This window comes from Bradyrhizobium sp. URHA0013 (assembly GCF_000518345.1).
Lineage (GTDB): Bacteria > Pseudomonadota > Alphaproteobacteria > Rhizobiales > Xanthobacteraceae > Bradyrhizobium.
On the sequence record NZ_JADK01000017.1, the window covers coordinates 1 to 52991 of the forward strand.

56 protein-coding genes and 1 pseudogene are annotated in these 52991 nt (G+C 62.3%); 35 read left to right on the forward strand and 22 right to left on the reverse strand.

Annotation, left to right across the window (positions count from 1 at the left end):
* The 4 genes from N551_RS0119815 to N551_RS0119830 all read left to right on the forward strand — a co-directional run.
* On the forward strand, nucleotides 1–304 hold a 304-nt coding region (locus N551_RS0119815), incomplete at its 5' end, for an ATP-binding protein (protein ID WP_027568379.1).
* 37 nt (nucleotides 305–341) lie between these two features.
* A complete protein-coding gene (locus tag N551_RS35965) occupies nucleotides 342–1334 on the forward strand; it encodes an ATP-binding domain-containing protein (protein ID WP_155809829.1) in 993 nt (330 codons plus the stop codon).
* A gap of 198 nt (nucleotides 1335–1532) precedes the next feature.
* The gene (locus N551_RS38210; protein ID WP_155809830.1) at nucleotides 1533–1931 is read left to right on the forward strand and encodes a hypothetical protein; all 399 of its coding nucleotides are present in this window, start codon (nucleotides 1533–1535) and stop codon (nucleotides 1929–1931) included.
* A gap of 499 nt (nucleotides 1932–2430) precedes the next feature.
* The gene (locus N551_RS0119830; protein WP_027568380.1) at nucleotides 2431–3861 is read left to right on the forward strand and encodes a MobA/MobL family protein; all 1431 of its coding nucleotides are present in this window, start codon (nucleotides 2431–2433) and stop codon (nucleotides 3859–3861) included.
* Nucleotides 3862–4069: 208 nt separating this feature from the next.
* Here the strand turns inward: N551_RS0119830 and N551_RS0119835 are convergent, their stop codons facing one another.
* A complete protein-coding gene (locus N551_RS0119835; RefSeq protein WP_027568381.1) occupies nucleotides 4070–4291 on the reverse strand; it encodes a hypothetical protein in 222 nt (73 codons plus the stop codon).
* A 294-nt stretch (nucleotides 4292–4585) separates the two neighbouring features.
* A complete protein-coding gene (locus tag N551_RS0119845) occupies nucleotides 4586–4876 on the reverse strand; it encodes a hypothetical protein (RefSeq protein WP_027568382.1) in 291 nt (96 codons plus the stop codon).
* A 577-nt stretch (nucleotides 4877–5453) separates the two neighbouring features.
* Between N551_RS0119845 and N551_RS0119850 the strand changes: the two genes are divergently transcribed.
* On the forward strand, nucleotides 5454–6146 hold the full coding sequence (locus N551_RS0119850) for a hypothetical protein (protein ID WP_245287823.1): 693 nt from the start codon (nucleotides 5454–5456) through the stop codon (nucleotides 6144–6146).
* A gap of 468 nt (nucleotides 6147–6614) precedes the next feature.
* On the opposite strand, the gene N551_RS35970 is transcribed toward N551_RS0119850, so the two are convergent.
* The 5 genes from N551_RS35970 to N551_RS36675 form a co-directional block, all read right to left on the reverse strand.
* Entirely contained in the window at nucleotides 6615–7646 is a 1032-nt protein-coding gene (locus tag N551_RS35970; protein ID WP_081747910.1) for a 3'-5' exonuclease, read from the reverse strand.
* Nucleotides 7646–9928 carry an AAA family ATPase gene (locus tag N551_RS0119865; RefSeq protein WP_027568384.1) on the reverse strand — a complete coding sequence of 761 codons (2283 nt, stop codon included), beginning with the start codon at nucleotides 9926–9928 and terminating at the stop codon, nucleotides 7646–7648. The genes N551_RS35970 and N551_RS0119865 overlap by 1 nt, the downstream gene beginning before the upstream one ends.
* A 96-nt stretch (nucleotides 9929–10024) precedes the next feature.
* The gene (locus N551_RS0119870) at nucleotides 10025–10522 is read right to left on the reverse strand and encodes a hypothetical protein (RefSeq protein WP_027568385.1); all 498 of its coding nucleotides are present in this window, start codon (nucleotides 10520–10522) and stop codon (nucleotides 10025–10027) included.
* A gap of 116 nt (nucleotides 10523–10638) precedes the next feature.
* A complete protein-coding gene (locus N551_RS0119880; protein ID WP_027568386.1) occupies nucleotides 10639–11220 on the reverse strand; it encodes a hypothetical protein in 582 nt (193 codons plus the stop codon).
* A 2-nt stretch (nucleotides 11221–11222) separates the two neighbouring features.
* A complete protein-coding gene (locus tag N551_RS36675) occupies nucleotides 11223–11675 on the reverse strand; it encodes a hypothetical protein (RefSeq protein ID WP_051462862.1) in 453 nt (150 codons plus the stop codon).
* Nucleotides 11676–11747: 72 nt separating this feature from the next.
* Between N551_RS36675 and N551_RS35980 the strand changes: the two genes are divergently transcribed.
* The 8 genes from N551_RS35980 (at nucleotide 11748) to N551_RS0119925 (ending at nucleotide 17108) form a co-directional block, all read left to right on the forward strand.
* Nucleotides 11748–12032: a helix-turn-helix transcriptional regulator gene (locus N551_RS35980; protein WP_081747911.1), complete on the forward strand. Its 285-nt coding sequence runs from the start codon at nucleotides 11748–11750 to the stop codon at nucleotides 12030–12032.
* Nucleotides 12033–12100: 68 nt separating this feature from the next.
* On the forward strand, nucleotides 12101–12466 hold the full coding sequence (locus tag N551_RS39725; RefSeq protein ID WP_371180075.1) for a tripartite tricarboxylate transporter substrate-binding protein: 366 nt from the start codon (nucleotides 12101–12103) through the stop codon (nucleotides 12464–12466).
* 379 nt (nucleotides 12467–12845) lie between these two features.
* A complete protein-coding gene (locus N551_RS35985) occupies nucleotides 12846–13034 on the forward strand; it encodes a hypothetical protein (protein WP_035961632.1) in 189 nt (62 codons plus the stop codon).
* A gap of 427 nt (nucleotides 13035–13461) precedes the next feature.
* Nucleotides 13462–13689, forward strand: a complete 228-nt coding sequence (locus N551_RS0119905; protein WP_027568388.1) for a hypothetical protein — start codon at nucleotides 13462–13464, stop codon at nucleotides 13687–13689.
* A gap of 163 nt (nucleotides 13690–13852) precedes the next feature.
* The gene (gene ligD / locus N551_RS0119910; RefSeq protein WP_027568389.1) at nucleotides 13853–14773 is read left to right on the forward strand and encodes a non-homologous end-joining DNA ligase; all 921 of its coding nucleotides are present in this window, start codon (nucleotides 13853–13855) and stop codon (nucleotides 14771–14773) included.
* Complete coding sequence (locus N551_RS35990) at nucleotides 14773–15093, forward strand: hypothetical protein (RefSeq protein WP_245287824.1); 321 nt, start codon at nucleotides 14773–14775, stop codon at nucleotides 15091–15093. Before ligD (N551_RS0119910) ends, N551_RS35990 begins: the two co-directional genes overlap by 1 nt.
* Nucleotides 15094–15449: 356 nt before the next feature.
* Nucleotides 15450–16613 (forward strand): XRE family transcriptional regulator, encoded by a 1164-nt coding sequence (locus tag N551_RS0119920; protein ID WP_027568390.1) that lies wholly within the window; start codon nucleotides 15450–15452, stop codon nucleotides 16611–16613.
* Between the two features lie 3 nt (nucleotides 16614–16616).
* A complete protein-coding gene (locus N551_RS0119925; protein WP_027568391.1) occupies nucleotides 16617–17108 on the forward strand; it encodes a DUF4411 family protein in 492 nt (163 codons plus the stop codon).
* 104 nt (nucleotides 17109–17212) lie between these two features.
* Here N551_RS0119925 and N551_RS0119935 read toward each other — a convergent pair whose 3' ends face one another.
* The 3 genes from N551_RS0119935 to N551_RS0119955 form a co-directional block, all read right to left on the reverse strand.
* A complete protein-coding gene (locus tag N551_RS0119935; RefSeq protein WP_027568392.1) occupies nucleotides 17213–17461 on the reverse strand; it encodes a hypothetical protein in 249 nt (82 codons plus the stop codon).
* 730 nt (nucleotides 17462–18191) lie between these two features.
* Nucleotides 18192–18563 (reverse strand): hypothetical protein, encoded by a 372-nt coding sequence (locus tag N551_RS0119950; RefSeq protein WP_027568394.1) that lies wholly within the window; start codon nucleotides 18561–18563, stop codon nucleotides 18192–18194.
* A 281-nt stretch (nucleotides 18564–18844) separates the two neighbouring features.
* Nucleotides 18845–19090, reverse strand: coding sequence for a hypothetical protein (locus tag N551_RS0119955; protein ID WP_027568395.1), 246 nt, complete (start codon nucleotides 19088–19090; stop codon nucleotides 18845–18847).
* A 232-nt stretch (nucleotides 19091–19322) separates the two neighbouring features.
* Between N551_RS0119955 and N551_RS38910 the strand changes: the two genes are divergently transcribed.
* The 7 genes from N551_RS38910 to N551_RS38215 all read left to right on the forward strand — a co-directional run bounded on the left by N551_RS38910 (nucleotide 19323) and on the right by N551_RS38215 (nucleotide 27915).
* Nucleotides 19323–19508 carry a hypothetical protein gene (locus N551_RS38910; RefSeq protein ID WP_081747913.1) on the forward strand — a complete coding sequence of 62 codons (186 nt, stop codon included), beginning with the start codon at nucleotides 19323–19325 and terminating at the stop codon, nucleotides 19506–19508.
* 71 nt (nucleotides 19509–19579) lie between these two features.
* Nucleotides 19580–20260: a response regulator transcription factor gene (locus tag N551_RS0119960; RefSeq protein WP_027568396.1), complete on the forward strand. Its 681-nt coding sequence runs from the start codon at nucleotides 19580–19582 to the stop codon at nucleotides 20258–20260.
* A 9-nt stretch (nucleotides 20261–20269) separates the two neighbouring features.
* Nucleotides 20270–21694 (forward strand): ATP-binding protein, encoded by a 1425-nt coding sequence (locus tag N551_RS0119965; RefSeq protein ID WP_027568397.1) that lies wholly within the window; start codon nucleotides 20270–20272, stop codon nucleotides 21692–21694.
* Nucleotides 21695–21754: 60 nt separating this feature from the next.
* Nucleotides 21755–22672: an RNA polymerase sigma factor RpoH gene (rpoH, locus tag N551_RS0119970; RefSeq protein ID WP_027568398.1), complete on the forward strand. Its 918-nt coding sequence runs from the start codon at nucleotides 21755–21757 to the stop codon at nucleotides 22670–22672.
* 79 nt (nucleotides 22673–22751) lie between these two features.
* On the forward strand, nucleotides 22752–25934 hold the full coding sequence (locus N551_RS0119975) for an efflux RND transporter permease subunit (RefSeq protein ID WP_027568399.1): 3183 nt from the start codon (nucleotides 22752–22754) through the stop codon (nucleotides 25932–25934).
* Entirely contained in the window at nucleotides 25931–27202 is a 1272-nt protein-coding gene (locus N551_RS0119980) for an efflux RND transporter periplasmic adaptor subunit (protein WP_027568400.1), read from the forward strand. Before N551_RS0119975 ends, N551_RS0119980 begins: the two co-directional genes overlap by 4 nt.
* Before the next feature lie 11 nt (nucleotides 27203–27213).
* Nucleotides 27214–27915 carry a hypothetical protein gene (locus N551_RS38215; protein ID WP_155809832.1) on the forward strand — a complete coding sequence of 234 codons (702 nt, stop codon included), beginning with the start codon at nucleotides 27214–27216 and terminating at the stop codon, nucleotides 27913–27915.
* Nucleotides 27916–27964: 49 nt separating this feature from the next.
* Here N551_RS38215 and N551_RS39390 read toward each other — a convergent pair whose 3' ends face one another.
* The 10 genes from N551_RS39390 to N551_RS36015 form a co-directional block, all read right to left on the reverse strand.
* On the reverse strand, nucleotides 27965–28282 hold the full coding sequence (locus N551_RS39390) for a hypothetical protein (protein ID WP_027568402.1): 318 nt from the start codon (nucleotides 28280–28282) through the stop codon (nucleotides 27965–27967).
* Nucleotides 28283–29154: 872 nt separating this feature from the next.
* Complete coding sequence (locus N551_RS0119995) at nucleotides 29155–29883, reverse strand: Crp/Fnr family transcriptional regulator (RefSeq protein WP_027568403.1); 729 nt, start codon at nucleotides 29881–29883, stop codon at nucleotides 29155–29157.
* Nucleotides 29884–30137: 254 nt separating this feature from the next.
* Nucleotides 30138–30350, reverse strand: coding sequence for a hypothetical protein (locus N551_RS39730; protein WP_027568404.1), 213 nt, complete (start codon nucleotides 30348–30350; stop codon nucleotides 30138–30140).
* A 195-nt stretch (nucleotides 30351–30545) separates the two neighbouring features.
* Complete coding sequence (locus tag N551_RS39735; protein WP_371180073.1) at nucleotides 30546–30794, reverse strand: hypothetical protein; 249 nt, start codon at nucleotides 30792–30794, stop codon at nucleotides 30546–30548.
* A 546-nt stretch (nucleotides 30795–31340) separates the two neighbouring features.
* Entirely contained in the window at nucleotides 31341–31748 is a 408-nt protein-coding gene (locus N551_RS0120015) for a type II toxin-antitoxin system VapC family toxin (RefSeq protein ID WP_027568407.1), read from the reverse strand.
* Between the two features lie 5 nt (nucleotides 31749–31753).
* Nucleotides 31754–32251 (reverse strand): hypothetical protein, encoded by a 498-nt coding sequence (locus N551_RS36000; RefSeq protein ID WP_035961634.1) that lies wholly within the window; start codon nucleotides 32249–32251, stop codon nucleotides 31754–31756.
* Between the two features lie 5 nt (nucleotides 32252–32256).
* Nucleotides 32257–34074: a DNA ligase D gene (gene ligD, locus N551_RS0120025; RefSeq protein ID WP_027568408.1), complete on the reverse strand. Its 1818-nt coding sequence runs from the start codon at nucleotides 34072–34074 to the stop codon at nucleotides 32257–32259.
* A 349-nt stretch (nucleotides 34075–34423) separates the two neighbouring features.
* Nucleotides 34424–34615, reverse strand: coding sequence for a hypothetical protein (locus N551_RS37260; protein WP_249808924.1), 192 nt, complete (start codon nucleotides 34613–34615; stop codon nucleotides 34424–34426).
* Between the two features lie 369 nt (nucleotides 34616–34984).
* The gene (locus tag N551_RS39740) at nucleotides 34985–35215 is read right to left on the reverse strand and encodes a hypothetical protein (protein ID WP_371180074.1); all 231 of its coding nucleotides are present in this window, start codon (nucleotides 35213–35215) and stop codon (nucleotides 34985–34987) included.
* Nucleotides 35216–35350: 135 nt separating this feature from the next.
* The gene (locus N551_RS36015) at nucleotides 35351–36706 is read right to left on the reverse strand and encodes a sensor histidine kinase (RefSeq protein ID WP_051462866.1); all 1356 of its coding nucleotides are present in this window, start codon (nucleotides 36704–36706) and stop codon (nucleotides 35351–35353) included.
* A 522-nt stretch (nucleotides 36707–37228) separates the two neighbouring features.
* Here N551_RS36015 and N551_RS0120045 point away from each other — a divergent pair.
* The 13 genes and pseudogenes from N551_RS0120045 (at nucleotide 37229) to N551_RS38915 (ending at nucleotide 49784) form a co-directional block, all read left to right on the forward strand.
* The gene (locus N551_RS0120045; protein ID WP_027568410.1) at nucleotides 37229–37450 is read left to right on the forward strand and encodes a hypothetical protein; all 222 of its coding nucleotides are present in this window, start codon (nucleotides 37229–37231) and stop codon (nucleotides 37448–37450) included.
* 715 nt (nucleotides 37451–38165) lie between these two features.
* Nucleotides 38166–39932: an N-acetylglutaminylglutamine amidotransferase gene (locus N551_RS0120050; RefSeq protein ID WP_027568411.1), complete on the forward strand. Its 1767-nt coding sequence runs from the start codon at nucleotides 38166–38168 to the stop codon at nucleotides 39930–39932.
* The gene (locus N551_RS0120055; RefSeq protein ID WP_027568412.1) at nucleotides 39922–41154 is read left to right on the forward strand and encodes a carboxylate-amine ligase; all 1233 of its coding nucleotides are present in this window, start codon (nucleotides 39922–39924) and stop codon (nucleotides 41152–41154) included. The genes N551_RS0120050 and N551_RS0120055 overlap by 11 nt, the downstream gene beginning before the upstream one ends.
* A gap of 44 nt (nucleotides 41155–41198) precedes the next feature.
* A complete protein-coding gene (locus tag N551_RS0120060) occupies nucleotides 41199–42092 on the forward strand; it encodes a phosphatidylserine decarboxylase (RefSeq protein ID WP_027568413.1) in 894 nt (297 codons plus the stop codon).
* Nucleotides 42089–42796 carry a DUF1028 domain-containing protein gene (locus N551_RS0120065; protein WP_027568414.1) on the forward strand — a complete coding sequence of 236 codons (708 nt, stop codon included), beginning with the start codon at nucleotides 42089–42091 and terminating at the stop codon, nucleotides 42794–42796. Before N551_RS0120060 ends, N551_RS0120065 begins: the two co-directional genes overlap by 4 nt.
* 313 nt (nucleotides 42797–43109) lie before the next feature.
* Nucleotides 43110–44354: an NAD(P)/FAD-dependent oxidoreductase gene (locus tag N551_RS0120070; RefSeq protein ID WP_027568415.1), complete on the forward strand. Its 1245-nt coding sequence runs from the start codon at nucleotides 43110–43112 to the stop codon at nucleotides 44352–44354.
* Nucleotides 44355–44903: 549 nt separating this feature from the next.
* Nucleotides 44904–45248 carry a hypothetical protein gene (locus N551_RS38220; RefSeq protein WP_155809833.1) on the forward strand — a complete coding sequence of 115 codons (345 nt, stop codon included), beginning with the start codon at nucleotides 44904–44906 and terminating at the stop codon, nucleotides 45246–45248.
* 11 nt (nucleotides 45249–45259) lie between these two features.
* The gene (locus N551_RS0120080; protein WP_027568416.1) at nucleotides 45260–45523 is read left to right on the forward strand and encodes a DUF2934 domain-containing protein; all 264 of its coding nucleotides are present in this window, start codon (nucleotides 45260–45262) and stop codon (nucleotides 45521–45523) included.
* 57 nt (nucleotides 45524–45580) lie between these two features.
* On the forward strand, nucleotides 45581–45934 hold the full coding sequence (locus tag N551_RS0120085) for a BA14K family protein (RefSeq protein ID WP_027568417.1): 354 nt from the start codon (nucleotides 45581–45583) through the stop codon (nucleotides 45932–45934).
* A 321-nt stretch (nucleotides 45935–46255) separates the two neighbouring features.
* Nucleotides 46256–46387, forward strand: a complete 132-nt coding sequence (locus N551_RS39565) for a hypothetical protein (protein ID WP_256379031.1) — start codon at nucleotides 46256–46258, stop codon at nucleotides 46385–46387.
* 373 nt (nucleotides 46388–46760) lie between these two features.
* On the forward strand, nucleotides 46761–47858 hold the full coding sequence (locus N551_RS36020) for a sodium:solute symporter family protein (protein ID WP_245287825.1): 1098 nt from the start codon (nucleotides 46761–46763) through the stop codon (nucleotides 47856–47858).
* 591 nt (nucleotides 47859–48449) lie between these two features.
* A pseudogene (locus N551_RS38225) lies at nucleotides 48450–49286 on the forward strand (efflux RND transporter periplasmic adaptor subunit); the annotation flags it as partial.
* Nucleotides 49287–49610: 324 nt separating this feature from the next.
* Nucleotides 49611–49784 (forward strand): hypothetical protein, encoded by a 174-nt coding sequence (locus N551_RS38915; RefSeq protein WP_197031172.1) that lies wholly within the window; start codon nucleotides 49611–49613, stop codon nucleotides 49782–49784.
* Nucleotides 49785–50549: 765 nt separating this feature from the next.
* Here N551_RS38915 and N551_RS0120115 read toward each other — a convergent pair.
* Together N551_RS0120115 and N551_RS0120120 are read right to left on the reverse strand one after the other, a co-directional pair.
* Entirely contained in the window at nucleotides 50550–50765 is a 216-nt protein-coding gene (locus N551_RS0120115; RefSeq protein ID WP_027568420.1) for a hypothetical protein, read from the reverse strand.
* Between the two features lie 193 nt (nucleotides 50766–50958).
* Nucleotides 50959–51438 (reverse strand): DUF4142 domain-containing protein, encoded by a 480-nt coding sequence (locus N551_RS0120120; RefSeq protein ID WP_081747917.1) that lies wholly within the window; start codon nucleotides 51436–51438, stop codon nucleotides 50959–50961.
* Between the two features lie 227 nt (nucleotides 51439–51665).
* On the opposite strand from N551_RS0120120, the gene N551_RS0120125 reads away from it, so the two are divergent.
* Both N551_RS0120125 and N551_RS0120130 read left to right on the forward strand, forming a co-directional pair.
* Entirely contained in the window at nucleotides 51666–52175 is a 510-nt protein-coding gene (locus tag N551_RS0120125; protein ID WP_027568422.1) for a DUF2243 domain-containing protein, read from the forward strand.
* A 175-nt stretch (nucleotides 52176–52350) separates the two neighbouring features.
* Nucleotides 52351–52991 (forward strand): succinate dehydrogenase iron-sulfur subunit (locus tag N551_RS0120130; RefSeq protein ID WP_027568423.1); only part of this gene is annotated, 641 nt, incomplete at its 3' end.

Here is a 52991-nt window from a genome sequence, read left to right on the forward strand (position 1 = left end):
GCTCTACGAGCGCACGTCCATCGTCGTCACCACCAATCTCGCGTTCGGTGAATGGCCCAGCGTGTTCGGCGACGCCAAAATGACCACCGCGCTTCTCGATCGCCTGACCCACCATTGCGACATCGTCGAGACCGGCAACGACAGCTGGCGCTTCAAAAGCCGCGACGACGATCACGCAACCCGCGCTCGCACCGTCTCCGCAACCCCGACCAGCTCCGACGGTGCGAGCGCTACCGCCAAAACCCGCCGCTCGAAGGGGTCAAAATTGGACGCCGATACAGGGTCAAATTTGAACGCCGATTGACAGCAACGGCTCGCGCGTGCGGGTCTTCGCTGATCCCATGCAAAAAATCTTTAAGGAAGCCAACCCTTACTCCTGGGATGACCTAGTTGGAGCCGCTGACCGCATTGAAGAACTTGATCATCCGCACCGCTGGACCGACGGCTGTCCAGAACTTGGAAAGTGGACGTTGGCAGCGAGAAACGCTCTGAAGGCAGGCGCTAAGGTTGACCTACGTACCGCGCCGCCCAGCGTGAAAATTGTAGATGCGATCAACATTGCCCAGAAAAATCTCGACTATCGTCTTGGTTCAAATGATCGCCGTGCTGTCGATGCTTTTGAGAAATGCCAATCTTCGCTGCTTGTTTTGACGCGCTATAACGAGACCGCACGTACGCTAAGGAGCTTCTTTGATCGGCGCATCTTGCTGTGGGAAGGCTACACGCGTTCGGCGTTGGAGGTCTTTGTTCAGCAACTAGAGAAAGTCACTGCGCCTGAAGAGGTAGCTGTAGCCATCATGAAATTCATGGAGGCGGTTGCCGTAGGCTTCAGCCTCTCAGAATTCGGAAAACGGCTTGAGGACGAAATAGCCTACCGCTGCTCAAAGAACACGCGAGGCAAGCCGGCGATGATCCAGGAGCTTGCGAGACTCGTGCTCGAATCCCCCGATCACAAGGGCGCCGCCAAAATGCTTACTCGCCTGCATGAATTCACGCAATCAGAGCCTCACTTCAAGAACGTCAAGTTGGATTGCCATCGCGAGTTCTGGGACGCCGTCCGCATAGGCCGGTTTGATAACCCAACTGATGGTTTGGCTGATCTGGCTCATCGGCGCGCTTACGCCCGCCCGCAGCCACCCGAACGGGCGATCAGCACCATTCACAAGGCGAAAGGTCTAGAATGCGAGAGCGTGATCGTAATGCCGTGCGACGCAAAGTCGTTTCCGGACACGGCAGAAGCGCGTTGCCTGCTGTATGTTGCACTCAGTCGCGCAAAGAGCGAACTCATGCTTGTCCTATCCCCTGTCAAACCCAGTCCGCTTTTCATTCGCTGAGGTGCAATTCGATGACAAAAGTGCCCACCCCAGATCGAGAAATGATGAATACGCCCGAGGCTGTCCTGGAGGCTCCTTCGACCTTCGCGGCATGCCTGAATGCACATGGGCTTTACAACACGCTACAATTTGTCCTTCGGCTAAGCCCCCGGATCCATCAAATACTCGATGCCATTCCCTCGGGAGTCTACACTACAGGTGAGCTGGATCGTGAGGCTATTCCGCAATCAGGTAGAGCGTCTCGATCATGCCTTGCGAAACAGCGGGCTCCTTATCAAGGGCGGTGGTGACGCGAGAGCGGATTGGAAGGCGTTGGCCGCCGAGCTGGGGGGAGGGTTCTTTGCCGAGGTTAACCAGACCGGCATTGCTGCCGAATTGATTGCACAACCTCCCCGCAGCGTAGAGCGCAGAAGATCTGCGCAGGCCGGACGGAGTCCGGTCGGGCCGCCAGATGGTCAACCCCAGAACACGCGCTTGAGCGGCGTGCTGGCACTGATGAAGAACCCTTGGAATTTTGCCGACAAGACGGGCCTCTCGGGATTTGGCTCGTGGCGGCAGTATCTGCCTGGTTTGCGAAGCAATCCACGCAAGTGCTGAGGTCCGGCAAATGTTTGCACTGCCAATTTGAAAGGCTTCGTCAAGGAATTTCGGGCGACCCTCAGGGTGGGCCTGAACCAAATGCTCGGATTTTAGGCCCGCTATAGGGTCAATTTCTAAATGGCGCCGGTCAATTTCTAAATGGCGCTCCATCCCGAAGAAATCTGTCCAGGGACAATTTGCTGACCCGGCCGGATGGGGCGGCCCATCGACGCTTCAGGTATTGGCCGACCTCAAGCGCGAAACGATGCCTTCTCGCGAGCCATCCGTGTTTGAGGAAGGTTGCCAGCCCGTTTTCGAGCGGTCGGGTGTAGGATGCGCTATAGTATCTAAATACCGCAAGCGCGCTCAATCGCGGCAAATCGCTGGATAGTCATGCAAAGCAGCTGGCGTCTTGCCGAGAGCCCGCGTTGAATCGTGACTGGAGAGGTCCCTTATATGTCGGGCGAGGAGGTCTGCATCTTTGAATAGTGGATCGTGTCATATTAGATTTGGGGTTGTGCAGAAGAGGAAAGGCTATACCGCCCTTGCGCGCTTCGCCTATCAAACAAACGGCTATGTCAATGACGGGGGTCGGCGCGCCGATTACGGGAAATATCGCGGCGATCACGACGGAGGATTGATACTTTTACCCCACGGCGCCTCCGAGGAATTCGCCGACTTGGGCAACTTCATCATGGCGGCGTCGGCGAGAGACGTTCGGTCCGACGCACAGTGCGGCAGGACGATAGATTTCGCGCTGCCCAGAGAATTACTCCGGGAGCTTTTGCGGCCCGTCGCAGCATTTGTTTTGGCCCAATTTGCGGTCGAGGGAATGGCCGCTCGATTGGACATCGAGTACCCGGTCGCCTCGGACGGGGACTACAATCCCCACTGCCACGCCTGGGTCTCCCAGCGAGGCCTCGAGGCCGATGGTTTCGGCAACAAGCGTCCGGAGTGGGACCGACAGTTCCTGCGGGATAAGTCGCGATATGCGCGGGCACTTATAGCAGGGCGCCTGACGCTGGCCTGCGCATTGCTCGGTGTCGCGGCGTACGTTGATCCTCGAAGAAACGAGGAGAGGGGGCGGCCTCAGCCTGAGGAGCGGGTTCCAACCCAATTTTGGCGCATGCGCGACCGCGGGGTCTATGTCCCGGGGCTCGAGAAATTGATCGATACCCGCCGGGAAAATAAGCCGGTTAAGGCCGGCCGGCGCTCGGAATTGGAGTTCAGCGACAAACTCCAATCGGTCACGGTCAGGAATGCCGTTAGCCAACGCCATCCGCCGAGCGATGAAGTGCGGCAGTCCCGAATTAATTTCGTCGTGCCGTTTGCGGTGGAGGAGGGAGCCGAAGTACGCGTGACCAAAGAGGACAAACCCGAGATCGTGCTGACGACACGCGACGGCTCAGTCGTTTTCGACGGCGCGATATTGAGCTTCGAGGGAGTAGCGGGGACGGCGCGAGCACGGCTGATTGTCAAACTGGCGCGAGCTTTGGATTGGCCAGCAGTCGTTGTGGAAGGGAACGCCCAATCCACCGACCAAATTATTACGGCGGGCGTGATTTTAGGCGTGACCGCTATCAATACCTGCGCGAGCGAAGATGCTTTGAAGCTAATCAACAATCAGTTTGGCCACTTGCTTGCTGACACAGTACGTCCGTTGGATCCGTTGGCGGTCGTCGACCAGCTCCTCGCGGCGTACGTTCCGCCTGCGAAAGTCGAGCCTGTGGACCCATCTTCGGTAGGGCCGCAGAGTTCCGAGCCGGCGTCCGACCCTGAAATGCGTGAAACACTTGAGCCTTCCTTCGACGAGGAGAGTAGGTGGCAGGACGACGTACCCTGGCAAGACGAACTTGATCATGCTGAGTTTGACGACGAGGCGGAGCCAGAGACTGATCCCAATTTCGACTATGACGAGGAGCCCGAGCCGGACCCCGGTGATGCCTAGAAAAGAAGAGCGGCTGCCGGGCTCGGTTCGGGGAAATTGGGCTGTGCAGCGGCCGCAATTTCGAATCTTGTCGGCAACCGCGACTAGGACCCCCTTTCACAAGCGTCCGCTTTAGGTTGCTACGCCGCCGACGGGGCGCGCGGGGCGCCGACCGGAGCTCGTGAACGGTAGACGGTTTTATGCGCCGCTACGCGGCGGCTCGGTGTGATTAGGATGGCGCCGGTTTGCGGCGGCTGAAAAGCTGGAAGAACAGATGCGCCGCAAAGTAGCGGCAGGTGGTCGAGCGCATCGACATCCGCAGCTTTGGCTTCTCTGCAAGCGCGAGCAGTTTCTCGTCCAGGCGCTGGGCGCCGTGCGCCTTCGCCAGCGCCGTCGCCATGGTGAACTGGACCGTATAACCGGCCACGATCGCCTCTCGGCTGAGAATCATCGATGCGTCTTAACCGACAACTGGCCCGCCATTGATCAAAACGACGGCGGTCCGCTTAAACGATGTGGACGCCCTCACTCGGCAAATCCAACGAAGACGCACTTCCGCGTGCTCAATGAGGAGATCGCGGCACTTCTGTTGGCGGCAGTTGCCACTTCGAAATTCTCCTTTATCCAAAACATGGCTAAAGGGCAGATGTCCGATATCGTGCAATAAGAGCCAAGCGACAGCGCGCCGGAGCGTCGTCATTCACAGCGGACCCGCCGTCCTCTTGGCTGCGCCCGACTGCAACCGTTACTGCGGGATGCGCTTCGGGCGTCCGACGCGGGGCTGCTGCTGCCTGGCCTGATCCCCCGCGGCATACAATCGATCAACGAAAGCGCGATCCTCGAACATAGTGGTGATAGTGCTGACCAGTGCGATGACGTCGTGCTCATCGCGCAAGACGGGAGTCCAGCCTGCGTTGCTAACGGCCTTGACAAAATCCCGCGCCAGCGCGCCGCGAGCCGCTTCGAGCTGCTGTTCGGCTTCCTGCAGCGATCGCTGATAGCTGTGAGACATCCTTACATTCCCCTCCATTTCCATTTGCGGGCCAATCCCGCAATCCAGATATTTTAAGTGGAGGAGCGGCTGTCAAGTCGCGCAATTGAGATTCCATCGGCATGTAGTTGGCGTTGCTTCAAGGACCGATATTCTCGCTATCCACTACGGGAAGGCAGCGCCTATATCTCTCAACCCGGTTTAGCGTCGCATTCCATTCGATACGTATCTCACTAGAAATTCTGAAACGAAGCTCGGAAGACCTTACTGCGTGGTTGGGCAAGAGGCAGCAGTTAACACGATTTAACGATGTTCTGTCGTAAGGCTTGTGTCTCGATGGGCACGGCTTACTCTTGACGTGTCCGCCGCTCCTGAGAGTGGTTGTGCAGCCCGTGGAGAGGCTGCCGGACCTCCGTACCCGAGGCCACTTTGTGGTGAAGGCGTGAAGGCTTCTCCATCGACGACTTAGCCTTCTCTCGGGATTGCCTCGCGCACGCCATGAAAATCCTCTGAAAACGACGCCTCTGAGGCGTCAATCGACGCGCAGCATTGTCCTTGCGCGATGCGATTGGCGTCGTGGTGGCCTAGCATAGGGAGACTAGTCTTCGGACTAGTCCTGCGAATGACCGTGCATGCCGACGCCGAGGAAGCATCTGGACCTGGTCCCGACACCTTTGACCAAGGGGCGGGATCTGACGCCTGTGACGAAACCCAATTTGACGAGAAAGTTGCCGAACTGGGCCTTGAACCGATAAAGGCCTACGTCCGCGTCGCTCGCGGGAAGAAGGAAATCTCCGAAGCGGCTGAGGCCAAACGAAAGTACCGCGCCCAGGGGTTCGAGCAATACGTTGTCGAGGTTCCTAAGGAGGCGAAGGACGCCGTCTACGAGGTTGCACAGGCATTCGTCGCCGACAAGACCAACAGCAAGAATGTCCGCTCTACCGTCCTGTCAGTCGCCTCAAGCGAGACTCTGCTCGAGCTGGTCCAATTCTTTATCGATTCGGGAGTCGACGCCTCGTCAATCATCGAGCTGATCAGGCGCGGGGATTTGGCCAAGACGGCCGCGATCCGTGCGGCTCGGCCTGCGCTGCTTGACGACATCGCCGGCCTGGCGAAGACCCATGAGCACTTTTTCTCTGTTCTGGATTGCCTCGTCCGCCATGCGGGGGATATCTCGGACGCTTCTGCCAAGGGCTTGTTGGAGGCGGCCATCGCCGCGTCCGGCTGTCCCGAGGCTCTGCGCTTCATCGAAGTTCGCCAGCGTGGTGGCCTCCGTGCTCGATTGCTGGGCTGGGCGCTTGGAGGTGTGCGCTAATAGGGAAGAAGTGTGGCCGCCCCAGGTTTATCGACGGCGTTGCTTTACCGGACCCCAGGGTAGGACTAGTCGTGAGACTAGTCCTCCCTCTAGTCAGACTAGTAGTAGGATTAGTCCTGCGGCTCCTGAGACTAGTGTTAGAGACTAGCCGTTTATGGTACTTCGCGATTCAATTTATGATCACGTCGTTGTTGAGGCCAACATGGGTCGGCGCGTTTGCGACTCAACCGCTAGATCCGCTTGAAAATCGATCGAGCGACGTGATCGCTCGAACCGCGATCTGGACGTCTTCCCTCTGAAAAACGTCCTTCCGGACATAGTCGAACTCGGCTTCGGTGAAGTCGGCGTCCGCATCGACGTATCGCTGGGGCTGCATTTGCGCAATGGAGACGTTTGTTTCGGGCCGCGCGCGTTTGAGGCCGCCTTTCCTTCAGCGGTTCTGCTCCAGCTCACCGCCGGCCGTGGTGCTCACGGCAATTGTTTTCTACAAGAAAGATCGCTGGCCTGAAGTCCGGTTCCGTGATGCGCCTTTCCGGATCTCGCGGACAGGCTTCCCACCCGATCACCGACTTTCTGAACGTCGCTCAGCATCCGATCCGAGTAGCGTTCGTAGGCGGTCAACTTGACATAAGAGATATCGGGATTCGGTTTTCTGTAGACGCGCTCCCGAAGGAAGGCGATCTCCGCCACGACGTCTTCTTCGCCAAGCTCGACGAACCAGCATTTCGGTCTATCGGGCGAGCCGGGATGCCATCTGTACCCTCGTTGCTTAAGAACTTCCCGTGCGGCGAACGGGGTGTCGCCGGCCAAGATGCGTGCGGTCGTCCTCCGCGCCGACGCGAGCAGCGTCGCGAACGCCGCCGAGCTGCTCCTCGGCAGCTTCCGTCGGAGGATCTCGATGCCGGCGTAGCAGTCGTCCGCGGCCCTGTGCGAATCGAAGAAGAACCCAAAGCCGGCGGCGATCTGTCCTAGCTTCGCTCCTTCGAACCCCTCGGCGGACCAGTCGATCTCCTTGAGCGAGCAGGCCCAGGGCTTGTCTCTGAATACGGGCCAAATTCGCTCGCAAAAGGTTCGGTCGAACGCGCAGTTGTGTGCGACGACAACGGCGCACTCGCGTGCGGCGGCGTCGACGGTGGCGGCGTCGATCGACGTGCCCTTCACGGCGGCGTCGGTAATGCCCGTAAGGCGCGACACGGCCTCGGGGATGGGAAAACCGGGATCGCGCAAGCCTGAGTAGGCTTGGCCGACCCAGACGATCTCGCCGTCGGCGCGGTAGCCGAATGGCACCATGGCGAGCTCGATGACAGTATCTTTGCCTGCGTCGAGCCCGGTCGTTTCCACGTCGACGAACAGCCCCCGTCGAAAAAGGTCGGCCGGCACCGGAGTGGGGGCGGGCTCCGCCAGCCGCCTCAGAACCCGAAACCGGCCCGAGGATTCGAGCAAGGCAGCGATCTCCTCCAGATCGCAGTCGCCTATGTCGATCGGAAAATGCTGGCTCATCACCGAATCCTCGACCTTGCGAGGAGATCGGCGACAGCGAGCCCGTCGATGCGGCGCGCTTGCAGCAGGATCTTCACGATCTCTTCGAGTACGGGACGATGCGCGGTCAGCTTGGCGAGACAACTCTCGGCCGCCTTCTGAAGTTCTTCGTGCGCCGCTCGTCTGACTTCGGGATAACTCATGAGCTCCTCGGTGTCGTCGTGCGATCCGAAGAACAGCAGCGGTACAGGACCGGCCAGCCCTAGCGAGCCGACCATAGCGGTGGCGGTGGCGGTCAGGAGGTGGATATCCGATCCGCGGCGTCCGCCGGCGCCGTGCGAATGTTCGGACAGCAGCAAGCTCTCCGCGGTGCGTCCTGCGATCAGAGTTTCCAGCCGAAGACGATAGTCCGAGTAGGTACCTGCGAACGGCGGAGACTTGGTGCGCACCGTGGCGCCCCCGCGCTGGCCGACGGCCGCGATGTTCGCTAATACGTTCTCCGGCGCGCCGAAATTGAGCACGTCCATGAGGATGTGGCCGGCTTCGTGGATCGCGACCCGCCGTTGCGTATCGAAGTCGCGGTCCTCCTCGGGCGAGACTACGGCGCGCAGGTCCGACAACATCAGATCTCGCGAGGCATGGCGCGCAATGCGCAGCGCATCCTTGACGATGCGTTCGACGTCGGCGCCCGTGCTACCGAGCGACAGCATGCAGATCTCCTGGAGATCGTCGTGGACGAGCCGCCCGCCGAGCCTGTAGCGATACATCTTATCCAGATCGTTCAGGTCGGGCAGACCGATCCTGATGATGCGGTTCAACCGACCTGAACGGAGGATCGCGGGGTCGCATCTGCTGAGATCGTTAGACGCTCCGAGCAGAATGAGGCCCTCGCGACTCGACGTCGCGCCTTCGCGGCCGCTCGAGATTCCGTCTAGCTCGGAAATGAGCCCGTTCACACAGGCCGTAACGTAGTCCGCGTGAGAATGACGCAACTTGGATCTGTCGGCGAAAGAATCGCATTCGTCGATGAAAACGAGAACGGGCCGGGGCTTTGCCCTAGCGGCGGCGAAGAAATTGGTCATTTCGCGCAGGAAGTGGCCAAGGTGGCCTTCGCCTGCACCCTGGAATTGGCTGTGCGAGCAAGAAGCCACCTCGAGCTCGATGCCCTGTTCGGCGGCCGAGCGTTGCATGGCCAGGGGGAGCGTCGTCTTGCCTACGCCGGGCGGTCCCACCAGGCACGCGCCGGCGTCGATCGCCGACCAGGGCATACCGGCTTTCCACATTTTCAGATCCGTGATTACCGATTTTGCCCAGCTCACCGCCTCGTTCATGCCGTGCAGGTCGTCGAGCGAGATGGCCCGAACCGACGCCGGCGCCCGCTTCAGGCCGACGAGGCGTTTCAGCTGGGCGAGGCATTCCTCAGGCGACCGGTCGAACCGGATGCCGATTGAAAGATCGGTGGCAGTGAGCAAGCGCGCGGCATCCTCCTCCAGCAATTCGCGACAAGGTTTGCCGGTGACCACGCGGATCGCCAGCGCAACGACGCGAGCATCGATGGGCGGCAACACGAGCCTGATCGGGTCCGACTTCAGCACCACGGCCGGCAGGTGCGATTCCGCATCGGGCGAGATCGAGACGAACGGAAGCCCCAGGCACAGAGCGGAGAGTGCCTCCTTCTCGAAATCGCTCGTGTCCGTGGTCTTGCGGGGCTTCGTCATGGTCAGGCAGACCATGTCGAAATCTTCCCGCCGGCCCAAGTTGCCGGTACCCATCACCCGCACGCCGTCCGGAAAGAGGACCTTCTGCCAGTTGCCGATTACGACCTGCAGCAGGTCGCGCTCGGCGACGTCGATGGCGACCACCGGCGCCGCGAGCTTCAGCCCATCGAGCGCGTCTTTACGACCGTCGAACAGACGGGCGAGGAGGAGGCGCGCCGCGACTTTGGCGGCGGTCACCGGGTATGCAGGACCGGGCGCGAGCCTGTCGGGAAGCGTCTCCACTTCGTCGTCATCGAGCAGCTCGATGGCGTGGCGGCGGCTGAGTTGCGAGAACGACAGCCGGTCCGAAGCCGTCGACGGCGCCATCCTTCGGCCCTTGCGCCCATTCTTCGGAGGCGTTCCACGCCGTTTTATCGCCTTCAGGAAGGTGGCGCGCAGCCTGAATTGCGCAGCGTCCCGCCAGTCGTCCCGATAGACCTCGAACTCCAGCGGACCCATGCCCGCGACGTCCTTGGACGGCGTCGTGTCGTCGGAGGCGGCGACGCTGTCCGGCGCCACGGCGATCTTCGGCAGGGTAGGAGACATCGTCAGGTCATCACCTTGGGGTTCGGCTGAGGTTGAGGTCGGTGTTGTTCGCCGGCGATGGCCAACGACTTGCAGCCGACGCCGGCCGTGTCGAAGTCACCGACGACGAGAACGGGGAGGCGCTGGTCGCGAAGCCTGCTGACGCTCAGGTGTCGTGTTCCTTGCGGGGCGGCGCGGACCGCTTGAGGCAGACAGCATGTTCGCCACCAGCCACGAGGTGGCGAGCTGCTTGCGCAGCCGGGCCGGGAGCGGCATCTGCCGAAGCTTGACGGAGAGCACGAGCGCCGCGGCGGGGTCGTCGAAGGCGCAGGCCAACAACACGGTCATGGCCAAGTCGACCTTGATGCCGATGAAGTCGGGCGACTTGCAGTCGATCACCATGGCGATGGCGGCAGCAGAGTCGGCCGCGATCGCGCGGCGCCACTCCGTGGTGGTCGTCTCGCGCACGAATGCCGTCACCTCCGCCTTGAAGGCGGCGTCGAACTCCTCGGCGGGGACGCTCCGCCAGTAGCTCAGCACGCGGCGCCGTCCGGAGCCGTGGCGGCGGGCCGGATCGTGCCGTTCGTTGTCGTACTGCTTCAGGTCAGCCTCCATCGATCGCGCAGCGGACTGCGCGTTCGTTGCGATTGATGATGATGCGCGGATCGTTCTTGAGAAGATCCACGGCGGGCCGTGCCATGCCTCGCCGGGCCACGCCCCGGCACGGGGAGCTATTTGACCAATTCTTCCACCTGGAAGCGGCCGAACTCGGGGGTGTAGTCGCCGAGGCCGTACAAGCCGGCCATGCGGTAGAACGCGACGATATCCTCGCGGTCGAGGAGAGAGGGCAGGAAGGTGCCGTGGATGACGGCGCTCCAGCCGTCGAACATGGGGCGGGTCCTGACGGTGAGTGAGCCGCTGCTGCGGATGCGGACCGTCGCCCGGTGGCGAAAGCGCTCGTCCTTCCACAGTTCGGCAGCGGTCTTGGGGCCGTCGTACTGCAACAGGGCAGCGCCGTCGGCGCGGAAGCCGGCTTTGGTGGTGTTGCCCATCCTGGTCGCCTTGGCGCCGTCCACGCACACGGCCTTGAGCATGTTGGCCGGCAGGCACGGGGCGCCGTTGTGCAGGTACAGCGAACCGTGGAATTCCAGTTCGGCGATCCTCAGATGGTCGGCCTCGGTCTTCTTACCCCGCTTGTTGGTCGCCGCATCGATCTGCTTGGCGATGGGATCGAGGGGGTCGCCGAGGCGCGAATTGTGCATCAGCATGGGGCCGATGCCGATCAGACGGAGGGCGATGGATTCGGTGCTCATGTCTAGATTTCCAAGGGGGTGCGGTAGTCGAAGAGAGCGGGCGGCGGCGGCGCCGCCGGCGTCGGCGGCGGCGGCTTGAAGGGCGACCGCGCGTACTTGCGGAAGCGCTCCATGCCGGTGACGCCGAGGTGGCAGGGATGGCAGAGGGTCGTCAGGTCCTCGGCGAGTTCGCAGCGGAAGTTTCTGTAGGTGCGGTGGTGCACCTCCAGCCTCGCCTCCCGGCGCGAGGCGAAGCACAGCCGGCACCGGTGCCCGGATGCCTCGAGCTCGGCCAAGCGGGCCGGGCTGGTTTGCCAGGCGGCGCTGCTGATGTAGCGTCCGTACGCCGATGCGCGATCGGCGGCGGATTCGGCAGGGGCCTCGGAGCACATGGTGGAGATGGGCGTGTCGTCGGCGGAAATGGCCTGCGCGGGGGTGATCGGCTGCGGCTGGCCGTCGGGGTCGGGGAAGGTCATCAAGGTCCTCGTTCTTTGCGTTGATGGGACCGTAGCACCACTGATGCACAAGTGCACCAGGAACGTACAATAATGGTTAACGGAAGGCAAATTGCGTCTGCGCGCGTTTGGCTGGGGATCTCTCAGGCTGAACTTGCGCTCGCCTCCAAGGTGGCGAAGCGAACGATCGCGCACATCGAGAATGGCGGTCGCATTCCCCACGACCGTACTCTCAAGGCACTGGTCGATTGTCTGCAGGAGATGGGCGTCGAGTTTCTGATGGACGAACACAACGCCGAGCGGGGGGTCGGCATCCGCGTAAGGGAGGCCAAGCTGCATCCTTTGATCAAGGAAAACCGCGACGAGGCGCCTGCGTGACCTTTGCGGGTTGAGGCGCAAGCACGCTGCCGCCAACGAACTCCTTGTATGCATCGCCTGGCGGCGAAGTGTCGTCGAAAATTCAGCTCGAACACAAAGCCGGAGCACTCGGTTCGATTGCCGGGGCCGAGGTCAAGCGGGCCGCTCCGGACGGGTACACGGTGCTTTTTACGACGTCTGGCGCGATGTCGGTGAATCGTGTGCTGATCAAGGATCTCGCCTATGACACCGATAAAGACTTTCAGCTGGTCTCGGCTATGCCCACGGGCGAACTACCGTCGCGAGGCCCAACAAAAAAATGGCCCCCAGCTCACTGGGCAATGGGACGGTGGAGCGGGGGCCAATCGCAATCACCCTTAGGAGAGGGTGCTGGGAAAAGTTGGCAATCGGAGAGGTGTTCCTATCGGCAGGCCGCCTGGGTGGAGGTACGGTGATCCAGAACGTCGCATTGACCGTTCAGGGAGATGTGGGGGGCGGGGATCAATCGCCTTCGTCACGGCCCGAGACTCTGCGCACGGTCACGGCGTCCTGAGACATCGCGCCAGCCTGCACCCGTTCGGGCGAAACATGGATTGCAGCGTCATCAGTCCTGTAACTCGGCATCTCCTGGACCGCGCTGATCGGGCCATCGAGGAGAGTGTCCGGCTCCGGCACCTCAATGCCGAGATCAGGCACCAGGTACAAATCATGCGCTTCGAACTGGAACGGCAGCGCGCGCGGTCCTGCGCCAAGTAAGCCCGGCCGGTGCGCGGGAACGCCCGTTGGCTTCAGTTGTTCGGGACCTGGACGAGATCAATTCAGGGAGCCGGCCCCATGGGGATCGAGCGGATGCATCCGCCTCGGTATTGGCGAGCGAAAGCGGAGGAGTTCCGGGCCAAGTCCGACAACGCAGAACACCCCCCCCTGAAGGAAACGCTGCGGGACATCGCCAAGACCTATGATGAGCTGGCCCGCCGCGCCGAACAAACCCGCACGGTCCATGATTTCAGCAAGCAGCCGTAGCTGGCCCAGGCAAGACGCGGTCTGGCGTCCTCAGCGCCGCGCGTAGTGGATCGCGCCGCCGTGGGAACTTAGGTCCACTTTGTAACTTATCCGGTTGCCCCAACGGCGAGGCCTTCTAGATGACCGACGAGTTTAAAAACGAAGTCTGTCCAGCTACACGCCACACCCGATCAAGCCCTGCAATCACTGCGGCCGAAAGCCGGACCTCGCGGTGAAGATGCTAAATACCCAGACCGGCGGATCGTTCGCATGTTCAAGTGCCAGAGAGGAGAACAAACCTGGACCGAGGATAAGCAGTAAGACCGCCTCGGTTTGCGGCCTCCTTCATCCGGTTGTCCACACCCACGACACCCAGTGCTCGGCATCGTTCGGACCTCCTACGCATCGACAATTTGCCAGCGGTGCCTGGCGGCGCTTTGATGCCGGCATGGACTCCGTCCGCATCCGCAAACACGAAGCTGTGCCCCAATGCGGCAGCTATGAAGTCTGCTTCGACGATGGCCGGCCGAGCGTCTATTTCTACTGGGACGATGTCGCCGGACGGCGGCTCGGGCCTGACCGGCTGACCGGCGCGGAAGCACTTGAGCGGGCGCGCGCGCTCGCGAGAGCCGAACGCGACGCGGCGACCCAAAAAGCCGGCCCCGCAGGGGGATGAACCCTTGAGGCCGTAGTTTACTACGCTGCTCCGAGACACTGCCCGGAGCTAAGAAAAGAACGCCACCCGATTGCCGGTTGTTCCCGACTTGCAAAACGAGGCACCGGAACGATTCGAGGAGACGTGACTCGAATCCCTGTGTGTTGCGTCGTGGAGTTTGTCAGTGGCGTCGCAGCGTAAGAAGCCCGCGCCGATCGGCGAGAAGGCACCGTATCCCGGCTTCATCGACCCGCTTCTCGCCGAGATGGTCGAGCGGGTCCCGCGCGGGGACCGCTGGCTGCACGAGATCAAGTACGACGGCTACCGCGCCCAGCTCCACATCGTCAACGGCGGCATCAAGGTCTTCACTAGGCGCGGTCACGACTGGACCAAGCGCTTCCGCAAGATCGCGACCGACGCCGACTTGATCGGCGTCGGGTCCGTGATCATCGATGGCGAAATCGTCGTTCCTGGCGAAGGCGGCAAGACCGACTTCTCGATGCTCCAGAACAGCCTCAGGGGGACCGCCGAGAACATCGTCATGGTCGCCTTCGATATGCTGTACCTGAACGGCCGGGACCTCCGGAGAGTGCCGCTCGTCTACCGCAAGGCCCTCCTGAAGCCGGTGATCGCGGGCACCGCGATCGAGTACAGCGACCACTTCGAGATCGACGGTGCCGAGCTGTACCGGCGCGCCTGCGATGCCGGGCTGGAGGGCATCGTCTCCAAGGTCGCCGGCTCGCCTTACGCAAGCGGGCGCGGCGACTACTGGGTCAAGACCACCTGCGCCCACCGCGAGACGCTGGCCATCGCCGGCTTCGCTCTGGACGGCAGCAAGTGGGACGGCATCTTTGTCGGCCGGCAGGAGGGCGACGAGTTCGTCTACGCCGGCAAGGTCGACCACGGCTTCGACAAGGAGCCCGAGACCGAGCTGCGGAAGCTCCTGAAGCCGCTGATCAGGAAGACGCAGCCCTACACGAAGCGGGTGTCGCACAAGGGCTTTTGTGTCGAGCCGAAGCTGCTCGCCGAGGTCGAGTATCGGGGCAAGTCTGCCGAGGGCAAGGTCCGGCATCCATCCTTCAAGGGCATCCGGGAGGACCTGTGATGGTGCGCCTCACGCCAGCCGAGCAGATCGAGCAGAGCTACGACCTGGCCATGATCGCACTCGCCGACTATCTGACGCGCGACTGCGATGCCGAGACCACGGTCGATCGGCTGCTCCGCATCCTCGATCGTGACAGCGTTCGCGACACCATCACCGAAGTTCTGGTCGATGCGCGGGTGCATCCACGGCCGAGGGCGGTGACCGATGAATTGCGCCTGCGAAAACACTGGTTGGGTATGCGAAGCCCATCCAGACCGCTCTTGAGATGGGCCGCACGCCTGCGGCTGCGGCGCGGCCGGGGACCCTTGCCCCCACTGTAATGCTTCCTCGGAAGCCCACCCACCGCGACCGCCAGTCGGATTTCGGTTCAGCTTCGGCCCATTGACGGATTTGGCCCGGTTCTTCCGGAAGAGGTAGGCGGCGAGTTCTTGGAGCCGCTTCTGGCAAGAGCGTGGTCCGCATCCTGGACCGCGACAGCTTCCGGGAGGCCTTGGTCGAGGTCCTGGTCGATGCGCGGGTGCATCCGAGGCCGAGGGCGGATGTGCCGGAATAGTCCGTCTTGCGATTCGCTGCCGGCATAAGCCCCGGCAGGACGTTGAGCCGTTAACGGTTTCATGCGACGGTCGGCGCGGCCGTACGGGTAGCGGGCCGCCCCCAGGACTGTTAGCCGACTGCAATGGAAGCCATTATAACACCAGAAGTTCTACGCTGGGCGATCGAGCGGTCGAAGCTCGCGCCAGAGGACGTTGCGGGAAGAGTCGGTGTGAAATCGGACCGACTAGACGCATGGGGGAGCGGCGAGGCGAAACCGACATTCAAGCAAGCGCAGAACCTCGCGAACATTCTTCGAGTCCCATTCGGTTACCTGTTCCTGAACAAGCCGCCGGCCGAGCAGTTCGCGCTGCCCGATCTGCGGACTGTGGGCAGTGCCGAGTTGCGGCGGCCGAGCATCGACTTCAACGACTTGGTCAACGACATCATCCGGAAGTACGAGTGGTACCGTGACTACCGACAACAGGAAGCGGCCGAGCCGCTCCGCTTCGTGGGCGCTTTTACGGTTCGCGACAGGCCCAGCGCAGTCGCTCGTGATATCGCGGACGTGCTCAAGATCGATGAAGCGATGCGGGCGGAGGCGAGGAGCTGGGAGGATTTCCTCCGCATGTTCATCCGCCAGGCCGAGGCAGCCGGCATCATGGTCATGCGCAGCGGGATCGTTGGCAACAACACGCATCGCGCGCTGTCCGTCGATGAATTCCGTGGCTTTGCTATCGCCGATAAGGTCGCGCCGCTCGTATTCATAAACGGACGGGACGCGAGAGCCGCACAGATATTCACGCTGGCGCACGAGGTGGCGCACCTCTGGGTCGGCGCCACCGGGATATCGAACGTCGATCTCGCACCTAGCCAGCGGCAGGAGGCACAGACCGAACGGTTCTGCAACGCGGTCGCCGCCGAGGTGCTGGTGCCCGAGGAAAGCCTCCGCCAACACTGGAACTACGCAGTCGATATCGACGCCAACATCGGTCACTTGGTGCGCCGGTACCGCGTGAGTTCGCTGGTGGTGTTGCGGCGCGCGGCCGAACTTCTCAACGTCAACCCTGAGGAGATCAACGCGATTTATCGCCGCGACTTGGCGCGCTTCCGCCAGCGGGACAGCGGCGGTGATGAAGGTGGTGGCGATTTCTACGTCACCCTACGCTCGCGCAACGGCGCCCTATTCACAAGCGCGGTGATCAACGCGACGTTTGAGGGCCACACGCTTTATCGGGACGCGGCGCGTCTGCTCGGCATCAAGGTCCCGCTGTTACGGGCGGTGGCCGATAAGCTTGAGCTGCGGTGATCCATGCCGAAGCCGTACTGCCTCGATAGCAACATCTTCATCCAAGCGCAGCAAGGCCCCTATGCCATGGACATTGTCCCGGGCTTTTGGAAGTGGCTCGACAAGGAATCGGACGCCGGCCGGATCATCTCGTGTCGCACCGTATACGAGGAGATGGTCGGGTTCGGTGATGAGCTGGCCACCTGGGTGAAGGACCGCGACGGCTCGCCGTTTTTCATGCCGCCCGACGCGGCCGTCCAAGGGGCATTCGGCCCGATCGCGGGCTACGTCGTGAACACCTACCCGCAGCACAACGCGAGCGAATTCCTCAAGGGCGCCGACCCCTGGCTGATCGCCCGAGCGCAGACGCACGGGATGATCGTCGCGACCGGCGAGCAGTTGGTGGACCCGACATCAACTAAGCCAAAGATCCCAAATGTGTGCAAGCAATTCGGCGTCGAGTACATGGGCCCATACGAGATGCTGCGGCAGCTAGGGGCGAAGTTCGATATGTGAAGGTCGCGCTGGCGGCGGTCGTCAGGCGACGCTGAAGGTATAGCGCTGCACGCGGACGATGCCGGCGTGCGTCACCATCATCGGCACAGTCGATCCTTTCATGATCACCGCATTTGGTGATGGCCGTGGGGAAGCAGCCGCTGTCCGTCAGGCTCAGCAGTGAGCTTGTAGCCGAGCTCGCTCGGGAGCGTCGAGCTCGGCAACACCTCAAGTGCTACCGCTCGCTCACCTGGCACACTCGTCAACCGGGCCCCCTTATCCATGACCATCTTGTTGAGCGCGTCGAACAGCTCCTTGCGGCTCCTGATCTCGAACTGCTCGCCGGGGACATGCCTGGCCGACGACGTGCTCATGGGATGATGACCTCGGCATCGTTTACGAGCGCGATGACGGCGTCGCAATAGTCCTGCAGACCCTGCCGGATGCTCGCCGGGTCGCGGTTCGGCCCGGCGCGCTGCCATGAGCGGAGCCGGACAACGACCAAAGCATGAAGATATTTGATCTCGGCGAGGGGCGCGGTCGATAGGCGGGTATGGGCATCAGTGCGAAGTAAAGTGGGCGCTGCCGGCGGCCTTCTCACCGCGCTGGCGTCGGACGACGTCAACGATGTCGGTCAGGGTCATGGTCCCGATCTCGATGGGCTGGGAACCTGACGAGCGAAAGGGAGCGCGGGACTGCGCTCCCCATGGGATGAGGCTAAGAGGCTGCAGCGACACCTTGCCCGACGACGCGCTCAGGATCGTTGCTCCTGGCCCTGACAAGGAAAACAAACTGGCTCCGGCCATAACCAATACGAGATAGCTCTGCGTCTCAATGCCGCGTCCGGAACGTTCATCGGTGCCGCCGCTTGCGCTTCATTTTAAGCGGACGGCGTTTTCTTGTGGCGTTCCTCGATCTTGCGGCGTTTCGCCGGTGCCAGCAGGCAAGAGTACGGCCCCAGCGGGGGCTGAAGGCTGGAGCCTCCATTGCCGTTGTGGTCTGCTGGCACATCGCATGCCGACAGCTGCGCTACTACTGCGCAGCTCGATCGGCCCGGACCGTAGCGCTGTGCGATCCGGACCGATCCGCGTCGTGCGCGCGGATCTAGCTGCAGCTTAGCGGCAACGGCTGCCCGGGATCCAGCTCATACCAATCGTAGCAATCCGGATAGACGCCGTAGGATCCATATCCGGGGCGGTAGCGGTCATAGCGGTGAAACGCGTGCTGGCGGAGGCCGCCAGTTGCGGCATGGCCCTCGAAGCCGAGATGCTCGCCGCCGAACCGGGCATCGCCACCGAATCCGCCCTCATGCCCCATGCCGCCGAAATGCGCGCCGCCGGCAAAGCCCGCATGTCCGCCGCCGAAGCCGCCGCCGCCGAAGCCGCTGTGGCCACCACCGCCGTGCGCGTTGGCCGCGCCGATGGCGAGCGTCGAGGCAAGCGCTGCTGTTGCCAGAATCATGATGGCTCGTTTCATGGGAAACTCCTCTTGTGTTGAGCCCGGTCGTCGCTGAAGCCCGCCTCCGCGTCGTGCGCGAGAGCCCGCCGATGGCTGAGCGAGTAATGCAACAGAGGTAGGAGCGCTGCGCGGGAGTCCAACTGAATTCGGCGTCAGAAATCAGGCATGCCGCGCGCGAAGGTGATTCCGCCGCGCGGTGGCGGCAAGCGCAAAGGGAGCGGGCTGAATGGATCAGCCCGCTCCCTGTCATGCGAGGTGCGGCGGCCGGCGGCGTCATCCGCACGGACGTGTTGGCGCGATTAGAAGCTCCCGGTGCCGGGCTCGCAAGGCACGTTGTTGCCGGTCCACGGCGCCGTGGCGAAGGCGCCGACGCGCGGCGCCGGAACGCAGCCACGTTCGCCCTGATAGACCGGCGCGCTCGTCGCGACCGTGTCGGCCTCCATCGCGGGCTGCCGCACGACGCGGTGATGCTCGCGCGCCATCACGGGTCCGCCGAGCATCGCGGCCGCAATCAGTCCCATCGACAACAGTTTGGACGTGGTCATTCGCTCTCTCCTTTGATGACATCAGGCCGACCAAGCCGGCTGCTCATCGAAGTGGGTGCGATCAGGCACGATTCAAATGCACGAATTGCTCACCGCAATTCAACGGCCCGTGAGCCGATGTAACGTCGCACCACGATCGTGCGAATCCATAACATCCGTTGTCACCTGGACGACCAAGGATGCGTCGAGCGCATATGTTCGATGCAGCGTAGTTCGAAGCGGAGCACTGAAGATGATCACGACATTGGCAACACGCATCGCCCGTGCACTGGCGCTGCTGGCGCGGCGCGCAACCCGCATCATGAACTGCAATTTAATGGCGCCCCATGCGCCGCGAGCCTATCTCGTACCGCAGCGAGTGGCCGGCAACGGGCGGCATCAAGGCCGCGCGTTCGACGCGCGCGGGCATCGAACATGACCCAGCGCGTCGCCGAGCCCACGCGCCCCTACCGCGCGCCGAGACGCCGCGCGGAACGTGGAGCGAGGATCATGAACCGGATTCTCCTGATCGAGGACGACGCCGAGACCGCCGAGGCGATCGTCGCGGAGCTTGCCGATCGCGGGTTCGAGGTGCATTGGGCCGCCGACGGCGTCGACGGCCTCGACCGCGCGCGCGCGTCGAGCCCCGATGCCATGATCGTCGATCGCATGCTGCCGGGAATGGACGGGCTCACCGTCATCGAGGCGCTGCGCAACGACCAGGTCAGGACGCCCGTCCTGGTCCTGAGCGCGCTCGGCGCGGTGGACGACCGCGTGCGGGGATTGCGCATGGGCGGAGATGATTACCTGACAAAGCCGTTCGCGATCATCGAGCTGGTCGCGCGGATCGAGGCGTTGCTGCGCCGTCCGATCGACAGCCGCGAAACCATCCTGCATGTCGGACCGCTCGAGCTCGATCTGATCGAGCGGACCGCGCGACGCGGCGAACGCCGGCTCGAGCTGCTGCCGCGGGAATTCCGCCTGCTCGAATACATGATGCGCCGGAACGACCAGGTGCTGACGCGTGCGATGCTGCTGGAGGAGGTCTGGAACTACAAGTTCGTTCCGGCGACCACGAACCTGATCGACGTGCATATGGGCCGGCTTCGTCACAAGGTCGACGGCCCCGGAGAGGTGACGCTCATCCACAACGTCCGAGGCTCCGGCTTCGTCCTGCGTTCACGGCAATAGGGACCGGCGATGCGTCAGATCCAGCTGATCCGCTCCAGCACGTTCCTCTGGGCCCTGGCCATGGCGGCCGGCTTCGCGCTGTTCGTGGTCGGCCTGTTCGCATTCATCTACTGGGAGCTCGATGACTACCTGATCGCGCGCTCCGATCGCATGATCACCACCCAGATCAACTTCATCGCAGACCTGTCGCCGGCCCACCGCATCAGCGCGATCGCGGATCATCTCGATCAGGATTCCAGGGGCGTGCAATATGCTGGACTGTTCGATGCCGCGGGCACCCGCCTGGCCGGCAACATCGACCGCGTGCCGCGCGAGCTCGGGCTCGACGGCGCGGTGCAGGGCGTGCGACTCGATCTCATCAAGCAGCCGGCGCTGCACGATCCCGTCGTCAGGGTGGTCGGCAAGCGCCTCGATGGCGGCGATGTCCTGTTGGTCGGACGGAATGTCGACGAGACGCGCGAGATCTCGACTGTGGTGGGGCAGGCGCTGGCCCTGGGCCTGCTGCCGGCCTTCAGCCTCTGCCTGCTGGCCGGTGCCTGGCTCAGCGTCCGCGCCCAGAGGCGCGTGGAGGAGGTGAACCAGCGGGTCCAGCGCATCGTGGCCGGCGAGCTGCGCGAGCGGCTCCCGCAGGACGGGACGGACGATCCGTTCGCGCGGCTGGCCGGGATCGTCAACGGCATGCTCGACGAGATGGAGACGATGATCAACGCGCTCGCCGGCGTCGGCAACGACATCGCCCATGATCTCAGGACGCCGCTCACGCGCGTCCGCCTGGCGCTGGAGCGCGGGCGCGCGCATGCGGCTACGCTGGAGGAGCTGCAGGAGATTACCGACAAGGCCATCGCCGGCATCGACCAGTCGCTCGCGATCGTCACCGCCCTGCTGCGCCTGACCGAGATCGAGAACAACCGCCGCATGGCGGGCTTTGGCGAGGTCGCGCTCGACGAGATCCTGCGCGAGGTGTGCGACGTCTACGAACCCATCGCCGAGGACAAGCGCGTGGGGCTCAGTGTGGTCATCGAGCGCGATGTGCTTGTGTGGGGCGACCGCGACCTGCTGTTCGAGGCGGTCGCCAATCTCGTCGACAATGCCGTCAAGTTCACGCCGTCAGGCGGGCGGGTGGAGCTCGCCCTGGAAGCGGACGACGACACGGCGCTCGTATGCGTCAGCGATACCGGTCCCGGCATCAGCGAGCAGGAACGCGAAGCGGTGCTGCGGCGGTTCTACCGCTCGGACAAGATGCGCAACACGCCGGGCGTCGGCCTCGGACTGAGCCTGGTCGCCGCCATCGTCAAGCTGCACGGCTTTCGGCTGATCGTCGGTCCGGCCCCCGGAGGGCGGATCGAGATCCTGGCCTGGACCGGACGGACGGGCAAGGCCGCCAGGCGCCGGTCGCGGACATTGCTGCACGCAAACGCAGACCAGATGGGGTGAGCCACATGGTGCGCGATGCCTTCGAGATCGATCAGCCGGCCTGGAGCGTGGGAGTGACAGATGCAGACTAGCCACGAAGTTACGAGAAGCAATCCTCCTGCCACGACGGTCGCACCGGTGCCGTTCCTCAGCGCGTATTCCGCGGCCATCGGACGCTACGACTTCCTCGAGCCCGGCCAGGAGCAGCAGCTTGCACGCCGCTGGCAGCAGACGAGGGACCGACGAGCGGCAGACGCGCTCGTCACCAGCCATCTCCGGCTCGCGGCCAGGCTGGCGCGAGGCTACAAGGGATACGGCCTTCCGATGGTCGATCTGATTGCCGAGGCGAATCTGGGCCTCGTGATCGCAGCGTCACGCTTCGAACCCGACCGCGGCGCGCGCTTCTCCACCTATGCGGTCTGGTGGATCAGGGCCGCCATTCACGAGTACATCCTGCGGTCCTGGTCCCTCGTCAAGATCGGGACGACGGCCGCGCAGAAAAAGCTGTTTTTCAAGCTCCGCGGCGAGATCAGGAAAGCCACCGGCAGCGCGATGTCGGGGCTCACGCCTGACGTTGCCGAACTGATCGCGGGGAAGCTCGAGGTCACCGCGCGCGAGGTGATCGAGATGGACGCGCGGCTGCATGGCGACATGTCGCTGAATGTGCGCGTCGGTGGCGAGGACAGCGGAACGGAGCTGGAAGCCTTGCTGGTCGACGGGGCGGTCGACGCCGAGACGGTGCTGGTCGATCACGAGCAGACCGAGCGGCGTGCCAGCGCCTTGCGTGTTGCGCTCGGTGGGCTTGCTGCGCGGGAACGTCGCGTCTTCGAAGCGCGGCGGCTGACCGAATGCCCCGTCACGCTCGATCGGCTGGCCCACGAATTGTCCATATCCAGCGAACGTGTCAGGCAGATCGAGATGCGCGCCTTTGCCAAGGTCAAGCGGGCCGTGATGCTCGCCGCGCAGGATGCGCCACGGGGCACCGCATGCAGCGTCTGAATTCGTTTTCATTTGAACGCAAGTCCGGCCGCTCTCATCTGTCCGACGATCCCGCGTAACCCGCTCCAGGCAGACCACCATGGGAATTGTTCGCTTCGCGCTACGGCTTCCGCACACATTCTATGTGCTTGCCGCGCTGATCCTGTTCCTTGGCGGCATCGCGATCCGGTCGATGCCGACAGATATTTTCCCGGAGATCCGGATCCCCGTGGTCACGGTGATCTGGAGCTACACCGGCCTCTCCACGCCAGAGATGGAGCAGCGCGTCAGCACCTACAGCCAGTATTCGATCAGCGCCAATGTCAGCGGCATCAAGAATGTCGAAGCGCAGACCCTCAACGGCCTGTCGATTCAGAAGATCTACTTCCAGCCGGACGTCAATCTCGATCTCGCGATCTCGCAGATCGTCTCGGGGACCAACGCCATCCGGGCCCTGATGCCGCCGGGAATCCAGCCGCCTATCATCGTGCAGTTCAATGCCTCGAGCGTGCCGGTGCTCCAGCTTAGTCTCCAGTCAAACAGCCTGAACGAGCAGCAGCTTTACGATTTCGGCATCTACCGGGTCCGCCAGCAACTGGCTCCCGTTCCCGGCGTGACCCTGCCCACGCCTGCCGGCGGCAAATACCGTCAGATCATGGTCGACATCGATCCGAACAAGCTCCTGTCGCGCGGATTGACGCCGCTCGACATCGTCAATGCGGTCAACACCCAGAACCTGACCCTGCCGACCGGTACGACCAAGATCGGCGACACCCAGTACACCGTTCGCACCAATGCGACGCCGGCCACGATCCAGGATCTCAACATGATCCCGGTCAAGTTCGCGAACGGGGCCACGATCTTCCTGAAGGACGTCGCCCAGGTCCGCGACGGCGCCCAGGTCCAGCAGAACATCGTGCGCGAGGACGGCCACCGCGCCGTCCTGCTCAGCGTCATCAAGAACGGAAATGCCTCCACGCTCGCCGTCGTCAACGGCGTGAAGGCGGCTTTGACCTCGATACGCGCATCGGCTCCAGCGGGGCTGAAGATCAACGAGCTGTTCGACCAGTCAATATTTGTGACCCATTCGGTCAATGGCGTGCTGCGCGAAGGTGCGATCGCGGCCGGCCTCACAGCGCTGATGATCCTGGTGTTTCTGGGGTCATGGCGATCGACGCTGGTCGTCCTGATCTCGATCCCGCTGGCGATGCTGTCCTCGCTGATCGTCCTGTATTTCCTCGGCGAGACCCTCAACACGATGACGCTCGGCGGGCTTGCCCTCGCGGTCGGCATCCTTGTCGACGATTCGACGGTGACGATCGAGAACACGCACCGGCTCTGGACCGAGGAAGGAATGCCGTTGTCGGAGGCGACCCTGCATGGAGCTGCCGAGATCGCGGTGCCGACGCTGGTCTCGACGCTCGCCATCAGTTGCGTGTTCACGTCGGTCGTGTTCCTGGAAGGTCCGGCCAAATACCTCTTCACGCCGCTCGGCCTCGCAGTGGTGTTCGCGATGCTGGCGTCCTACGGGCTGTCGCGGACGCTCACGCCGATCACTATTGGCCTGCTGCTGAAGGGCGAGCGTCATCATGGCGGAAGCGAGCGCCCGTCGGGCATATTCGCGCGCGCCTCCGCTGCGTTCGAGCGCGGTTTTGAGCGCCTGCGCGATGGCTATTCCGATCTCCTGCTGAAGCTATTGCGGCATCGGGCCGTCGTGCCCGTCGTCGCCGTGCTGGTGCTGGCGCTCGGAGCCACCATGTTCGCCTATGTCGGCAGGGACTTCTATCCCCTGATCGACGGTGGTCAGATCCAGCTTCATGTTCGCGCGCCAGCGGGCACGCGGATCGAGCGCACGGAAGCGATCTTCCAGGCGGTCGAGGACAAGATCCGCGAAGTCATTCCGGAACGCGACCGGGCGTTGATCGTCGACAATATCGGTCTCCCGGCGCGGGCCTACAATCTCGCATTCACCGACGGGTCAACGATCGGGGTGAATGACGGCACCATTCTGGTGTCGCTGAAGGATGGGCACAAGCCGACGGCGGATTACGTCAGGAAGCTGCGGCAGGTGCTGCCAGCTGCCTTCCCGGAGGACACCTTCTATTTCCAGGCGGCCGACATCGTCACGCAGATCCTGAACTTCGGCCTTCCGGCGCAGATCGATGTCCGCACGGTCGGTTACGGCAGCAACAATCTGGCCGTGGCCAAGGAGCTGCAGAAGAGCCTCGCGGCGATCCCCGGCGTGGTCGATGCGCATTTGCAGCAGGAGGTCGATGCTCCCGCGTTCTACGCCGACATCGATCGCACCCGCGCCGCGCAACTGGGTCTCAATGCGAGCACGGTGGCGACCAACATCAATGTCAGCCTCAGCTCGTCCGCGCAGGTCTCGCCGAATTTCTGGACCGACCCGACGTCAGGCATCCCCTATTACCTGGCGGTGCAGACACCCGAATACAGGGCCGATTCACTGAACGCCCTGGGCAATACGCCGGTGTCGGCCTCGGCCGCCGCAAGCGGCCAGACGGTGCCCGGCTTGCTCAGCAATGTCGCGACTTTCAAGCGGGGGACCGTTCCCACCAATTCGAACCAGGCCAACGTCCAGCCGGTGTTCGACGTCTATGCGAGCGTCCAGGGCCGCGATCTCGGCAGCGTAGCGGCCGATATCGAGAAGGTGACGTCAACCCTGCAGAAGCAGCTCCAGCCAGGCAATTCGATCCAGGTCCTCGGACAGATCCAGAGCATGCATCAGTCGTTCCGCGATCTCGGGATCGGACTGCTGTTCGCCGCCATCCTGGTCTACCTGCTGATGGTCGTGAACTACCAGAATTTTGGCGATCCCTTCGTCGTCATCATGGCGCTGCCGGCGACATTCTGCGGCATCGTGACGATGCTGTTCATCACCGGCACCACGCTGAACGTGCCCTCGTTGATGGGAGCCATCATGGCGATCGGCGTTGCCTCGGCGAATTCGATCCTGCTCGTGACGTTCGCGCGTGACGAGCAGTTGAAGGGACATTCCGCTTTCCAGGCAGCGCTGAGCGCGGGCCGAACGCGGATCCGGCCCGTTCTGATGACCGCGGCCGCGATGATCGTGGGCATGATCCCGATGGCGATCGGCGGGCCGGGCGAGGAGCAGAATGCGGCGCTCGCGCGGGCAGTCATCGGCGGTCTGCTGTTTGCAACCCCGACCACCTTGCTGATCGTGCCTTATCTTTTCGCCATGCTGCGTAAGGGCAACGACGGCAAACCTCGCCACGGCGTATTCGAGGAGCAACCGGAATGAGCGACGTTCGCGCAAGGACCGATGACGACGGGGCGAGAGATCGACCCGGGGCGGAGAACCTCCGAGTCGTGGAGCTGCCGGGCAAGGGTGCACGATCCGGACGCCGTTACGGTGGCGCGCTGCTCGGCGGAGGCGTGCTCCTGCTGCTTGCGGGCGGTCTTGGCATCGGCGGCTGGCGGCACTATGAGGGCGCGCGTGACGTGGCCGCCGTGGCGGAGCAGGTTCGGACCAACGTTCCGGAAGTTCGGGTGGCGACGGTCAAACCCAGCGGCGACATCATGAAGGTCAGCCTGCCGGCGACGACGACTGCGTTCGAGGCGGCCAATATCTTCGCGCGGACCAGCGGCTACATCGAGAAGCGCCACGTCGATATCGGCGATCGGGTCAAGAAAGGTGATCTCCTCGCGGAAATCACCGCTCCTGAGCTGGATCAGCAGATCGCGCAGGCGCAGGCGACCCTCGCCCAGAACCAGGCCGCCCTTCAGCAGGCGCAGGCGAGCCGGGAGCTGGCCGACGTCACCAACTCGCGGGACAGCAATCTCGTCAAGCAAGGCTGGTTGACGGCACAGCAGGGCGACAACGACCGTCTAACCCTGCGCGCGCAGCAGGGGGCGGTGGGCGTCGCCCAGTCGAACATCGCGGCACAGGAGGCGCAGATTCGCGTTCTCCAGCAGGAGAAGTCCTACCAGCGCGTGGTGGCCCCGTTCGACGGTGTGGTCACGCAGCGGAATGTGGACAATGGCAGCCTGGTGCAAGCCGGGTCTACCTTCATGTTCACGATGATGCATTCCAACGTGATCCGGACCCAGGTCTTCGTGCCGCAGGACGAGGCGTTTGGGGTTGCCCCGGGCGTCGATGCGGACATCCGCGTCCCCGAGATTCCGGGACGAACGTTTGCGGGCAAGGTCACGCGGATCGCGACCGCGCTGCAGCCTGGGAGCCGGACGCTGCTGACCGAGATCGACGTGCCAAATCCCGATGGCCTGCTCAGTCCCGGCATCTATTGCACGGTCGAATTATCGATCCCGCGCAGGACGCCATCGATGACGATCCCGTCCGACGCGCTCGTCTTCGATCAGAACGGCCTCCACGTCGCGGTTGTGCGGAACGGCATGGTCCATTTGCAGCAGGTCTCAATCTCCAGGGATTTCGGCACCATTGTGGAAGTGCGCGACGGCGTGCAGCCCGGCGATCAGGTCGTGCTCAATCCCGCGGTCACTCTGGCGGAAGGCAGCAAGGTCACCGTTCGCAAGCGTGAGACGAGCTAGGGACACGAAAGATGATACGGGTCGCGTTCGCAATGATGGTCGCTTTCCTGCTCGGTCTGTCGCCAGGCCAGGCACAGGTCACAACGACCGGCACCACGGCAATGGATCTGCCGACGGTGCCGGGCGCCATCGTGATCTCGCCGCTCAACAGTCCGGGGCCGTTTTCCGCAACGACCGTGCCGGGTGCTCCGGATACGACGCTGGCCCCGGTCCCGCTTGCGTCGGATCCGACGACACCGGGAACCGTAGTCGTCTGCGCGCCACTCTCGTCATCGCCAACGCCGATGCCGGCGACCCCGACCGTATCGCCCACGGGCCTTTCGCCTCCGGGCATCGCGGCGCCGATCCTGCCGGTCACGGGACAGAGCGGTAGCTCCATCGGGACGATCTCCGCGGCCGCTCCGACGGGAACAGCTGCGACAGTGGCCTGCAGCTCAACGCCGGGAGGGCAGGTGACGAGCGCTGCGTCTCTGCCGCTTTCGATTCCGCAGGTGCTTGCGAGTTCCGCGCCCGGCACGATCGTGGCGGACACCAACGGCGCCGGCGGCGCGGGCATCGACCCGAATGCCGCCGTCGTGCCCAGCCCGAACAGCTCGGCTTGCGCGGAAGGAGTCTCGATGGCTCTGGAGCAACCCGCGACGGTGTTGCCGGCCAACGCCTCAGGCGCAGCGCCGACGCCGGGTGTGTCGCCGATCCTGCCGCCGGGATGCTGATGTAGACTTGCAGGCTTCCATGTGATCGCATCACACCGCGTTTGCCGGTTCATATAGCCGGACGGAGCTTGCGGACTTCGGCATCCGGTGGAAGCATCGTTCCGCCATCCCGATATCTCCAGTCCACCCTGACGGCCTTGCTGCCACTGAACGGTGTGTCGAAGCCGACATTGCCAAAGCCATCGGCCATCGCTTCGGTCTCGACGCTTCCGAGCTGTTCGATCGGAGCCACGATGGAGCTGATCATGGCGTGACCGACCACGGAGCCCATTGTGGGAGCCTCGCCGTAGCGCGCGGAATAGGCTGACGCGAACAAGCTATTCGCCTGTTCCAGGATCTCGGTCACGGGATAGGGATAGCCGGTCACGATCCATTCTGTCGGCGCATCCGAGCGAATGGAGATATTCCGGTTCGCCTGTTGTGAACGACACGACGTGTCCCCCTTGAACAAGCCGCGAACATTGCTTTGCTGGACAAGTTTCGTGAAATCGGGCCCGCTGCGCGGGGGTGTCCACGACAATGCCGGCGTCGGTGGCACCGAACGGCGACGGCTGACTGCCAATAAGCCCGCCGTCGGGCCGACGTTGGCTGAGATGCTGCACGAACCGCGTTACGGCAGACTGTCCGTACTTGTCGTTGGGAGTTCGCTCATCGTCCCGCCTTGAGCTGTGCTGCCTCCGGCACCAGCATTCGCCGCCCCGGCATCTCAACAGGCCATCTCTGCCGATGAGGACCGCTTATTCTAGAAGTTGACACCCGACCTCGTCGCATCCAATGCACAAATTCGTGACGCCAATCGGAGAATGTCGAGGAGACGCGAGGGGAGGAGAGGTGGGGCGGGGCATTCATGCTCCAACCGTTTGGAACTGGGCACGCGCCTCAAGTGATGAGAGATAGGCGAGACCTGCTCACCCGCTTCAGGATCGCCGGGCCGACTTTGCTGGCGCAAAGATGCTTCTGACACCGGCACCGCTGGCACAGACGCCGGCGTTCAAGCAGCGCTTGTCTAAGGATCATGAAGACTTCGCTGTGGCCTTCGTTAAGGATATGGAAGGGCCGCTTCTGACCGCGGCGGGGTCGACCTCGAGCTGGCGTGCAAGCTCGAGATGTTCGGTCGCGCTCATCATCGGCATCGCTGCGTTGCCTCCCGCGCGCCATTTTGCGGCGGTCGACCTTTGGCGACGGGTGTGCAATGGCGCAATCTTCGCTTCGCATTGCACTCCCTCGCGTGCGCCGACGCTAACCGCTTGGCGTCAGATGGAGATAGGTCCGATCGAACCCTGCCAACTCCTTCAAGCGTTCCTCCTCGAGCAGGTTGAAGCCGGATCTGTCCGTTTCGACCAACCGTTCCCCGCGCAGAGCTTGGAGGGTACGGTTCGTATGGACCACTGAAAGTCCCAAACAATCGCCGAGGTCGATTTGAGTGATGGGCAAGTTAAACGCTCCCCCGCGAGTGCGCCCGATTGCTTCAAGCCGCTCGTGCACTTCGATCAACAGGTGAGCCATTCTCGGCAGCGCGGCTCGCCGCCCAACATTCACGATCCATTCTCGGAAGATAGAACCATCGATGAGCGTCTCTCGCCACAAGGCCGCGGCCAGGTGCGGGTGTCGCGCCGTCACCTCGGTCAGCTCGGCATGCGAAATGAATCCAAGCGTGCAAGGCGAAAGGCTGACCAAATCATGGTCCATGATCCCGAGGTGAAGGCTTTGAAGGTCAGGTATGTCGCCTGGAATATGCAAGGACAGGACCTGTCGCTCTCCTTCGGCGGTCGTTTTCGATCGTGAGGCAAACCCCTCAACGATCAGGCAGCACTCGCCTGGACGAGCGCCATCCGCGACGATAATTTCACGGGCCCCGAGATGCCGCTCACGAATCCGCAGGCTCTGAATGGCGCGGATGTCCTCGCCATCCAGATGGTTCGACACAGCGAGTTTGGTGATGAGCGCTGACGCGAGATTTGCCGGCATCGGATCATCCTCATGAGACCCGAATGATGGCGTACCCACTCCGGCCTGCTAGGCGGGAGTCGCTTGAACTCTCAGCGCCGGCGCCCAATGGTATCTGCCGGGGATAGAAAATAACTTAGCAGGAATGAAACAGGTCCTGTGAGTCCCAAACGGCCGTTGTGATCAGTTAAGCGCGAACGTATTGATCCACGTTAAGAAAGCGGCGCAGAATTGCATCGGGTCGCTAAGGCCGACTGCCGCTCAACGAGCCAAGGTTAGGTCGATCTCAAGCGAAGCACTATTCGGAGCAAAGGCCCCGAGGAATCTCGAGCCTCGATTGATAAGATACGGACGACAGAACCGGGCAACACGTCCTTTGCGAAATCCGCCATGGCCTCCGAGGCAGCCAGCTTCACCTGTTCGAAAGTGGCTAACTCCACGCCTATGTCGTCGTCGTTGTCGCGAGTGTCGAAGTAGTAGCGAGTCATGTTTCAAGCCCAACCGGGACTACCGTTCCGAAGCAGTACCGACGAATGTCCAGAAGCCAAGTTCGAATTTCGCGCAAACTCAGGAACGTTCAGCTGCCGCAAGTCACTGATGCCAATCGCGCTGCCAACATTGTTCAGACCGAGACCCTATAGGACATTCGAAGCAGGCCTCCTTCGCTTTGGGCAGACCGACACCTACTCCGTGGCTGTCAATGTCAGGTTGAAGTAGGTCCGGCCGGTGTTTGGCACTTGGCTGTCGTTGACGACTATCTGCCAAGGCTCCCCTCGCCAAAGATCGTCCCCTATGTAGTCCTTCAGTACCGCACCAGCCAACCTGATCGCCTCCGACTTGGCTGCGGCGGTGTCGGGAAGCTCTAAGCCGTCAGTATCGGTCAGAGCAGTTCCGTCGACGATATGAAAGTGAAATCGGGGCACAGAGCTCACTCCCTTGGGCGGGAGCGCTGTAGCGTCTCTCAGTCAGAGGCGGCCGCGGAAGTCCCCTTGATAGACACTAACTAACGTGGAGGCGCTGCCGTTCCTACCGATAAACCTAGGCGCTCCATATAACGCCGGTCGCGAGCCGCCGATCCCGCTCGAGTGGTGTGACTTCCGCTTTGGCAGGCGCCGACGTTCACGGGCACAGACCCTTAGCCGCGGTAGTCGGCGGGCTGTCGTAGTCGCGTCGCCACCAAGTGAACCTGATCGACGCATCTTTGCACCGGCCCGGATAGTCTCGCGTGATCCAGGGCTCATCGGCGGAGCGAAGGTCCTCGATCTTCGACCAACGGAGGCAGATCCAGTTGGCTTGGACTGGACGCTTCGTGCTTGAGCTTGCCTCCACAACGAGCGCGAATGCGCGCTCGTCCCCGGCGGCGTGGCCCAGGATATATGGGCAGACGGTCCGGCGCTTGCCGCCATGGCTCACGTGAACCGGCCGGCGTTCAAGGATCGCTTGTCTGAGCGCCATGAAGACCTGGCTGTGCCCTTCGCTCAAAATCCCGTGCGGTCGCTTGCGACCGCGGCGGGGTCGGTAGCGGCGAAGTCCGGGTTGAAGGTCGCTGCTTGGGTGATCCCGATGCGCTCCATCAGCGCAAAACTCGTGCGGTCAACAAACGAAAAACCCTCCTCGGGAGAGCTCGCCTGTATCTGCGCAGCCGCGTCCGGATCGGCGCGGACAATGGGTTCGATCCGAACTCCACCGTCGCGCAGCCGCTCCCAGAAGATCTCCGCAACGTTGCTGCCGAATTGGGCTTTTAGAAGCTGCCACGTTTCACCCAGCACCAGATCCGTCGTGAGATGCTGGTCGATGCTGCGAAGGATAGACTTGGCGCGCTCATTCTGAGCATCCCGCTTGGCGGCGGCGGCGAACCAGATGGAGGTGTCAACGAACGCACTCATGCGCGTCACTCCTGAACCGGGTACTCCCAAATCTTACCCGTCGGATCGTTCTGCTCAACCCACTTTTCCGCACACGCTTGCGAGGCAAAGAGCCTGACCCAATCGACGTCCCCGACGTCTCGGGAGCCCGGGTCCGGCGAGTAGAGCCAGACCGATCCTTCGGCTGGACCGCCGTCCACTTCGTATTCCCAAGCAACGCCTTCGGGATCGTGGTCCTGGAGCCAGGCGTCTACGGCACGCCCAGATGCAAATACCTTCACCCATTCGGGATCGCCCATCGTGCGCGACTCGCCGTCCTTGTAGTCGTCGAGGTAGAGCCATACGGTTCTGCCCTCGCGGCGAGCCTCGTCATGGCGGAGAACCGCCTCGTTCACCCGCTGCCGGTCCGAGCGATCGGCTTCAGGCAGCGACGTCACCGCGGCATAGAGTTCGGCCGGAATGCTGCGGCTGTCGCCCAGAGGCTTGCAGCGCCATTCCACCCATTTATCGAATGCGTCCGACATATCGCTCACCTCCTTGGTTTGGCGCGGAACGGACTGTCCATGGTGAAGGCGTCCGGCGCGATCCCGCTCTCGATGCGCTTCCAGGTCACGGGCGCTGCGATCGGAAATCCATCGCGTGCTCGTGGGGAATAGGTACCGATCGCGGTGGTGCCGCGGCCATTGCGCAGATAATCGAGGAAGATGCGATCGCGGCGCTTTGCCTGGGCGGACAGGAGGTAGCGGTCCGGATGGCGCGCAGCGAGGGCGGACACCAGCTGATGCGCCACTCGATGCGCCTTGTCGTGCAGCATCGGCTGATCCAGTGGCGCCATGAGATGAATACCTTTGCCGCCGGTGAGCTTGGGCCAGGTCTCGAAACCCTGTCGTTTCATCAGCGTGCGCAGTTCGAGCGCGGTCTCCACGACGCCATCCCAGTCGACGCCCTCTCCGGGATCGAGGTCGATCACGATGCGATCGGCATGCTCGAAGTCCTCGACGGTCGCATTCCACGGGTGCAGCTCGACGGCGCCGATCTCGACGAGGCCAAGGAAACCATCCAGGCTGTCGACCCACAGGCGCGTTCCCTGGCCGCCCTCGCGCTTCTGGATAACGAGCTGGTGCACCGCAGCCGGAATGTCCTTCGGCAGCGGTCCCTTGTGATAGAAGGTCGTGCCGTGCACGTGACGAACGAGCTTCAGCGGACGATGGCCGAGGTGCGGCAGCGCCTTCTTCCAGACCCGCGTCCAATACTCTGTGAGTTCTTCTTTCGATGGAGCAACGGCTTCGGGCAGAAGCTGCAGGATGTTCGCTCGGGGGACGCCCAGCTTCGGCCGGCCGGCGACGGACGGCACCAGCCGTGGCGCCTTGACCTTGCGCACCGTAAGATCATCGCGAAAGCCCTTGAACACGGCTTCGCGCAGCAGGCCATCATCGGTCAGCGCGCCGTATTGCACCTCGATTGCAAGGGTCGGCTCCACTGAAGTCGCCTTCGGCTTTTTGACCGCCGCATCGAGCGGAGAAGTCTTGCGGATCAACGGATCAAGCCGCTCGCGCAATTCGCGTGCGGTCGTCTCCGTGTAACCGGTACGCACCTTCCCGGCGTAGAGCAGCTTGCCGTTCTGGCGTCGGCCGACGTAGAGCGAGGCGACCTTGCGCGGGCGCGCCCCAAGCTTCTCCACGAAGGCGACGATTGGGGAGGTCTCGCTCTTCTTGCACTTGAGCTTGATCCAGCTCTCCTGCCGACCTGAGCGGTACGGTTGGCCCAGCCGTTTGGCGACCAGACCTTCGAGGCCCAGTTTGCACCCCTTGTCGAAGATCACGTTGCCATCGGCCGCAAGCGCCTCGACATAGATGAAGGTCACTGGCGCGTCCTTCAGAAGGCGCTGCAGCAGGCGCTTGCGATCCTCATACGCGACGCCGCGCAAGTCATAGCCGTCGAGGTAGAGAAGGTCGAAGGCGTGGTAGCGCACACGCTCGCTGCGCTTGGGGCCGAGCTCCCGCCTGAGCTGCTGGAAGTCCGGCAGGCCGCCACTGCCGTACACCACGGCCTCACCGTCGATGATCGCACTATTTGCCCTGAGTAGGTCGGCGCTCGCGGCGATCGATGAGAATTGTTCGGTCCAGTCAAGGCCGGTGCGCGAATAGACCTTGGCGTCACCATCTCGCAGATGCAGCTGGGCGCGGTAGCCGTCCGCCTTAATTTCGTAGACCCAGTCTTCGCCGCGCGGCGGCCTCTCGCGCAACGTGGGATCACACGGCTCGATGTAACCAGGAATAGCAGCTTTGATGGCGCCGTGAACACGCGAAACTCCGAAACGGGACTGACGCAACGCCACGGCACACATGCCGATTCAACGCGGTCGCGCTGATTCGTTCCGTTCCGCAGAAGTCTACATCTGCGCCGGAGCGAGCTTCCGGGGCAGGCTCGTCATGCATCCTAATGCGAGCGCTGCTTGATAGCAGCGCCAAGCCCAGATGGAGCGTTCTCCGAACTTTGCCTTCCACAAGCAGCCGGCGGGACCTCGGAACTGTCCACTTGCCGTCTGCGTCCTGCTGGGGGTGAGCGGAAGGTCTCGCACTGGTTAAGCATGACAAGTCGGATCCAGAGGCCTTCCTTCACGCCTTTTTCTCTAGATTGCAATGCTTGCCCCGAACGGCCGTCATGGGTCGTTCGGCGCTCAGATCCCTGCTGCGCTACTGATGTTCGCGCAGCTGCCGCTCCAGCTCTATTGCTCGATCTGCGTTATAAGCGCGCTTCAGCAAGGACTTGCGTTCCTCTCCCGGAGGTTTCTGATCCGCCTGCTCTCGCAGAGTCATGGCGAACTTCGCCAGCCGAATTTCGAGAGAAACTGTTTGCTTGAACCGTCGCCTGCGTTTGATCAACATTGACACTCCCTTCCGTTGCTCGGCGGTTGTATCTCCGGCGGAATGGAAGCTGCAGGATCATAAGCTAATTGCGCCTGCGATTTATTTTCGGTCGGCCGTTGCAAATGTTATGGCGGGCGTGTCACCGGGCCCCAGAATCTCGCGCCGTCAGTATTGGCGTGTGCTGGCGCGTTCCGCCCATCTGTCGGTATGAGAGGCCCAGAGAAAAGCGACAAGCCACCAAGTAGCCGCGCAAGGCAGTGGCCGGAGAGAGGTGTGCTGATGCCGATCCAAGGAAAACATAAACGGGACGAAGAAGCCGACTTGCAACCGTCGGCGGGATTCGCTGTCCACCTTCGGGCGGACGCAAAAGCCTTTGCTTTGCGCTCTCTACTCGCAGATGGACAGCGCGCGTGCAAGCGCACGCGTGTCGACCGGCTTGTCAAACCGAGGGGCGTCAGCATATGCGCTCGGTACTAGCCACTGGTCATAGCCGGTGGCGAAGATGAACGGCACTCCTCGCGCGCGCAGATCGTCGGCTACAGGGAAAACCTTCTCGACACCGAGATTCACGTCGAGGATGGCAAGATCGAGCGCCGACTCTCCTGCGACAAGCGCCAAGGCATCTGCCACGGAGGCTGCGGACCGATCACCGTCGCGCCGAGATCCTCGAGAGCCCTCGCAAGGTCGACAGCGATCATGTATTCGTCCTCGACCACCAGAACGTGTCGTCCTTCCAGCACACTTTTCGCTGCATCAGCCATCCACAGCCCCATGGCTCTCAATCTCGGTTGCGATCCGGCAGCGCACGCCGTTGGGACCAAATTCCAGACAGGTCTTGGCATTAAGCTGGTAGGGGAGCGCGCGCTCAATCAGCTCGCTGCCGTAGCCCTTCCGAGCCGGACGGCCGCTTCCATCCGGCATCTGGAGGCCGCTCTCGCGCCAGTCAAGCACGGCTCGCCGCTTGGACCCGTTAGCTCCCTCCAGCCTCCACAGAATATCGAGCCTACCCGCCGGTTGCCTCAATGCCCCGTACTTGAGCGCATTGGTGGCGAGTTCATGGATCGCAAGCGCGAATGTTTGAGCTGAGCTGGGAGGCAGCATGGCCGGCGGACCGTCAATCGTGACCTTGCCCGGCTCTACACCACCGTCGCCGTGCGCCGTTAGCTCCAGCTCGATAAGCTCCCGCAGATCAATGGCGCCGTGGTCGACCCGCGCGAGCAGCCCCTGAACCCGGCTGAGAGCGCGCAATCGGCCCTCGAACTCGGTCGCCAATTGGTCTGTCGAGCCGCTGGTGCGGATCGTCTGGCGCGCGATCGACTGTACCACCGCAAGCAGGTTGCGGGTTCGGTGCTGGAGCTCCGCTAAGAGGACCTTTTGGCGTTCCTGGAGCCCTCGCATGTCGTGGACGTCTGTTGAGGTGCCGACCCAGTCGCTGTCCATGTCCTGAGCGAGGCCGAGCGGCTTCGCCCTTGTCTGATGCCAGCGGTACTCGCCGTCTTTCGCTTGTCGGATGCGGTGCTCGATGTAGTATTCGCCGGTTGTACGAGCCTGCGTCCATCCCGCGACGGTCACATTACGATCGTCGGGATGGACCGCATCGAGCCAACCGAAGCCGAGACTTTGCTCGAACGTCACTCCGGTGAACACGATCCATTGCGGGCTGCCCCAGTTGCGCTCGCCGGTGCCGCGCGTGCGGAACACGAGTTGGGGAATGTTGGTGGCCAGCAGACGAAAGAGCTCCTCGCTTTTGCGGAGCTGCTCCTCCGCATTCCGGCGCTTGGTCAGATCGCGCAGGATCTTGACGAAGCCGCTCCCGTCCGCAAGCGGCATGATGGCCCCCGATCCCCAGAAGCGCGAGCTATCCTTCCGTACGTGCCAGCGCTCGTCTTCCGCCCGCCCTCGGGCGCGGCCCTCCTCACGCTCTTTTTGAGGAGCCATGGCAGCGCGGTCCTCAGGCGTGAACACGATGTCGCCGTCGCGGCCGACGATCTCGTCGGCGGCGTAGCCCAACAGTCGCTCGGCCCCAACATTCCAGCTTGTGACGACGCCTTGTCGGTCTAAGGCCATGATGGCGAAGTCCGTTGCACTCTCCACCAGAAGGCGCAACATTTCGTCGCTGCTGGGTGCGCCTCGTTCGGGTCGGCTAACTGGATCGTCCGTCACTTGCTGCCTCCGCTTGGCCTGCAGGCCGGAAGGAGATCGAAGCCGGTCTGAAACGCCCTCGGAACTGCAATCGTGCCGCAGAACGGACGTTCCTACGCGCATGCCATTGGGCGTGAGTAGATGTCGTCTCTTTGGGCCTCCGGCTCCGCCAGTACGCTCTTCTCGGTCCGGGCTCAATTCAGCAGCCGCAGACTGCTGGCCCGAAGGTTGAGCACGATCGCTCGCCGATGCCGAACTGATCTAGGCATTCCTGCACGGCCGGGCGTCCGGCGTCCTCATGACGCCGGGAGGCCGCGAGCTGTGCCCGATGGCTGGGGCGGTCGAAAGGCATCGCTCGGTGATTCTCCGCCGCCCGGCTGCGGCAACCTCCTGTTATCGCCCGACGATTGGAGCGCCGGCGCTCAGAGGGTAATAGGAACGGGTGCGTCCTCTGCAACATTGCTGCTAATCAGACAATGGGAGACCTAAATGGCAACGCATATCGTGATGGACCACAGCGGCGATAGCCGTCATGACTTCAGTAATAGCGATGCAAGGGCGCTGGCAGATGCCGAGCGGCGCTTCGTGGAATTGACGGGCAAAGGCTTCACCGCGGCGGTCCGGACTGCCGAAGGCGACGTGAGCAGGATCTCCAGATTCGATCCCACCGTAGAAGAGACGTTATTTTTCCCGCGTCTTGTGGGTGGTTAGTCGGCTGGGCGAATGCATAACTCCCGTCGGGGCTTCGTCGATGATCCGCCGGGCCATAGCGCGCGTCTCCATGACCGAACCTCTGAACACGTCGGGGGTGTACGTGTCCCGACCTTCTCGACTTTCGACATTTTTGCTAAATCCGCTACGGCGCGACGGAGCCGCCCTGCGAGTCGATGTGGCATAACCTGAGGTGTCGGGATCCCACGCGTACCTCTTCCTGTTGCGGAGTGCTCTCGCGGACTGATCGCGATTGTCACTGCTTCATTTGGCACTTTTGACTGATCTCCAGTTACGGCGATGCTCTTTTTCTGCAAACCGGCTTTCGTATGCAACGTTCCGATCCGGGTGGTCGCCCATGATCCAACGCGGATGGTAGGCGAGCATCAACTTCATATTACGTGGCAGATCCACCATGGCTTCCCGAGCGCGCGTTCGAAAGCCGAGCAAAAGCACCCGCTCGCGAAAAGGGCGGATATCTGCATCACGTAGGGTAAGTGAGTCCCGGCCGTCGCCCGTCTATGGGGATTAACAAATGATGCGGCACTCTAGCAAACGTACATGCGTCCTCTGCGGCCAAATTATCAAAAGCTACTTTGTCCATTTCACCCACCGGTGATCGGCCGGTAACGGCCGGCTGGTCAGGAACGCCCGCCAACTCAAGTGGTTATTGCGGACCCCGATGAGTAATCAATTGCGGAGCTTGGAGAACACTGTGTGCGGCATCTGTGGTGAGATAAGGACACAAGGCGACGTTTCCATTTCTGGTCTCTCGAGTATGGCAGGCGCCATGCGCGCGAGAGGCCCCGACGCAGGGGGACTCTTTGCGCAATCAACGATCGGGTTTGGTCACCGTCGTCTCGGCATCCTCGACCTCACACCGTCCTCCCAACAGCCGATGGTAGACAACGAGCTTGGCCTGGGCCTCGTCTTCAACGGCTGCATCTACAATTATCGAGAGCTCAGATCCGAGCTGCGCACACTGGGCTATCGCTTCTTTTCCGACGGCGACACTGAGGTCATCCTGAAGGCCTACCATGCTTGGGGGCCGGACAGTGTCCGGAAATTCAGCGGGATGTTCGCTTTCGCGCTGTGGGAGCGCGACAGCGGCCGGGTCGTCCTGGTCCGGGACAGACTTGGTATCAAGCCGCTATATTATGCCGAAGGACCCGGCTTCTTCCGGTTTGCATCGACACTGCCCGCCTTGCTTGCTGCGGGAGACGTCAACACTTCGCTGGATCCCGTCGCGCTGCACCACTTCTTCAGCTTTCATGGAGCTGTTCCGCCGCCGCGGACCGTATTGCAGGGCGTGAAGAAGTTGGAGCCTGCGACCATTCTGACGATCGAGCCCTCTGGCGCCCGTACGGCTCGGCGCTATTGGAGCTTCACTGTCGGAGAGCAGCCGGACGAGCCCCTCGTCAAGCAGGAGTGGTCCGATGCTCTTGCCAGCACGTTATCTGCCGCTGTGGAGCGCCGTCTCGTGTCGGATGTTCCGGTGGGCGTTCTCCTGTCCGGCGGGCTCGACAGTTCACTTATCGTCGCTCTATTGGCCGAGTTGGGTCACCGGGAGATCCGGACCTTCTCGATCGGCTTTGATGGCGTCGGGAGCCATTCCGGCGATGAGTTCGAGTATTCCGACCTCATCGCGCGCCAGTTCGGGACAAAGCACGAGCAGATACGAATCGACGGGCTTGGCGCGCTGGATGCACTCCCCGAGGCGATCACGTCCATGTCGGAGCCTATGGTCAGCCACGATGCGCTTGCGTTTTATCTGCTGTCCGCCGAGGTCTCAAAGCGAGTGAGGGTCGTCCAAAGTGGACAAGGAGCGGACGAAATATTCGGCGGCTACAGCTGGTATCCCTCTTTTCTGTCCGCCAATGATGCCGCCGAGCAGTACCAAAACGTCTACTTCGATTGGAAGCACGCGGACCTGGTCAAGCTTCTATCCGGTGACTTTATCTCGGAAGACTTCAGCCGGGATTTCGTGGAAACGTTCTTCGCCCGAGCCGGTGCAGCATCTCCCGTCGACAAGGCATTGCAAATCGATTCGGAGATCATGCTGGTCGATGATCCGGTCAAGCGGGTCGACAACATGACCATGGCGTTTGGTCTCGAAGCGAGGGTGCCGTTTCTCGACCATCAAGTCGTGGAGCTCGCGGCGCGCGTCCCCTCAAGCCTCAAGGTTGGGGGCGGCGGCAAGACGATTCTCAAAGACATGGCTCGTAGATATGTGCCGAGAGCCATCGTCGATCGGCCCAAGGGCTATTTTCCAGTTCCTTCTCTACGCTACCTGAGAGGTCCGTTCCTCGACTATGTTCGCGAGATCATGACTTCATCCAAGGCCGCAATGCGGGGTTTGTATCGCACGGATTTCATCGATCACATGCTGCAGCATCCTGAAGCTGAAATGAGCCCGAAGGGCCATTCGCGCCTGTGGCAGGCGACTGTTCTCGAAGCGTGGTTGCAAGCGCATGCAATTTGATCCGAAAATACTGGAGATGTTGCGGGTTCAGCTGAGCCGTGACGGCGGCCACCTGATCATCCGCTCCGCTGCCGGCGTCGATGAGACCAGCGAGTACTCGTTCGGGATCGAGGAGGAGTACTTCCTTGCGGACAGGAAGACGCTGGATGTCGCCACTCAAACGCCGAATGATCTGTTCGAAGCTGCGAGCTGGTCTACGGGCGGCCAGGCGATGCGCGAGATGCTGCAGGCCCAGCTGGAGGTCGCCACGAACGTCCATATCCACGCCAACGACGCTCGCGAGGAATTGAAGTTTCTGCGGCGCGAGGTTGCTGCCGTTGCCGCGCAATACGGCTTCGCGATCATGGCGTGCGGTACGCATCCCACCGCATCGTGGCGGTACTCGCAGCCCAGCCCGAAGCCGCGTTACGAGGACATGATCGAGGATCTTAGAACGCTCGGACACCGCAACATGCTGTGCGGGATGCACGTTCACGTGCAACTGCCAGACCCGGAGCGGCGGTTTACGTTGATGCGCGCCATGATCCCTTATCTTCCCCTGTTCATCGCGCTGTCGACCTCTTCGCCGTTCTGGCACGCGAACGAAACCGGATTGAAGGGTTATCGCCTCGCAGCGTACGATGAGCTGCCCCGCACCGGCCTGCCTGAATTGTTCGGGAGCAGGAGCGAATACGAAGAGTATGTAGCTGCTCTCGTCCGGTCGGGCGTCATGCCCGACGAAAGTTACGTGTGGTGGGGAATGCGTCCGTCGTCCCGCCACCCCACCCTGGAATTGCGCGCTCCCGACGTCTGCACCCGGGTTGATGACGCGGTTGCGATCGCATCCTTGTATCGCACGTTGTCGCGGTACTTGTACGAGAGGCCGCACCTCTCAGAGCAGGTGACGAACGTCGATCGAGCAATCGCAGTCGAGAACAAGTGGCGTGCTCAACGATACGGAACAAACTGCATCTTCGCGACGAGAGACGGTCCAGTTGAAATTCGCCAGATGCTGTCCGCGCTACTCGACGACCTATCAGCCGATGCTGCGGCACTGGCCGTTCAGCGTGAGTTGGAGGAATGCAAGAAGATACTCGAGCGCGGCAACTCGGCCGATGCCCAGCTGAGGGTCTACAGGAACAGTGGGCGCAACCTGGGCGAAGTTAATCGGTGGATCGCCCAAGCAACGGTAGCCGGGCAGGTCGAGCCGTCTTCTTGGGCGTCCAACCAAGAGATCGTTTAACAACACGCGCCTTTGACGAGGTTGCCAAAACGACAGGAGCCGACATGAGCAAACCGATGCCACTTCCCGTGTTCGATCGCAGATCGAGCAAGCTGTTCGACGAGTTCATGGACGACAGCAGTTCGACCTACGAAGCAAGACCCCATCGCTCCGCCATCCAGTGGATCACGTCCTCGCCCACCGTGGATTGGCTCATTGCCGCTTACCAAAACACGCGGTTCAGCGCCCGAAAGATCGATCCTTTCATTCGCAAGCACAAGATCGACATGTCGGAATTCGAGCCCGGCCCCTTCGACAGCTATGCTGCGTTTTTTGAGAGGCGTTTTCTGCCCGGTAAGCGCCCATTTCCGGATCGGGCAAATGAAATGGGGGCGTTCGCTGAAGGCCGCTACTTCGGCTGGGAAAAGCTCACCCCGGAGCAGCGCTTTCCAGTGAAGGGCGCTTCCCTCGAAGCCGAGACGCTGCTTGGCAGCGCAGACCGCGCCAAGCCGTTCGAAGGCGGCCCGGTGATGCTCGCCCGGCTATCGCCGGTCGATTATCATCATCTTCACTACATCGACGATGGCAAGACAGTCGAGATCGATCGCATCGGCTCGCGACTGTGGACCGTCAACAAGAACGCGTTGCAAAATCAGCCCGACATCCTGTTTAAAAACGAGCGCAGTATTCAAATCCTCGAGACCGCCAATTTCGGCACCGTAGGAATGGTTGAAGTCGGCGCGCTCACCGTTGGGCGGGTCGTGCAGCAGCACGATGTCCAAAAGCCCTTCAAGAGAGGCGACGAGAAAGCGACCTTCCGTTTCGGTGGCTCCGCGGTTGTGCTGTTTGGGGAGCCGGGAAAGTGGCGTCCCAGTGACGACTTGCTTGAGCACACCGCGGCCGGCGTCGAGACACTCGTGAGGTTGGGTGAGGTCATCGCGCGCAAGGGGCGGGAATGACATGGTCGATCGTCGCACGGGACGATGACACGGGATACCTCGGCTGCGCCGCAGCGACGCGCTTCTTCGCGGTAGGTGCGAGGGTGCCCTTTGTGGCGAGCGGCACCGGTGCGATCGCCACGCAGGGGCTGGTCAACCCGTATTACGGTATCGACGGACTGAAATTTCTGGGCGAGGGGCACGAGCCGGTCGACGTCTTGACGAAACTCACCTGTCGTGATCCCGGAGAAGAACATCGGCAGGCGCATTTGGTCGATATGAGGGGCCGTAGCGCGGCGCACACCGGAACGTCCTGCCTGCCGTGGAGCGGTCACATCTGTAGGCCGGGGGTCTCCGTGGCAGGCAACATGTTGGCCGGCGAGCGGGTGCTGCGGGATACTCTCGATTCATACCGTCACCACTCGCAATTGCCCTTTGCTGCTCGTTTGATCGCAGCTATGAGGGCGGGAGAGGCGGCCGGTGGGGATCGGCGGGGCAGGCAGTCCGCGAGCCTGATCATCTTCGGGCCGGACGAGTGGTCGGTCCTGGACCTGCGGGTGGACGATCATGCTGACCCTCTCGAGGAGCTGCAACGACTCGAAGTCGCCAGTCGGCGGGAATGGATGATCTACCGCCGGTTCGTGCCGACCAGGCAAGATCCGGGAGGAGTCACGGACCACAGCGTGATCGATGCCGCTGTCGGCAGCTCGGGGGAACAAGTTTGAGCGCCGACGGCGCTTCGTCAGTGCGCAATCTGACGCAAAATGAACTCGTCGCACCCTCAATCCAGCGAGCAAGTTCCGGCATGGCACAGCACACGGATAGGAACGAAGCACTGCAGCTCCAATTAATCAGCGGCAAAGGAGCCTCGGCATGAAAGCCAGTAATCAAAACGCTCAAGACCCGCTCAATCCTGACGAGGCTCGCCCAGGAGCAGGCCAATTTCGAGGCGGCTGACGCGGGCGCAGAGGGCCCGCACGCTCGGCAAGTTGAACCAGATGTCCAGATGCAGTCTTGCGTAACCCAGGTGGAGGTTCTTTGCCAAAGCGTCCTTCGGTCGTGGTGGTCGGCGGTGGCTTCGGAGGCTTGGAAGCGGCCCGGGCGCTCGGGGGTGTCGATGCCGACGTAACCCTGGTCGACAAAAAGAACCATCACTGCTTTCAACCTTTGCTCTATCAGGTCGCAACCGCCGCGCTTTCGCCGGCCGATGTGGCCTGGCCGATCAGGTCGGTGTTGTCCAGCCAGCAGAATGCCACGGTGATTATGGCCGAGGTGAGCGGCATCGACCTCGAAGCTTGCGCCGTCGCAACGTCCGATGGCCTCAGGATTCCGTTCGACTACCTTATCCTGGCAACCGGTGCGACCAGCTCGTATTTCGGGCACCCTGACTGGGCCCAGTACGCGCCCGGCCTCAAGACTATCGAAGATGCTACGCGAATTCGTGCACGCATCCTGAGTTGCTTCGAGCGCGCGGAGCGGTTGCAGGACGAAGCGTCACGGCAACAGGCCATGACCTTCGCGATCGTGGGGGGAGGTCCGACCGGGGTCGAGCTTGCCGGCGCCATAGCAGACGTCGCGCATAACGTTCTCGCGCGTGACTTTCGCCGGGTTAATCCCCGATCCGCGAAAATCTTCCTGCTCGACGCTGGTAAGCGCGTGCTGCCGACTTTCGAAGAAGAGCTCTCCGAATATACGCGCGAGGCTTTGCAGAAGATGGGCGTTGAGGTCTTGGCGGGATGCTCGGTCACGAACGTTTCTGAGGACTGTGTCACACTCTCCGACGGCCGCCGCATCGACTGCTGCTGCACCTTGTGGGCTGCAGGTGTGCGCGCGAGCGCTGCCGCGGCCTGGCTCGAAGCCCCGGCCGACCGCGCCGGCCGGGTGATTGTGGACGACTCGTTGCGGGTCTCACCTCATCGCAACATCTTCGCGATCGGCGACGTTGCGGCCTCAACGAGCGAGGGCAAACCCGTGCCGGGACTGGCACCCGCCGCGAAGCAGATGGGGCAGTTCGTTGGGTCCCTCATTGCGCAGGAATTATCAGGGGAAAGCCGAAAGCCGGAACCCTTTGTCTATCGTCACCAGGGCGATCTCGCGACGATCGGTCGAAAGTCCGCCGTCGTGTCGCTCAGGCGAATCCGGCTGAAAGGGTCGCCGGGTTGGCTCTTCTGGAGCGTGGTCCACATCTACTTCCTCATCGGACTGAGGAACAGGATCACGGTCGCCATCAATTGGCTTTGGGAATATCTCACCTTCCAGCGGGGTGCGCGGCTCATCTCGTAGACGCAGGGCTGCAGAGAAGTCGCGCACCGGTGCTCGAAAAGAGCCGCCCGGCGTATGCGCACCTGAACGGAGGCGGCGCCGAAAGACCTCATGAAGGCTGAGTTGCGGTGGGATGAGGCTACCGTCTGCTGGTCTTATCCGGATCGGCGGGCGCGGGCTCGTCTTCTCTCGCATTCCCGGTTGGGTGGTTCGCCGTACTGCCGCCGCCAGTTCCAATTGCGCCTCCGATAGCGCCAGTTCGGCTGGCTGGCGTCGTACCTCCTGGCTGCAGCCCCGACCTTATGCCGGAGGCGCCCGCAGGCTTCGGTCCCGTATCACTCATGCTGATGCTCCCTCGATCGAATGTTGCGACGTTGCCCGCGCGTCGTTCCGACGCTGCCTGGCGATCACTTGAAGTCTTCCCAGCACTTGGTCGTTCCTTCGCTACGCGCAGCATTTGCGCTCGCGAGCCGCACCGCCCTTCGATCACTACCTGCGCGCTGCAGCGGCCGTTAGGAACGATACGCAACGCCGAACGCTAGTACATGCGAAGAACACAGGAGCGTAGCGTTGGATCAGGACGAACTCAACAAATCACCGGAATCGGGATTCGCCAACACGGCACAGGTGCGGGGATCAGACCGGGTACTTCTTCCAGGCATATCAGGCAGAGAGGACGATCTGGGGGCTGATCCAGCATCTCCGTCGGCCGCGGATGTCGATCGTCCTGTCGGCGCGCGGCCAAGGAGCGAGGTCACGGGGCAGCACCAGCCCGGGATGGGCGCCAACGAAACCGTGGACGGACTGAGTGAGACGGAAGAAGCAGTGCGCGCAGCGGCCGAGGACGAGACCGAAGTCGACGATCTTGAGAGCCCGGTGTTCGACCGAGCCGACTCGATGACGAAAATCATCTGAAAGGCGAGTACATGATCGACGATCTCGAGCAAAGAATACGGGAACGAGCTCATCGTATGTGGCTCGACGAGGGCCAACCCGAGGGCAAAGCCGAAGCGCATTGGGAGCTCGCGCGTCTGGCGATCGCGTTCGAGGACGCAAAACCCCAGATGCAGAAACCTATAACAAGCGACATGGCCGAGCCGATCGAAGCTTTGTTGAACCAGGGCGAATTTCCAACCCTCACCGATCAAGGCGAGCAGCACGCCCCTGGCGAAATGGCCGACCCAGGCTGACCTGAATAATCCCCCAGCGACAGCATATCCCTAGCCAATAGACAAAGGAGACTGCCAATGACATTCGGATGCAAACTTGCAATCGCCACCCTGTTGATCGGCACTGCCTGCGCTCCGGCGGAGGCGGCACCGATCGCGCCTTCGCCAATCGCGCCGGATGCCAACGTTCAGCAGGTCCAGTATCGCCATTGGCACGGTGGTTATCGCGGCGGTGGGTGGCGGCACCGTCACTATGGCGGCGGCGCTGCCGTGATCGGCGGACTGGCCGCGGGCGCTCTGATCGGCGGTGCGATCGCCAACAGTCAGGCGCAAGAAAACGCGAGCGCGTACTGCGCACAGCGCTTCCGTTCGTATGACCCGGCGTCGGGTACCTATTTGAGCAGCGACGGCTCGCGGCGACCCTGCCCGTAACCGAGGGCGTCCGGCGTTAAATCTCCGTTCGGAAGCTGTCGTTCTAAGCGGCGACCGCTAACAGCGGGCAATTCAGACGACGGCAGCCAAAGGCGTTGCCACCTGCGGCGGCACGTGAGGACCCAGTCGCCGGAGAAAGGCTGGGGCCTCTAAGGGGGCCGCTCTGCGGGCGGACCATCAAGACCCACTCCTTTTCGCAACTCTCTCTAAAAAAGAGGGCTCCTATCCGAGATTGTGCCGCCAGCATGAATGCGCAGGTGCGGCGGCTGACCGTGATGTCAATCACAGCGATCGCGGCACTCTCCAGCAAAGGGAGTGATCATGAGGTATGCGATCGTAACTCTGCTCGTGTTAGCGAGCCTTCAGGCAGCCCGCGGCGAATTCAAGGCCGTGTTCTTCTTCGTCATCCTCGCGTTGGGCGCACATTTCGGGCCCAAGCTGAAGAAATCCTGAGAGATCAGGGAAGCATTGAATCCCGCAGTCGACTGCGGCACTGCTGGCCCTCGCGCTCGGCTTCCTCGCGCAGCGCGGGGAAGGACATGAACCTGGAGCAATGGACGGTGGGTCGCCGTGGCTTTGGGGCCGTGTTTGTCTTCCTGTTGCTTGCGGGAGAAATCTACACCACCTTCACGTTTCTCGGCGGAAGCGGCTTCGCCCTACAACAAGGGCGCGCCGGCCTACTACATTCTATGCTATGGCACGCTTGCCTACGTGCTCTCTCATTTCATGCTGCCGCCGATCTGGCGCTACGCCAGGGAGCATCGGCTCTACTCCGAGTCGGACTTCTTTCGTCCGCAAGTATGATAGTCCGGCGCTCGGTATCATCGTGACGCTCGTCGACATCGTCGCACTGATTCCTTATCTGGTGCTTCAGTTCAAGGGACTCGGGATCGTTGAAATCGCCGGCTACGGCGCGATTTCGTCCAAGGTTGCAATCTGGACAGGCGATATCGTGGTGGGTGCCTATGTCATGGTGTCGGGCGTGCACGGCTCGGCGTGGACCTCCGTGGCCAAGGACATCCTGATTGTGGTCGTCGTGGTTTTTCTGGGCCTCTATCTTCCCTCGCATTACTATGGTGGGCTCGGCTCAATCTTTCAGGCGATCGAGCAGGCCGAGCCTGGCTTCACGGTCCTGCCGCCGCATGGTGAGAGCCTGTGGTGGTTTTCCTCGACCGTGCTGCTCACGGCGCTCGGCTTCTACATGTGGCCGCACAGCTTCGGCTCGATCTATACCGCACGAAACGCGACGGTGATCCGCAAGAATGCGATCGTGCTCCCGCTGTACCAACTCATCCTGTTGTTCGTCTTCTTCGTCGGCTTTGCGGCGATCCTGCAGGTACCCGGGCTGACCGGGCCGGACATCGATCTGGCGCTGTTCAAGCCGTCGGTCAAGACGTTCGATCCGTGGCTGGTCGGCACCATCGGGGCCACTGGCGTGCTCACCGCGCTGGGGCCTGGCTCCATGATCCTGATGACCACGGCGACGCTGATCGCCAACAATCTTTACCGCATGGTCGCCCCTTCCGCCGACGATCGGCAAGTCTCGCGGCTGGCAAAGCTGCTCGTGCCGGTGATCTCGATCGTTGCGGTGTTCTTCACGCTGAGGGGTGGGGAAACCATCGTGGCTCTCCTGCTGACGGGATACAGCCTGGTCACGCAACTGTTTCCTTCCCTGGTGCTCAGCCTGGGGAAACGCAACATCGCAGCCCGTGAGGGTGAAGCCGCCGGCATCCTCGCCGGTATCGCCACGGTCGCGTTCGTCAGCCTTACCGGCCTCAACTTCCATAAGTTGCCTTGGCTGCCACCGCAGGTGCAGGATCTCAACATCGGCATCGTCGCGCTGGCGGTGAACTTAATCGTGCTGATTGCCCTCAGCTCGGCCACCTGGCTCTCGGCGGCCCCTGCTCAGGCGGGGGCTGAATAGCCGCTGCTAACGCTGCCGCACCGGAGCCGCGCGTCGAGCTAACACAGGTTAAAGAGCGCTCCCCGACACTAGGAACGACCGTCACGGCCAGTTACTCGCTCGCTTCGTTGATGAGACTGTTGCAGCGTATCCACATGCGGAGAGCAAGGATGAAGAGCACGGCACCTGTTGTGACGACACTCGCAATCCTCGTTTGCCTTGGCAGCACCGATGCATGCGCGCGCCGCTATTGGGCCGGCGATGGGTGGTTATTCGGCCGGCGCAGTTTTTGAAGGCGTCGAACTTGCCAGCTACCGCTGGCTCCACTACGGAAACGAGTACGTGTCGTCGGGCGCAGGCTATCGTGAGCGGGTCATCCGTCCTCTGAGGCACGCGTGCGATCGCATCGCGGGCTCTGGCCGCGGCAGTAAGCTTTTCTTTCCTAGGCAGGCCCGCCCGAATGCCACAAAAAGCGAGAAGAACGTCGTTCCCAGTCGTGCTCGCGCTCGCGAGCCCCCTGTGCCGCTGGTGCTAGGGCCCCCCGCCACCTCTCTGCTTCGCCACTGCTGGAGGGAGGGCAGGTCGCCAGCCCGTGGGCGGGTTCGTCCCGGGCTGCTCCTGTTTTGCGTCGGATTTGTATTTGCGTCCGCTGCATCTGCCCAAACCCCGCCTGCCGCACCGGCTGCGGTGGGCGTGATCGCTGCGGCGCCACGCCCTATGACCAAGTCAGAGGAGTTCTTGGGACGTGTAGAGGCCGTTCGCCATGTCGATGTCGTCGCACGGGTTTCGGCCTTTCTGACCAAGTGCCTGTTCACTGAGTGGCAGCGAGGTCAAGAGCGCAGACAAGCTCTACGAACTCGAGAAGGGCCCATTCCAAGCCGACCTCGCGGCCAAACAGGCTGCTGTCGCCCAGTTGCAGGCGACATTGGAGCACGCTCGACTGACTACCGAGCGTGCGAGGGCGCTGCTGAGTGGCCCCGCTGGATTGCAGTCCAATTATGATGCGGCGATCGCGAACCAGCGCAGCCTCGAAGCTCAGGTGCAGGCCGCCGAGGCGCAGGTGCAAGCGTCGCAGATCAATCTTGGATACACCGACATCAAGTCGCCCATCGACGGCAAGATCGGCCGGACCGCCGTGACCGAGGGCAACGTGGTGAGCCCGTCTTCTGGTGTGCTTACCACGATTGTCAGCCAGGACCCGATGTATGTGACCTTTCCGGTTTCGGTGCGGAGGCGCTGAGGCTGCGCGACCGCTATGCGCCGCGCGGAGGCTTCAATGCCGTTGTCATTCGCCTACGCCTGCCCAACGGAAGGGCCTACGATCGCACCGGGCATCTGAATTTGAACAACACCGTCACGACCAACACGGACACGATTACCCTGCGCGGCGAGATCGAAAACCCTCCCACCCAACACGTCGAGGGCAGCGGCACGCCGATCCGCGAGCTGGTATTGTCCTTCGCGACCACGAAGACGTAGCTGCCCTGCTGGTCCGACAGCACCGCGGAGCGTGGCACTGCGAGGACTTCAATCGGCTGTACACCCTCGAGCAGCACGGTGACGAATTCGCCGTCAAGCACTGATGACGCCGGCCAGTGTCGTAGTCGATTGCCCGACCTGAATGCGGCGCTGCCCCGCGCACCGCCGGGCGCATTTGTAGCTCCTGCCGACCCAAGACCCGAGGCAGCGCTGCATCAGCATCGATCAGGAACGACCGAGGCCGCATCTCATTGCCAGCGCATGAGGTCGCGGGACCGAAACAAGGAGCATGCAATGACTAAAATGCCCCCCGTACCGCCAGAGCAGCGCAGCGACAAGGGACCCGGATCTGATCCCAGGATCGAGACAGACGAAAAGGTGCCCGGCCGCGAGAACTTCGACACCCAGGGCCGCCACGGCAACATCAAGCAGAACACGACAAACCAAGGCTACCAGCAGGACCGATGAATGCCACACAAGAACTCAGACACTGAGCGCTTCGGTGGTCCGGGCTGCTCGCGGCAGGACCGCAAGCACCCCAAAAAGGGGGGACGCGACCATGAGCGCCCTGCGCCTGGAACGCCCACCAACGACCGCAAATCACACGTCTCTGGAGGCGGCGGTGAGCGCGACCAACATCACACGCACAATGATCGTGAGAGGAGCTGAGCAACGCGTAGGACGACTTCGAGCCTACTGCTGATCGCGTTCCTGGCGAGCGCCTCGGTGGGAGCCGCTTGGGCCCAGAGTGGGGGCGGTGGTGGCGGTGGCGGTGGTGGCAGCGGCGGCTCCGGAGGATCGGGCGGCGCAAGCGCGAGCAGCACGGGCGGCGGGGCCAGCGGTGCCACACAAGCCCTGGGTCGGCCGGTGCGTCAAGCCCCGGGTTGGCCGGCGCTGCCTCAAGCCTTGGGTCGGCAGGATCTGCAAACCAGACTGGCGGTGCATCGCCCAGCCTGGGCAATCCCGGCGATTCGGCCGCGGCCTCACGTGGCACGACGGCTACCGGGACGAACACTGCCGGAACGGCCCAATCAACGGGTAGCGGCCCGCAAGGATCGACCACCGTCGGGCGGGCAGGAAATCCTGCAGGAGGGACCAGCAGCGGGCGGATCGACGGAAAGCGACACCCGGTCCTTCGATGCCGGGCGATGCCGAAATACGCTCCGAGAACTCTCAGGGTTCCCACGTCGATCGAGAGATCAAGAGCATCTGCAAAGGCTGTTAAGGTGGTGATCAGGACGCCGGGTTCCCCGGCGTCCAATCGAGGTCGTCCTCGCTTCGAGGTTCGGGGTCGGGCGAGCAGGACCTGATCTTCAGGTCGTCCTCAAGCCTGGGTTGATTCCCGCCGCTTTCGACCAGACCGGCATCTTCGGCCTTCTTCAACGTCTCCTCTTTCGTTGGAAACGTGCGGCTCAGTTTCTCGCCATCCTTGAACAGGGCATACGCCATCTCGGCCTCGTGGGTTGAATCATCGACAACTTTGACGGGGGCCGACACACACGGCCACCGCCAATGCTTGGCTTTCACTTCCGCTTGCGCTTGAGGCGTTGCGCGCCATTGCCCCTTTTTCCTTTGCCGTGCTTCACGGCGGGCCGCCTTGACCTTCTTGCCATTTCTACCTCCTTGTCGCTGGGGTGAAGCTCTAGCCGACTTCCCTGAGGTTGCTCAGGATCGCCAGGTGACGCTGGATGATGGGCAGCGACATCTGTGCGACCTGCTGTTCGCCAGGATTGCCACCGGAGCGCAAATACGAATTGTTGAGCGCGAGCAATTCACGGTGTCCGCGGATCTGCCCCTGCACGTACGTCCGGTCGAAGGGAATCGACGGTGTGGCCTGAAGGCGCTGAAGCAGGGCGGCATGATCCGGCCCCAGCGGTGCCGATCCCGGCGCTGCTCCGAGCGCGCTCGCGACCTGGACCTGCTCGGCGATCTCTGCATTGGCGAAGTTGACGATGTCGGGATTGCCGGTTCGTGTCAGGGCGAGCTGACTCGTCTGCATCGCAAACGCGCCACCCATGAGGTCGGCCGTTCGAAAATCCCGCTGTGGGACTGGCTTGGATTGCGCAGCGTAGGTCGATAGTCCGAGGCCGCCCAACGCAAGTAAAAACGATCTTCTCAGCATGATGAATCTCCAATGTTGGATTCACACGACGCTGCGACCGTTTCGAACGTTCCTATCGTCACCATAAGCGGCCGAGCGATGCTCCACCGAGCGCCTTCGGTGGCATGAGATGAGCAGGCAGGTTAACGCAGGTTATTGGCAGGGGGAGTGTGTCATGATCATAGGAACGGCAACCTGGAGGAGGGTTTGTCCATCATCCAGATGCGGACCGACGCACGAGCAGATTCATGCAAGACAGCAATTCATCCAGCTTCCCGATTTCCGCGGGTGTCCTTCTCGGGCTCGGCCTGGGCGGGTTTTTTGACGGCATCGTGTTTCATCAGCTGCTGCAATGGCATCATATGTTGAGCGGCTGGTACCCGCTCAACTCCATCGACAACGTCAAGCTCAATACGACCTGGGACGGCATCTTCCACAGTGCGACCTATCTGCTTGTGCTGCTCGGCCTGTATGTGCTGTGGCAACGGGCGCGCAGGTCCAACATTCACCTGTCGGGCGGCCGGTGTCTCGGAGCGGTCTTGCTCGGTTGGGGCATCTTCAATCTGGTTGAAGGCGTGGTGGACCATGAGATATTCAAGTTGCATCGGGTGAATGAGACCGTGCCCGACGAACAGCGCATCTTCTGGGACATCGGCTTCCTGCTATGGGGTGCGGCCATGTTGGTGATCGGCGCAGCCATGACACGCGCCGCCACGCAAGCGAGGGTACATGCGGAAAGCAGTCTACAGGCTCGCTAGAGAGACCCCGCCAGCTCTGGTCTATGCCCTTTTTATATTGCTGCTGATGCTCGCGACAGCACCGGCCTTTCGCATCGTGCTGTTTGGTGTGTCGCTGGATGATCTCCTGCAACTACGTTGCTTCAATCCCAATTGATGCGCAGTTATCAACGCCTCATGTCCGCCCGGAGGTAACATGGTCGAGTTCAGGCTTCCGAAACACTCCCGCGTCGAAAAGGGAAGGATCTGGCCCAAGCCGGACAGCAAATCGTTGCGCGAATTCCAGGTCTATCGCTGGAATCCCGACGACGGTCGCAATCCCCGGCTCGACACCTACTTCGTCGATATCAGCGATTGCGGGCCCATGGTGCTGGATGGTCTGATCTGGATCAAGAACAACATCGACTCCACACTGACGTTCAGGCGGTCCTGCCGCGAAGGCGTGTGCGGCTCCTGCTCGATGAATATTGCCGGCCAGAACACGCTCGCCTGCACCAAATCCATGAGTGAGGACGTCCCGAACGGCGAGCCGTTGCGCGTGCTGCCCTTGCCGCATCAGCCCGTGGTCAAGGACCTCGTTCCCGACCTGACGAATTTCTACGCCCAGCTCGCATTGATCGAGCCTTGGCTGCAAACCGTGTCGCCCACGCCGCAGAAGGAATGGCGCCAGAGCCATGAGGATAGGGCGAAGCTCGACGGGCTGTACGAATGCATCCTCTGCGCCTGCTGCTCGACATCTTGTCCAAGCTACTGGTGGAATTCCGAGCGTTTCCTGGGCCCAGCGGCTTTGATCCAGGCGGCGCGGTGGGTCAATGACAGCCGCGACGAAGCGACAGG

Coding starts and splice junctions, on each gene's coding strand:
- N551_RS0119835 (WP_027568381.1), bottom strand. CDS start 4,291: ATGATTCTCAGCCGAGAGGCGATCGTGGCCGGTTATACGGTCCAGTTC.
- N551_RS36015 (WP_051462866.1), bottom strand. CDS start 36,706: ATGTTGCGCCTTCTGGTGGAGAGTGCAACGGACTTCGCCATCATGGCC.
- N551_RS36675 (WP_051462862.1), bottom strand. CDS start 11,675: ATGACCTTCCCCGACCCCGACGGCCAGCCGCAGCCGATCACCCCCGCG.
- N551_RS0119960 (WP_027568396.1), top strand. CDS start 19,580: ATGAACCGGATTCTCCTGATCGAGGACGACGCCGAGACCGCCGAGGCG.
- N551_RS0120055 (WP_027568412.1), top strand. CDS start 39,922: ATGCAATTTGATCCGAAAATACTGGAGATGTTGCGGGTTCAGCTGAGC.
- N551_RS0119965 (WP_027568397.1), top strand. CDS start 20,270: ATGCGTCAGATCCAGCTGATCCGCTCCAGCACGTTCCTCTGGGCCCTG.
- N551_RS35990 (WP_245287824.1), top strand. CDS start 14,773: ATGGTGCGCCTCACGCCAGCCGAGCAGATCGAGCAGAGCTACGACCTG.
- N551_RS0119870 (WP_027568385.1), bottom strand. CDS start 10,522: ATGGAGGCTGACCTGAAGCAGTACGACAACGAACGGCACGATCCGGCC.
- N551_RS0120060 (WP_027568413.1), top strand. CDS start 41,199: ATGAGCAAACCGATGCCACTTCCCGTGTTCGATCGCAGATCGAGCAAG.
- N551_RS0119950 (WP_027568394.1), bottom strand. CDS start 18,563: ATGAAACGAGCCATCATGATTCTGGCAACAGCAGCGCTTGCCTCGACG.
- N551_RS0119955 (WP_027568395.1), bottom strand. CDS start 19,090: ATGACCACGTCCAAACTGTTGTCGATGGGACTGATTGCGGCCGCGATG.
- rpoH (WP_027568398.1), top strand. CDS start 21,755: ATGCAGACTAGCCACGAAGTTACGAGAAGCAATCCTCCTGCCACGACG.
- N551_RS0119935 (WP_027568392.1), bottom strand. CDS start 17,461: ATGAGCACGTCGTCGGCCAGGCATGTCCCCGGCGAGCAGTTCGAGATC.
- N551_RS36000 (WP_035961634.1), bottom strand. CDS start 32,251: ATGTCGGACGCATTCGATAAATGGGTGGAATGGCGCTGCAAGCCTCTG.
- N551_RS38915 (WP_197031172.1), top strand. CDS start 49,611: ATGACTAAAATGCCCCCCGTACCGCCAGAGCAGCGCAGCGACAAGGGA.
- N551_RS35970 (WP_081747910.1), bottom strand. CDS start 7,646: ATGAGCCAGCATTTTCCGATCGACATAGGCGACTGCGATCTGGAGGAG.
- N551_RS0120065 (WP_027568414.1), top strand. CDS start 42,089: ATGACATGGTCGATCGTCGCACGGGACGATGACACGGGATACCTCGGC.
- N551_RS0120080 (WP_027568416.1), top strand. CDS start 45,260: ATGATCGACGATCTCGAGCAAAGAATACGGGAACGAGCTCATCGTATG.
- N551_RS0120120 (WP_081747917.1), bottom strand. CDS start 51,438: ATGCTGAGAAGATCGTTTTTACTTGCGTTGGGCGGCCTCGGACTATCG.
- N551_RS0120085 (WP_027568417.1), top strand. CDS start 45,581: ATGACATTCGGATGCAAACTTGCAATCGCCACCCTGTTGATCGGCACT.
- N551_RS0119905 (WP_027568388.1), top strand. CDS start 13,462: ATGGACTCCGTCCGCATCCGCAAACACGAAGCTGTGCCCCAATGCGGC.
- N551_RS35980 (WP_081747911.1), top strand. CDS start 11,748: ATGGTTAACGGAAGGCAAATTGCGTCTGCGCGCGTTTGGCTGGGGATC.
- N551_RS0119865 (WP_027568384.1), bottom strand. CDS start 9,928: ATGTCTCCTACCCTGCCGAAGATCGCCGTGGCGCCGGACAGCGTCGCC.
- N551_RS0119980 (WP_027568400.1), top strand. CDS start 25,931: ATGAGCGACGTTCGCGCAAGGACCGATGACGACGGGGCGAGAGATCGA.
- N551_RS38215 (WP_155809832.1), top strand. CDS start 27,214: ATGATACGGGTCGCGTTCGCAATGATGGTCGCTTTCCTGCTCGGTCTG.
- N551_RS0119920 (WP_027568390.1), top strand. CDS start 15,450: ATGGAAGCCATTATAACACCAGAAGTTCTACGCTGGGCGATCGAGCGG.
- N551_RS38910 (WP_081747913.1), top strand. CDS start 19,323: ATGATCACGACATTGGCAACACGCATCGCCCGTGCACTGGCGCTGCTG.
- N551_RS0120115 (WP_027568420.1), bottom strand. CDS start 50,765: ATGGCGTATGCCCTGTTCAAGGATGGCGAGAAACTGAGCCGCACGTTT.
- N551_RS0119845 (WP_027568382.1), bottom strand. CDS start 4,876: ATGGAAATGGAGGGGAATGTAAGGATGTCTCACAGCTATCAGCGATCG.
- N551_RS0119975 (WP_027568399.1), top strand. CDS start 22,752: ATGGGAATTGTTCGCTTCGCGCTACGGCTTCCGCACACATTCTATGTG.
- N551_RS0119995 (WP_027568403.1), bottom strand. CDS start 29,883: ATGCCGGCAAATCTCGCGTCAGCGCTCATCACCAAACTCGCTGTGTCG.
- N551_RS0120015 (WP_027568407.1), bottom strand. CDS start 31,748: ATGAGTGCGTTCGTTGACACCTCCATCTGGTTCGCCGCCGCCGCCAAG.
- N551_RS0120125 (WP_027568422.1), top strand. CDS start 51,666: ATGCAAGACAGCAATTCATCCAGCTTCCCGATTTCCGCGGGTGTCCTT.
- N551_RS39730 (WP_027568404.1), bottom strand. CDS start 30,350: ATGACTCGCTACTACTTCGACACTCGCGACAACGACGACGACATAGGC.
- N551_RS0120045 (WP_027568410.1), top strand. CDS start 37,229: ATGGCAACGCATATCGTGATGGACCACAGCGGCGATAGCCGTCATGAC.
- N551_RS0119880 (WP_027568386.1), bottom strand. CDS start 11,220: ATGAGCACCGAATCCATCGCCCTCCGTCTGATCGGCATCGGCCCCATG.
- N551_RS0119850 (WP_245287823.1), top strand. CDS start 5,454: ATGACCGTGCATGCCGACGCCGAGGAAGCATCTGGACCTGGTCCCGAC.
- N551_RS35965 (WP_155809829.1), top strand. CDS start 342: ATGCAAAAAATCTTTAAGGAAGCCAACCCTTACTCCTGGGATGACCTA.
- N551_RS39565 (WP_256379031.1), top strand. CDS start 46,256: ATGAGGTATGCGATCGTAACTCTGCTCGTGTTAGCGAGCCTTCAGGCA.
- N551_RS0119925 (WP_027568391.1), top strand. CDS start 16,617: ATGCCGAAGCCGTACTGCCTCGATAGCAACATCTTCATCCAAGCGCAG.
- N551_RS35985 (WP_035961632.1), top strand. CDS start 12,846: ATGGGGATCGAGCGGATGCATCCGCCTCGGTATTGGCGAGCGAAAGCG.
- ligD (WP_027568408.1), bottom strand. CDS start 34,074: ATGTGTGCCGTGGCGTTGCGTCAGTCCCGTTTCGGAGTTTCGCGTGTT.
- N551_RS37260 (WP_249808924.1), bottom strand. CDS start 34,615: ATGTTGATCAAACGCAGGCGACGGTTCAAGCAAACAGTTTCTCTCGAA.